The 57,671-nt window shown below is 53.6% G+C and carries 48 protein-coding genes and 1 pseudogene (1 of these 49 running past the window's edge); 29 read left to right on the forward strand and 20 right to left on the reverse strand.

The genetic code is table 11. From position 1 onward, the window contains the following. Positions 1-189: pseudogene (locus tag KXR87_RS13535) on the forward strand (hypothetical protein); the annotation flags it as partial. A gap of 113 nt (positions 190-302) precedes the next feature. On the opposite strand, the gene KXR87_RS13540 reads toward KXR87_RS13535, so the two are convergent. After that, on the reverse strand, positions 303-896 hold the full coding sequence (locus KXR87_RS13540) for a YhgN family NAAT transporter (RefSeq protein ID WP_437432765.1): 594 nt from the start codon (positions 894-896) through the stop codon (positions 303-305). A 162-nt stretch (positions 897-1,058) separates the two neighbouring features. Between KXR87_RS13540 and asd the strand changes: the two genes are divergently transcribed. The 6 genes from asd (at position 1,059) to glgP (ending at position 11,879) form a co-directional block, all read left to right on the forward strand. Continuing rightward, positions 1,059-2,165: an aspartate-semialdehyde dehydrogenase gene (gene asd / locus KXR87_RS13545; RefSeq protein ID WP_437432766.1), complete on the forward strand. Its 1,107-nt coding sequence runs from the start codon at positions 1,059-1,061 to the stop codon at positions 2,163-2,165. Positions 2,166-2,428: 263 nt separating this feature from the next. Beyond that, positions 2,429-4,615, forward strand: a complete 2,187-nt coding sequence (gene glgB, locus KXR87_RS13550) for a 1,4-alpha-glucan branching enzyme (RefSeq protein WP_437432767.1) — start codon at positions 2,429-2,431, stop codon at positions 4,613-4,615. Continuing rightward, a complete protein-coding gene (gene glgX / locus KXR87_RS13555; protein ID WP_437432768.1) occupies positions 4,612-6,588 on the forward strand; it encodes a glycogen debranching protein GlgX in 1,977 nt (658 codons plus the stop codon). Before glgB ends, glgX begins: the two co-directional genes overlap by 4 nt. Before the next feature lie 14 nt (positions 6,589-6,602). Further along, positions 6,603-7,889 (forward strand): glucose-1-phosphate adenylyltransferase, encoded by a 1,287-nt coding sequence (glgC, locus tag KXR87_RS13560; RefSeq protein ID WP_437432769.1) that lies wholly within the window; start codon positions 6,603-6,605, stop codon positions 7,887-7,889. A 90-nt stretch (positions 7,890-7,979) separates the two neighbouring features. Next, positions 7,980-9,413, forward strand: coding sequence for a glycogen synthase GlgA (gene glgA / locus KXR87_RS13565; protein ID WP_437432770.1), 1,434 nt, complete (start codon positions 7,980-7,982; stop codon positions 9,411-9,413). Between the two features lie 18 nt (positions 9,414-9,431). Beyond that, a complete protein-coding gene (glgP, locus tag KXR87_RS13570; RefSeq protein WP_437432771.1) occupies positions 9,432-11,879 on the forward strand; it encodes a glycogen phosphorylase in 2,448 nt (815 codons plus the stop codon). Between the two features lie 76 nt (positions 11,880-11,955). Here the strand turns inward: glgP and glpD are convergent, their stop codons facing one another. Continuing rightward, positions 11,956-13,461 carry a glycerol-3-phosphate dehydrogenase gene (glpD, locus tag KXR87_RS13575; RefSeq protein ID WP_437432772.1) on the reverse strand — a complete coding sequence of 502 codons (1,506 nt, stop codon included), beginning with the start codon at positions 13,459-13,461 and terminating at the stop codon, positions 11,956-11,958. A gap of 263 nt (positions 13,462-13,724) precedes the next feature. On the opposite strand from glpD, the gene glpE reads away from it, so the two are divergent. From glpE to KXR87_RS13590, 3 genes are read left to right on the forward strand one after another with little or no spacing between them, the layout of a single operon-like run. Further along, the gene (gene glpE, locus KXR87_RS13580; RefSeq protein ID WP_437432773.1) at positions 13,725-14,054 is read left to right on the forward strand and encodes a thiosulfate sulfurtransferase GlpE; all 330 of its coding nucleotides are present in this window, start codon (positions 13,725-13,727) and stop codon (positions 14,052-14,054) included. 59 nt (positions 14,055-14,113) lie between these two features. After that, positions 14,114-14,944, forward strand: a complete 831-nt coding sequence (glpG, locus tag KXR87_RS13585; RefSeq protein ID WP_437432774.1) for a rhomboid family intramembrane serine protease GlpG — start codon at positions 14,114-14,116, stop codon at positions 14,942-14,944. 17 nt (positions 14,945-14,961) lie between these two features. Next, positions 14,962-15,720: a DeoR/GlpR family transcriptional regulator gene (locus tag KXR87_RS13590; protein ID WP_437432775.1), complete on the forward strand. Its 759-nt coding sequence runs from the start codon at positions 14,962-14,964 to the stop codon at positions 15,718-15,720. 74 nt (positions 15,721-15,794) lie between these two features. On the opposite strand, the gene malT is transcribed toward KXR87_RS13590, so the two are convergent. Together malT and KXR87_RS13600 are read right to left on the reverse strand one after the other, a co-directional pair. Then, a complete protein-coding gene (gene malT / locus KXR87_RS13595) occupies positions 15,795-18,500 on the reverse strand; it encodes an HTH-type transcriptional regulator MalT (RefSeq protein WP_437432776.1) in 2,706 nt (901 codons plus the stop codon). 307 nt (positions 18,501-18,807) lie between these two features. Continuing rightward, positions 18,808-19,119 (reverse strand): hypothetical protein, encoded by a 312-nt coding sequence (locus tag KXR87_RS13600; RefSeq protein WP_437432777.1) that lies wholly within the window; start codon positions 19,117-19,119, stop codon positions 18,808-18,810. Between the two features lie 16 nt (positions 19,120-19,135). On the opposite strand from KXR87_RS13600, the gene malP reads away from it, so the two are divergent. Beyond that, on the forward strand, positions 19,136-21,529 hold the full coding sequence (gene malP, locus KXR87_RS13605) for a maltodextrin phosphorylase (RefSeq protein ID WP_437432778.1): 2,394 nt from the start codon (positions 19,136-19,138) through the stop codon (positions 21,527-21,529). Positions 21,530-21,537: 8 nt separating this feature from the next. Further along, positions 21,538-23,628, forward strand: coding sequence for a 4-alpha-glucanotransferase (malQ, locus tag KXR87_RS13610; RefSeq protein WP_437432779.1), 2,091 nt, complete (start codon positions 21,538-21,540; stop codon positions 23,626-23,628). A gap of 55 nt (positions 23,629-23,683) precedes the next feature. On the opposite strand, the gene gntT is transcribed toward malQ, so the two are convergent. The 3 genes from gntT to gntX all read right to left on the reverse strand — a co-directional run bounded on the left by gntT (position 23,684) and on the right by gntX (position 26,650). After that, complete coding sequence (gene gntT / locus KXR87_RS13615) at positions 23,684-25,000, reverse strand: gluconate transporter (RefSeq protein WP_437432780.1); 1,317 nt, start codon at positions 24,998-25,000, stop codon at positions 23,684-23,686. Between the two features lie 332 nt (positions 25,001-25,332). Further along, positions 25,333-25,908 (reverse strand): Fe-S biogenesis protein NfuA, encoded by a 576-nt coding sequence (gene nfuA / locus KXR87_RS13620; protein WP_437432781.1) that lies wholly within the window; start codon positions 25,906-25,908, stop codon positions 25,333-25,335. Positions 25,909-25,966: 58 nt separating this feature from the next. Next, positions 25,967-26,650, reverse strand: a complete 684-nt coding sequence (gene gntX / locus KXR87_RS13625; protein ID WP_437432782.1) for a DNA utilization protein GntX — start codon at positions 26,648-26,650, stop codon at positions 25,967-25,969. A gap of 37 nt (positions 26,651-26,687) precedes the next feature. Here gntX and bioH point away from each other — a divergent pair, with 37 nt between their 5' ends. After that, positions 26,688-27,461, forward strand: a complete 774-nt coding sequence (gene bioH, locus KXR87_RS13630) for a pimeloyl-ACP methyl ester esterase BioH (protein ID WP_437432783.1) — start codon at positions 26,688-26,690, stop codon at positions 27,459-27,461. 116 nt (positions 27,462-27,577) lie between these two features. Beyond that, on the forward strand, positions 27,578-27,847 hold the full coding sequence (locus KXR87_RS13635) for a YdgH/BhsA/McbA-like domain containing protein (protein WP_437432784.1): 270 nt from the start codon (positions 27,578-27,580) through the stop codon (positions 27,845-27,847). 39 nt (positions 27,848-27,886) lie between these two features. Here the strand turns inward: KXR87_RS13635 and feoC are convergent, their stop codons facing one another. The 5 genes from feoC to greB form a co-directional block, all read right to left on the reverse strand. Beyond that, entirely contained in the window at positions 27,887-28,132 is a 246-nt protein-coding gene (feoC, locus tag KXR87_RS13640; protein ID WP_437432785.1) for a [Fe-S]-dependent transcriptional repressor FeoC, read from the reverse strand. Positions 28,133-28,142: 10 nt separating this feature from the next. Next, complete coding sequence (gene feoB, locus KXR87_RS13645; protein WP_437432786.1) at positions 28,143-30,461, reverse strand: Fe(2+) transporter permease subunit FeoB; 2,319 nt, start codon at positions 30,459-30,461, stop codon at positions 28,143-28,145. Positions 30,462-30,481: 20 nt separating this feature from the next. Further along, complete coding sequence (gene feoA / locus KXR87_RS13650) at positions 30,482-30,709, reverse strand: ferrous iron transporter A (RefSeq protein WP_437432787.1); 228 nt, start codon at positions 30,707-30,709, stop codon at positions 30,482-30,484. A gap of 494 nt (positions 30,710-31,203) precedes the next feature. Next, complete coding sequence (locus KXR87_RS13655; RefSeq protein WP_437432788.1) at positions 31,204-33,531, reverse strand: Tex family protein; 2,328 nt, start codon at positions 33,529-33,531, stop codon at positions 31,204-31,206. Positions 33,532-33,627: 96 nt separating this feature from the next. Then, on the reverse strand, positions 33,628-34,101 hold the full coding sequence (gene greB, locus KXR87_RS13660; RefSeq protein ID WP_437432789.1) for a transcription elongation factor GreB: 474 nt from the start codon (positions 34,099-34,101) through the stop codon (positions 33,628-33,630). A gap of 217 nt (positions 34,102-34,318) precedes the next feature. Between greB and ompR the strand changes: the two genes are divergently transcribed. Together ompR and envZ are read left to right on the forward strand one after the other, a co-directional pair. Further along, the gene (ompR, locus tag KXR87_RS13665) at positions 34,319-35,038 is read left to right on the forward strand and encodes an osmolarity response regulator transcription factor OmpR (protein WP_001157751.1); all 720 of its coding nucleotides are present in this window, start codon (positions 34,319-34,321) and stop codon (positions 35,036-35,038) included. Continuing rightward, positions 35,035-36,390, forward strand: a complete 1,356-nt coding sequence (gene envZ / locus KXR87_RS13670) for a two-component system sensor histidine kinase EnvZ (RefSeq protein WP_437432790.1) — start codon at positions 35,035-35,037, stop codon at positions 36,388-36,390. The genes ompR and envZ overlap by 4 nt, the downstream gene beginning before the upstream one ends. Positions 36,391-36,436: 46 nt before the next feature. Here envZ and pckA read toward each other — a convergent pair whose 3' ends face one another. From pckA to KXR87_RS13695, 5 genes are all read right to left on the reverse strand, one after another. Beyond that, positions 36,437-38,056, reverse strand: coding sequence for a phosphoenolpyruvate carboxykinase (ATP) (gene pckA / locus KXR87_RS13675; protein ID WP_437432791.1), 1,620 nt, complete (start codon positions 38,054-38,056; stop codon positions 36,437-36,439). A 350-nt stretch (positions 38,057-38,406) separates the two neighbouring features. Next, positions 38,407-39,285: an Hsp33 family molecular chaperone HslO gene (gene hslO, locus KXR87_RS13680; protein ID WP_437432792.1), complete on the reverse strand. Its 879-nt coding sequence runs from the start codon at positions 39,283-39,285 to the stop codon at positions 38,407-38,409. Positions 39,286-39,309: 24 nt separating this feature from the next. Then, positions 39,310-39,711, reverse strand: coding sequence for a ribosome-associated heat shock protein Hsp15 (hslR, locus tag KXR87_RS13685; RefSeq protein ID WP_437432793.1), 402 nt, complete (start codon positions 39,709-39,711; stop codon positions 39,310-39,312). Continuing rightward, complete coding sequence (gene yrfG / locus KXR87_RS13690; RefSeq protein ID WP_437432794.1) at positions 39,711-40,391, reverse strand: GMP/IMP nucleotidase; 681 nt, start codon at positions 40,389-40,391, stop codon at positions 39,711-39,713. Before yrfG ends, hslR begins: the two co-directional genes overlap by 1 nt. Before the next feature lie 63 nt (positions 40,392-40,454). Next, a complete protein-coding gene (locus tag KXR87_RS13695) occupies positions 40,455-42,590 on the reverse strand; it encodes an intracellular growth attenuator family protein (protein WP_437432795.1) in 2,136 nt (711 codons plus the stop codon). 321 nt (positions 42,591-42,911) lie between these two features. Between KXR87_RS13695 and nudE the strand changes: the two genes are divergently transcribed. After that, positions 42,912-43,472: an ADP compounds hydrolase NudE gene (gene nudE, locus KXR87_RS13700; protein ID WP_437432796.1), complete on the forward strand. Its 561-nt coding sequence runs from the start codon at positions 42,912-42,914 to the stop codon at positions 43,470-43,472. 27 nt (positions 43,473-43,499) lie between these two features. On the opposite strand, the gene mrcA is transcribed toward nudE, so the two are convergent. After that, on the reverse strand, positions 43,500-46,052 hold the full coding sequence (gene mrcA, locus KXR87_RS13705) for a peptidoglycan glycosyltransferase/peptidoglycan DD-transpeptidase MrcA (protein WP_437432797.1): 2,553 nt from the start codon (positions 46,050-46,052) through the stop codon (positions 43,500-43,502). A 120-nt stretch (positions 46,053-46,172) separates the two neighbouring features. Here mrcA and KXR87_RS13710 point away from each other — a divergent pair, with 120 nt between their 5' ends. The 12 genes from KXR87_RS13710 (at position 46,173) to trpS (ending at position 56,282) form a co-directional block, all read left to right on the forward strand. Beyond that, on the forward strand, positions 46,173-46,958 hold the full coding sequence (locus KXR87_RS13710) for a DNA utilization protein HofM (protein ID WP_437432798.1): 786 nt from the start codon (positions 46,173-46,175) through the stop codon (positions 46,956-46,958). Continuing rightward, positions 46,955-47,491 (forward strand): PilN domain-containing protein, encoded by a 537-nt coding sequence (locus tag KXR87_RS13715; protein ID WP_437432799.1) that lies wholly within the window; start codon positions 46,955-46,957, stop codon positions 47,489-47,491. Before KXR87_RS13710 ends, KXR87_RS13715 begins: the two co-directional genes overlap by 4 nt. Further along, positions 47,481-47,948, forward strand: coding sequence for a hypothetical protein (locus KXR87_RS13720; protein WP_437432800.1), 468 nt, complete (start codon positions 47,481-47,483; stop codon positions 47,946-47,948). The genes KXR87_RS13715 and KXR87_RS13720 overlap by 11 nt, the downstream gene beginning before the upstream one ends. Further along, positions 47,938-48,411, forward strand: coding sequence for a HofP DNA utilization family protein (locus KXR87_RS13725; RefSeq protein WP_437432801.1), 474 nt, complete (start codon positions 47,938-47,940; stop codon positions 48,409-48,411). The genes KXR87_RS13720 and KXR87_RS13725 overlap by 11 nt, the downstream gene beginning before the upstream one ends. Beyond that, positions 48,299-49,525 (forward strand): DNA uptake porin HofQ, encoded by a 1,227-nt coding sequence (gene hofQ, locus KXR87_RS13730; protein ID WP_437432848.1) that lies wholly within the window; start codon positions 48,299-48,301, stop codon positions 49,523-49,525. The genes KXR87_RS13725 and hofQ overlap by 113 nt, the downstream gene beginning before the upstream one ends. A gap of 292 nt (positions 49,526-49,817) precedes the next feature. Next, positions 49,818-50,339: a shikimate kinase AroK gene (gene aroK / locus KXR87_RS13735; RefSeq protein WP_185668982.1), complete on the forward strand. Its 522-nt coding sequence runs from the start codon at positions 49,818-49,820 to the stop codon at positions 50,337-50,339. 55 nt (positions 50,340-50,394) lie between these two features. Then, positions 50,395-51,483 carry a 3-dehydroquinate synthase gene (aroB, locus tag KXR87_RS13740; RefSeq protein ID WP_437432802.1) on the forward strand — a complete coding sequence of 363 codons (1,089 nt, stop codon included), beginning with the start codon at positions 50,395-50,397 and terminating at the stop codon, positions 51,481-51,483. Positions 51,484-51,572: 89 nt separating this feature from the next. Further along, positions 51,573-52,889 (forward strand): cell division protein DamX, encoded by a 1,317-nt coding sequence (gene damX, locus KXR87_RS13745; protein WP_437432803.1) that lies wholly within the window; start codon positions 51,573-51,575, stop codon positions 52,887-52,889. A gap of 67 nt (positions 52,890-52,956) precedes the next feature. Further along, a complete protein-coding gene (gene dam / locus KXR87_RS13750; protein ID WP_437432804.1) occupies positions 52,957-53,778 on the forward strand; it encodes an adenine-specific DNA-methyltransferase in 822 nt (273 codons plus the stop codon). A 75-nt stretch (positions 53,779-53,853) separates the two neighbouring features. Next, entirely contained in the window at positions 53,854-54,531 is a 678-nt protein-coding gene (gene rpe / locus KXR87_RS13755; protein ID WP_437432805.1) for a ribulose-phosphate 3-epimerase, read from the forward strand. After that, positions 54,524-55,285, forward strand: coding sequence for a phosphoglycolate phosphatase (gph, locus tag KXR87_RS13760; RefSeq protein WP_437432806.1), 762 nt, complete (start codon positions 54,524-54,526; stop codon positions 55,283-55,285). The genes rpe and gph overlap by 8 nt, the downstream gene beginning before the upstream one ends. After that, positions 55,278-56,282, forward strand: coding sequence for a tryptophan--tRNA ligase (trpS, locus tag KXR87_RS13765; protein ID WP_437432807.1), 1,005 nt, complete (start codon positions 55,278-55,280; stop codon positions 56,280-56,282). The genes gph and trpS overlap by 8 nt, the downstream gene beginning before the upstream one ends. Positions 56,283-56,342: 60 nt before the next feature. Here the strand turns inward: trpS and KXR87_RS13770 are convergent, their stop codons facing one another. Together KXR87_RS13770 and frlD are read right to left on the reverse strand one after the other, a co-directional pair. Further along, a complete protein-coding gene (locus KXR87_RS13770; protein WP_437432808.1) occupies positions 56,343-57,074 on the reverse strand; it encodes a GntR family transcriptional regulator in 732 nt (243 codons plus the stop codon). A 102-nt stretch (positions 57,075-57,176) separates the two neighbouring features. Then, positions 57,177-57,671: the 3' portion of a fructoselysine 6-kinase gene (frlD, locus tag KXR87_RS13775; RefSeq protein WP_437432809.1), read on the reverse strand. 291 nt of this gene lie beyond the right edge of the window; the window shows 495 of its 786 coding nt (coding positions 292-786); its start codon lies off the right edge, out of view; it ends in the stop codon at positions 57,177-57,179.

Raw genomic sequence — 57,671 nt, forward strand, 5'->3', positions numbered from 1 at the left:
AAAATCGCCGCTTCGCGGTCCATGATGCTTATGTCGTCTGACTATCGGGTCGGGGACCAGCCTGCCTCCCTGCAGGCTATCCCCTCCGCCCGCTTCCCTGCGGGCGGCCCCGGTCAGCCGTCAACGCCTCATCGATTTTCAGCCGGACCTTGTCATCGCGGTGACGGTTTTATTCTCATGGGACTGTGATATCGCTGCAAAACGTCATATTTCTGGGAATTCTTCAGCCCGGCGGGAGAGGGAGCAAACACTAAAAAAGGCAACTTGCGTTGCCTTTTTGCTTTTATTCCCGTTGCTTTTACCTAGCCTTTCATCCACAGCCGGATGCCGTCCAGGAACATCTGGGTCGCGAGCATCACCAGTACCAGGCCCATCAAACGTTCCAGCGCGTTTACCCCTTTTTCGCCAAGCAAACGCAGAAACAGCGATGACTGCAGCAAAATTGCGACCGTTCCGCCCCAGGCAATCAGCAAGGCAATCACCAGATGGCTCATCTGGTTCGGGTACTGGTGTGACAGTAGCATTAAGGTAGCGAGCAACGTTGGCCCGGCGACCAGCGGAACCGCCAGCGGCACAATAAAGGGTTCTTCCCCCGCAGGCAGGCCCATGCTGCTGCCTGACTCGCTCGGAAAAATCATCTTAATGGCAATCAGAAACAGAATAATGCCACCGGAAATGGAGACGGTTTCTGCGCGCAGGTTAAGAAATGCCAGAATATTTTCACCCGCAAACAGAAAAATCAGCATCAGCGCCAGGGCGATAAGCAGCTCCCGGATCATGATCTTGCGCCGACGCTTTGGTTCGGTATGTTTCAGTACCGACATGAAAATAGGCAGGTTCCCGAGAGGGTCCATAATCAGGATCAACAACACTGCCACAGAAATGATTTCGCTCATGACTCTTACCTGTTTTGCCGCTGATTAGCGGTATTTCTGATGGCTTGCCCATCATTGATTAATTTCACTTGCGACTTTGTGTGCATTTTGTAATGTGGGCTATTAGCGCCAGTCAGGATACTGGCAAGCACAAACAGCACACACCTTCGCAGGAAATACGTTATGAAAAATGTTGGTTTTATCGGTTGGCGCGGTATGGTCGGCTCCGTACTCATGCAACGCATGGTAGAAGAGCGCGACTTCGACGCCATTCGCCCGGTCTTCTTCTCCACTTCCCAGCTCGGTCAGGCTGCTCCGACGTTTGGCGGTCAATCTGCCGGTACGTTGCAGGATGCATTCGATCTGGAAGCGTTGAAGGCCCTCGACATTATTGTCACCTGCCAGGGCGGCGATTATACCAACGAAATCTATCCAAAGCTTCGTGAAAGCGGCTGGCAGGGCTACTGGATTGATGCGGCATCATCGTTACGTATGAAAGATGACGCCATCATTATTCTCGATCCGGTTAACCAGTCTGTGATTACCGAAGGTCTGAACAAGGGTATCAAGACCTTTGTGGGCGGAAACTGCACCGTCAGCCTGATGCTGATGTCACTGGGCGGCCTGTTCGCAAACGATCTGGTTGAATGGGTCTCTGTTGCCACTTATCAGGCGGCATCCGGTGGCGGCGCACGCCACATGCGCGAACTGCTGGCGCAGATGGGTCAGCTGCATGGTCACGTGGCGGCGGAACTTGCCAACCCAGCTTCCGCTATTCTCGATATTGAGCGCAAAGTCACTCAGCTTTCGCGCAGCGGTGAATTGCCGGTTGATAACTTTGGCGTACCGCTGGCAGGTAGCCTGATCCCGTGGATCGACAAACAGCTGGATAACGGTCAGAGCCGCGAAGAGTGGAAAGGGCAGGCGGAAACCAACAAGATTTTGAGCACTGCCTCTGCAATCCCGGTTGATGGCCTGTGTGTACGTGTCGGGGCGCTGCGCTGCCATAGCCAGGCTTTCACCTTAAAATTGAAAAAAGATGTGTCGATTCCGACCATCGAAGAGCTGCTGGCGGCCCATAACCCGTGGGCGAAAGTGGTGCCGAATGACCGTGAAATCACCATGCGTGAACTGACGCCGGCCGCGGTTACCGGTACGCTGACCACCCCGGTTGGTCGCCTGCGTAAGCTGAATATGGGGCCAGATTTCCTCTCTGCTTTTACCGTTGGCGATCAGCTGTTATGGGGCGCGGCCGAGCCGCTACGCCGCATGCTACGGCAGTTGGCTTAAACTAAAATTCTTTGAAAAGGGGTGCTTGTCACCCCTTTTTTTTGCGTATTAAAGGATTCTACGCGGATATTGTTAATTTTATCGGGGGTTAGAGACAGCGTTGGCTATGCTTTAAGTTGGGTGCCTTTGCATCTTACCTGAAGGTGGGACTGAGCAGAGAGGATGCACATTATGTGCTGCGCAGTTCAGGTCAAAAAATGTGTCTCAACCGGGTGTATAACCCTCCCGGCTTTGGTGGGACACAAATAAAAAAGGATGAAACCATGTCCGTGCTTGTAGATAGAGACGTGATTAACGCGCTAATAGCAGGCCATTTTGCGGACCCCTTTTCCGTGCTCGGCATGCACCAGACGGAAGCGGGGCTGGAAGTCCGCGCATTATTACCGGATGCGACAGAAGTCTGGGTGATTGAACCCAAAACGGGTCGTAAAGTGGGCAACCTGGATTGCCTGGATTCACGTGGCTTTTTTAGTGGCGTTATGCCACGACGTAAAAACCCTTTTCGCTACCAGCTTGCCGTTGTATGGCATGGTCAGCAAAACCTCATCGACGACCCGTATCGTTTTGGTCCATTGATTCAGGAGATGGATGCCTGGTTGCTCTCTGAAGGCACCCATCTGCGGCCTTATGAAACCCTCGGCGCACACGCCGATACGATGGATGGTGTGACGGGTACGCGCTTTTCACTATGGGCTCCTAACGCCCGCCGTGTCTCTGTCGTCGGACAGTTCAACTACTGGGATGGTCGTCGCCACCCTATGCGTCTGCGAAAAGAGTCCGGCATCTGGGAGCTTTTCATTCCTGGTGCGCACAACGGTCAGCTCTATAAATTTGAGATGATTGATGCCAACGGCAAGCTGCGCATTAAATCGGATCCCTATGCTTTTGAAGCGCAGATGCGTCCGGAAACGGCCTCGATGATTTGCGATCTTCCTGAGAAGGTAGAGCAGACCGAAGCACGTAAAAAAGCCAACGAATTTGATGCACCCATCTCTATTTATGAGGTGCATCTGGGATCCTGGCGTCGCCATACTGACAATAATTTCTGGCTGAGCTACCGCGAGCTGGCCGACCAACTGGTCCCCTACGTGAAGTGGATGGGCTTTACTCACCTTGAGCTGCTGCCCATTAATGAGCATCCTTTTGACGGTAGCTGGGGCTATCAACCCACCGGAATGTATGCTCCGACCCGTCGTTTTGGCACCCGTGATGACTTCCTCTACTTTGTGAAAGCTGCCCATGCTGCCGGGTTAAACGTCATTCTTGACTGGGTACCGGGCCACTTCCCTTCAGATGACTTTGGTCTTGCGCAGTTTGATGGTACCAGCCTTTATGAGCACAGCGACCCACGCGAAGGCTACCATCAGGACTGGAACACGCTTATCTACAACTTTGGCCGTCGTGAGGTCAGCAACTATCTGGTGGGTAATGCGCTTTACTGGATTGAGCGCTTCGGCATTGATGCCCTGCGCGTGGATGCGGTGGCGTCCATGATCTACCGCGATTACAGCCGTAAAGCGGGGGAGTGGATCCCTAATGAACACGGTGGTCGTGAAAATCTTGAGGCTATTGAGTTTTTACGTAACACCAACCGTATTCTCGGTGAGCAGGTACCCGGTGCGGTGAGCATGGCGGAAGAGTCGACGGATTTTCCTGGCGTCTCGCGCCCGCCTTCAATAGGTGGGCTGGGTTTCTGGTACAAATGGAACCTGGGGTGGATGCATGACACGCTCGACTACATGAAGCTCGACCCGATCTATCGCCAGCACCATCACGACAAACTCACCTTCGGTATGATTTATAACAGCACGGAAAACTTCGTGTTGCCGCTCTCCCATGACGAAGTTGTACACGGCAAAAAATCCATTCTGGATCGTATGCCGGGTGATGCCTGGCAGAAGTTTGCCAACCTGCGCGCCTACTACGGCTGGATGTGGGCCTTCCCCGGTAAAAAGCTGTTGTTTATGGGCAATGAGTTTGCTCAGGGTCGCGAGTGGAATCATGACTCAAGCCTGGACTGGCACCTGCTGGAAGGTAGCGATAACTGGCACCACGGTGTACAGCGTCTGGTGCGCGATCTGAACCGAACCTATCGTCACCATAAGGCCTTGCATGAGCTGGACTTTGACGATTACGGCTTTGAATGGCTGGTGGTCGATGACTATGAGCGTTCGGTGTTTATTTTTGTTCGTCGTGATAAAGCAGGTAATGAAATTATCGTTGCCAGTAACTTTACCCCGGTGCCGCGTCATGGTTATCGCTTCGGTGTTAACCAGCCTGGTCGCTGGCGTGAAGAGCTGAATACCGACTCAATGCACTACCACGGCAGTAACGCCGGTAACGGCGGCGGTGTACAAAGCGAAACCATTCCTAGCCACGGTCGTGAACATTCACTCTCCATCACCTTGCCTCCGTTGTCGACCATCTGGCTGGTTCGGGAGGGGGAATGACGCTTCTGGCGGCTGGACAGGCAGCGCCGCTCGGCGCGCATGTGGCAGAGGACGGGGTAAACTTCACCCTCTTTTCCGCTCATGCGCACCGTGTGGAACTGTGCCTCTTCGATGACGAAGGCAACGAGCAGCGTGTTGATCTTCCGGCCCGAACAGGTGACGTCTGGCATGGTTTTTTGCCGAATGCAAAAGCGGGTCTGCGTTATGGTTACCGTGTGCATGGCCCCTGGGATCCCGCCGGGGGGCACCGTTTTAACCCGGCCAAGCTGGTTATTGATCCCTGCGCGCTGCGTATTGAAGGTGAGGTTAACGATAATCCACTGCTGCACGGCGGCTATCAGACCCCTGACCCACATGACAGCGCCGCGGTCGCGCCTAAATGCATCGTCGTGGATGAAGCTTACGACTGGGGGGGCGATCGTGCGCCTTCCACTCCCTGGGGCGAGACCATTATCTACGAAGCTCATGTTAAAGGGCTGACGTATTTGCATCCTGCTCTGCCTGAAGCGATCCGGGGCACCTACAAAGCCCTGGGTCACCCGGTGATGATTGAGTACTTCAAAACGCTTGGGATCACGGCCCTGGAACTGATGCCTGTCGCGCATTTTCTCAGCGAACCTCGCCTGCAGCGGCTGGGGTTGAGTAATTACTGGGGATACAACCCGCTGGGGCTGTTTGCGCTCGAACCGCGTTATGCCAGCACACCAGAGGCTGCCATCAATGAATTTCGTGATGCGGTAAAAGCGCTGCACGAGAACGGAATTGAAGTGATCCTCGACATTGTGTTGAACCATTCCGCTGAAATTGATCTTGACGGGCCGACGCTCTCCCTGCGCGGAATCGATAACCGTAGCTATTATTGGATCAGGGGTGATGGTGATTATGAGAACTGGACCGGCTGTGGCAACACGCTAAACCTTTCTCATCCGGGCGGTGTGGCGTTTGCGATCGCATGCCTCAGACACTGGGTTCACACCTTTCATGTTGACGGGTTCCGTTTTGATCTTGCGAGCGTGATGGGCAGAACGCCGGACTACAGCCCTCATGCGCCGCTGTTTGAAGCCATCAAACAGGATCCGCTGCTATCGGGGCTGAAACTGATTGCTGAACCCTGGGACATTGGTCACGGCGGTTATCAGGTGGGTAATTTCCCGCCGCCGTTTGCCGAGTGGAACGATCATTTTCGTGATGCGACGCGTCGCTTCTGGCTGGAGCAGTCGTTGTCGCTGGGCGAATTTGCCGGGCGGTTTGCCGCCTCGGGCGAGCTGTTCCGTCGCGAGGGCCGTTTGCCTTGCGCTTCCATCAACCTGGTAACGGCGCACGATGGCTTTACGTTGCGTGATTGTGTGAGCTTTAACCACAAACATAACCAGGCTAACGGCGAGGAAAATCGCGACGGTACTAACAATAACCATAGTAATAATCATGGTATAGAAGGTTTAAGCAGCAGTTTTGAGATAACAGAAAGGAGGCGAACCAGCGTCCATGCCCTGTTGACCACTCTGCTGCTTTCTCAGGGAACACCAATGCTGCTGGCCGGTGATGAACAGGGTCACAGCCAGCACGGTAATAACAACGCCTACTGCCAGGATAACGTGTTGACCTGGCTTGACTGGCAACAGGCAAACAGTGGGCTGGTGGGCTTTACCTCTGCATTGATCCATCTTCGCAAGCGTATTCCGGCATTAACGCGGAATCACTGGTGGGAAGAGGGGGATGGAAACGTTCGGTGGCTGAATAACGCGGCGCAACCTCTTAGCGCCGGTGAGTGGCAAGGTGGCTTGCATTGCCTGCAAATCCTGTTGTCCGATCGATTTTTGATAACGATCAACGGGACACCTGAGGTTGCCGAACTGGTTTTACCCGATGGGGAGTGGCGCGCCATTCCTCCGTTTGCCGGAGAGGATAATCCGGTAGTCATGGCTGTCTGGCATGGGCCCGCGCACGGAGTGTGCGTATTTGAAAGGTCATAAAAAAGGAGTTCGTCATGGTTAGATTAGAAAAGAATGATCCATTAATGTTAGCGCGCCAGCTGCCATTAAAATCTGTAGCCCTGATACTTGCAGGTGGGCGAGGGACGCGCCTGAAAGATTTGACAAAAAAACGTGCCAAGCCTGCCGTTCACTTTGGCGGGAAATTTCGCATTATCGATTTTGCCCTGTCCAACTGCATTAACTCCGGTATCCGCCGTATTGGGGTCATTACGCAATATCAGTCCCATACCCTGGTGCAGCACATTCAGCGCGGCTGGTCTTTCTTTAATGAAGAGATGAATGAGTTTGTCGACCTGTTGCCAGCCCAGCAGCGTGTGCACGGTGAGAGCTGGTATCGCGGTACTGCCGATGCGGTGACGCAGAACCTCGACATCATTCGTCGCTACGGCGCTGAATATATCGTTATCCTGGCGGGGGACCATATCTATAAGCAGGACTATTCCCGCATGCTTATCGATCATGTCGAAAAGGGTGCGCGCTGCACCGTGGCCTGTCTGCCGGTGCCTATTGAAGAGGCAAGCGCTTTTGGCGTAATGGCTGTGGATGAAAATGACAAAGTTATTGCGTTTGTCGAGAAGCCCGCTAACCCGCCGTCCATGCCTAATGACGACACCAAATCGCTGGCCAGTATGGGGATTTATGTCTTCGATGCAGAGTATCTCTACGAACTCCTGGAAGAAGACGACAAGAACGAAAACTCCAGTCACGATTTCGGTAAAGACATCATCCCGTTGATTATGAAGTCTGGCATGGCTTATGCACACCCTTTCCCACTCTCCTGCGTGCACTCGGATCCTGAGTCAGAACCTTACTGGCGCGATGTGGGAACCCTGGAAGCCTACTGGAAAGCGAACCTCGATCTTGCTTCCGTTGTGCCGGAACTGGACATGTATGACCGTAACTGGCCAATCCGTACCTATAATGAATCTTTGCCACCGGCGAAATTTGTTCAGGACAGATCGGGAAGTCACGGTATGACGTTGAACTCACTGGTTTCTGGTGGATGTGTGATCTCCGGATCGGTGGTCGTGCAATCGGTATTGTTTTCACGGGTGCGCGTAAACTCGTTTTGCAATATCGATTCTGCGGTTCTGTTACCTGAGGTGTGGGTCGGACGCTCCTGTCGCTTGCGGCGCTGCGTTATAGACCGCGCTTGTGTCATCCCGGAAGGGACGATTATTGGTGAGAATGCAGAAGAAGATGCGCGTCGATTCTACCGCTCCGAAGAGGGCATTGTGCTGGTGACGCGCGAAATGCTGCGTAAATTGCAACAAGAGTAACAGCATCGAGATAACCTTGCGCGGAAGGGGTCCGCGTGCTGTTTTTCCGCTAATGCCGGTTGAGTGTTAGCGGTTTTGACAGGAGCGAGAATGCAGGTTTTACATGTATGTTCCGAGATGTTTCCGTTGCTGAAGACCGGTGGTCTGGCAGATGTTATTGGCGCACTACCGGCGGCGCAAATCGCTGACGGCGTTGACACGCGCGTGCTACTGCCTGCGTTCCCTGATATCCGTCGGGGAGTGACGGATGCTCAGATTGTCAGCCGTCGGGAGACCTTCGCCGGTCGAATTACATTGCTGTTCGGACATTTTAATGGGGTGGGGATCTACTTAATTGACGCGCCGCATCTCTATGACCGGCCCGGCAGCCCGTACCACGACACAAATCTTTTCGCCTATACCGATAACGTCTTGCGCTTTGCGCTGCTTGGCTGGGTAGGTGCAGAGATGGCCAGTGGGCTTGACCCTTTCTGGCGGCCAGATGTGGTCCATGCTCATGACTGGCATGCCGGCCTGGCACCCGCCTATCTTGCAGCGAAAGGGCGTCCGGCGAAGTCGGTGTTCACTGTCCATAACCTGGCCTACCAGGGAATGTATTACGCGCATCATATGAGTGAAATCGGGTTGCCATCCTCCTTCTTTACCATGCATGGGCTGGAATTTAAGGGGCAGATTTCATTCCTTAAAGCGGGGCTTTATTACGCCGACCACATTACGGCCGTTAGCCCCACCTACGCGCGTGAAATTACTGAGCCACAATTTGCCTATGGTATGGAAGGACTGTTACGCCAGCGGCAGATGGAAGGTCGCCTGAGCGGCATTCTTAATGGCGTCGATGAAAAAATTTGGGACCCGGCAACAGACTTGCTGCTTACCTCGCGTTATACGAGGGATACGCTGGAAGAAAAAGCAGAGAACAAGCGCCAGTTGCAGGTTGCCATGGGACTGAAGGTTAACGACAAGGTTCCACTGTTTGCAGTGGTCAGTCGTTTAACCAGTCAGAAAGGCCTCGACCTCGTGCTGGAAGCACTGCCAGGGTTGCTTGAGCAGGGTGGACAACTTGCGCTGTTGGGCGCGGGCGATCCGGTTCTGCAGGAAGGGTTCCTGGCCGCAGCAGCAGAGCACCCGGGGCAGGTGGGTGTTCAGATTGGTTATCACGAAGCGTTCTCGCACCGCATCATGGGTGGCGCTGACGTCATTCTGGTGCCGAGTCGCTTCGAACCGTGTGGATTAACGCAACTTTATGGACTGAAGTACGGCACACTGCCGCTGGTACGGCGTACCGGTGGGCTTGCTGATACGGTGTCCGATAGCTCTCTGGAGAATTTGGCAGATGGAATCGCCAGTGGTTTTGTATTTGAAGACAGTAATGCCTGGTCGCTGCTCCGCGCGATTCGGCGTGCTTTCGTGTTGTGGTCCCGTCCTTCACTCTGGCGTTTTGTTCAGCGTCAGGCGATGGGCATGGATTTTAGCTGGCAGGTCGCCGCGCAGTCTTACCGCGACCTTTACTATCGGTTGAAATAAGCTCCTGGAATCACTTTTATGAATGCACCTTTTACTTATGCTTCACCCACGTTGAGCGTTGAGGCGTTAAAACATTCAATTGCTTACAAGCTGATGTTCACCATCGGTAAAGATCCGGTCATTGCAAATAAACATGAATGGCTGAACGCCACCTTGTTTGCCGTGCGTGACCGTCTGGTTGAGCGCTGGTTGCGCTCCAACCGTGCACAACTGTCTCAGGAAACGCGGCAGGTTTACTACCTGTCGATGGAATTTCTGATTGGCCGCACCCTTTCCAATGCCCTGTTATCTCTGGGTATCTACGATGACGTGAAAAACGCGCTGGAAGAGATGGGGCTGGATCTCGCCGAACTGATCGACGAAGAGAATGACCCAGGCCTCGGTAACGGCGGCCTGGGCCGTCTTGCGGCCTGCTTCCTGGACTCACTGGCGACGCTGGCGTTGCCGGGTCGTGGCTACGGCATTCGTTATGACTACGGCATGTTCAAGCAAAACATTGTGGAAGGGCGGCAGAAAGAGTCCCCGGATTACTGGCTGGAATACGGTAACCCCTGGGAATTTAAGCGCCACAATACGCGCTACAAAGTGCGCTTTGGCGGCCGTATTCAGCAGGAGGGGAAAAAGTCCCGCTGGCTTGAGACAGAAGAGATTCTGGCCGTTGCCTACGATCAGATTATCCCCGGTTATGATACCGATGCGACCAACACGTTGCGGTTGTGGAATGCGCAGGCAAGTAGCGCCATCAACCTGGGTAAGTTTAACCAGGGCGATTACTTCGCAGCGGTGGAAGATAAAAACCACTCTGAAAACGTCTCCCGCGTCCTCTACCCGGACGACTCAACCTATTCAGGGCGTGAATTACGACTGCGTCAGGAGTATTTCCTGGTCTCTGCCACTATTCAGGACATTTTGAGTCGCCACTTCCAGTTGCATAAAACTTACAGCAACCTGGCGGAAAAAACAGCGATTCACCTGAATGATACCCATCCGGTTTTGTCCATCCCTGAACTGATGCGTTTGTTAATTGATGAGCATAAGTTTGGCTGGGACGAAGCCTTTGAAGTGACCTGTCAGGTCTTCTCTTACACCAACCATACGTTGATGAGCGAAGCGCTGGAAACCTGGCCGATTGATATGTTGGGCAAAATACTGCCACGCCATCTGCAGATCATCTTCGAAATCAATGACTACTTCCTGAAAACCATTCAGGAGCAGTACCCGAATGATGTGGATCTGCTGAGTCGTGCTTCCATCATCGACGAGTCCAATGGCCGCCGGGTCCGTATGGCCTGGCTGGCGGTGATCGTCAGCCATAAAGTGAATGGCGTTTCTGAGCTGCACTCTAACCTGATGGTGCAGTCGCTGTTTGCTGACTTTGCAAAAATCTTCCCGATGCGCTTTACCAATGTGACTAACGGCGTCACGCCGCGTCGCTGGCTGGCGCTGGCGAACCCGCCGCTCTCGGAGGTACTGGATGAGAATATTGGTCGCACCTGGCGTACCGATCTCAGCCAGTTAAGCGAGCTGGAACAGCACATTGATTACCCTCTGGTGAATCAGGCGATCCGTCAGGCTAAGCTTGAGAATAAGAAGCGCCTGGCATCGGTGATTGCGCAGCAGCTGAACGTAGTGGTAAACCCGAAAGCGCTGTTCGACGTGCAGATCAAACGCATCCATGAATACAAGCGCCAGTTGATGAACGTGCTGCACGTTATCCTGCGCTACAACCGTATCAAGGCCGATCCGAAAGCGGCGTGGGTGCCGCGCGTCAACATTTTTGCCGGTAAAGCCGCGTCCGCTTATTACATGGCGAAGCACATCATTCATCTCATCAATGACGTGGCGGCGGTTATCAATAACGATCCTGAGATTGGCGACAAGCTCAAGGTGGTCTTCATTCCGAATTACAGCGTCAGTCTGGCGCAGGTTATTATTCCGGCGGCAGATCTGTCTGAGCAAATTTCGCTGGCGGGAACGGAAGCGTCCGGCACCAGTAACATGAAGTTCGCGCTCAACGGTGCGCTTACTATTGGTACGCTGGATGGGGCAAACGTTGAGATGCTGGAGCACGTAGGTGAAGACAATATCTTTATCTTCGGCAACACGGCGGAAGAGGTCGAAGCGTTGCGCCGTCAGGGTTATAAACCTCGTGAATACTACGAGCAGGATGAAGAGCTCCATCAGGTATTGACACAGATTGCGACCGGGCTGTTCAGCCCTCAGGATCCTGGCCGTTACCGTGACCTGGTTGATTCCCTGATTAACTTTGGCGATCACTATCAGGTGCTGGCTGATTTCCGCAGCTATGTGGATTGCCAGGACAAGGTTGATGAGCTCTACCGCACGCCGGAGGAGTGGACCACCAAAGCGATGCACAACATTGCCAACATGGGCTACTTCTCTTCAGACCGTACCATCCAGGAGTATGCCGATAAGATCTGGCATATTGATCCGGTGCGGTTGTAAAACAAAAACCCGGTAGCACAGGCTTACCGGGTTCTGAACAGAGATTATTAAGCCGGGTTAATCCCCGGCTTTTTTATTACGAGGCCAGTGACAGCTCGGTTTTGCTATGGCGGGTCAGCCATTGCGCTACGCGGGACTGCTCGTCGGCATTCAGCCACATGCCGATTTTTGTCCGGCGCCAGAGAACATCGTCGAGGCGACGAACCCACTCATGCTCAACCAGGTAGCGCAGTTCGGCTTCGTATAACTCATGGCCGAAATGCTCACCCAACTCCTCAACCGTCGTTTTATCTTTGAGAATAAGTTCGCTGTTACTGCCGTAGGTACGGGCAAAGTGACGGGCCAGAGATTCCGTGATGAACGGGTAACGGCGGCGCAGTTTCGCGGCGTAGTCATCGCGATCGCCTTCGATTTCCCCGCCGGGCAGAATACTGCTTTTCGTCCACGCCGGACCAATACCCTGATAATACGTCGCCAGTTTTTCCATCGCATGCTCGGCGAGCTTACGGTAGGTCGTGAGTTTACCGCCGAAGACGGAAAGCAAGGGTGCTTTACCCGCTTCGTCGTGGATATCGAGGGTATAATCACGGGTAATTGCCTGCGGTGAGTCAGACTCATCGTCACAAAGGGGACGTACGCCGGAGTAGGTCCAGACGATATCCTCACGTGAAAGCGGCTTCCTGAAGTGGGCGTTATAGGCTTTCAGCAGATAATTGATTTCGCTTTCATCAATTTCCACCTGTTTCGGATCGCCCTGATATTCCACATCGGTAGTACCGATTATTGAGAACTCATCCATCCACGGAATGACGAACACAATGCGTTTATCTTCGTTTTGCAGGATATAGGCCTGTTTTTGGGTATGCACACGCGGTACGACGATATGGCTCCCCTTAATCAGGCGGATACCGTACGGCGACGGCAGATGCATACCATCATCGAAGAATTGTTTGACCCACGGGCCGGTCGCATTCACCAGACCGCGCGCCTGCCAGCTAAATTTTTCTCCGGTGTCGACATCTTCAGCTTCGACAATCCATAAACCATTTTCACGCCTTGCGGAGGTTGCGCGGGTACGTGTTAAGACCTCGCCGCCTTTTTTAACGACCATCTGCGCATTCGCAACCACCAGACGCGCATCGTCCACCCAGCAATCAGAATATTCGAAACCGCGCACGATTTCGGGTTTAAGAACCGAGTCTGAGTCAAAACGCAACCCCTTCGAGCCTGGCAAACTGGTGCGTTTACCCAGGTGGTCGTACATAAACAGACCGATTCGAATCATCCACGCCGGGCGCAGATGGGGGCGATGCGGTAAACGAAAACGCATCGGGAAGGCGATGTGAGGGGCCATCTTCAACAATACTTCACGTTCGGCCAGGGCTTCGCTGACCAGACGGAATTCATAGTGTTCCAGGTAGCGCAGGCCGCCGTGGATCAGTTTTGAGCTTGCGCTCGAGGTGGCACAGGCTAAATCCTGAGCCTCCAGCATGAGCACGGAAAGACCACGCCCGGCGGCGTCTGCCGCGATCCCGGCACCGTTGATGCCCCCGCCAATGACAATCAGATCTTTGGTTTCCATGCTGCCCTCACGTACTTTCGTTAAAGCTCATAAATGTTCGATATCGCTCATAATAGCAAAAGAACGCGCAATTGGTAACATCAAAAAAACAATTTAGAGTGATATGCATAACATAATGGCGTTTATCTGCCGGGTGGACGTAAAATGAGCGTCATACTACGTGCAACCCTTGTCTCTTCACCCGACCTCCCACCCTGGCGGGGCGAGAAGAGAGCCGGGGCAGTTTTGGCACGATTTACCTGCAATGTCTGAAAGAGAGTCTTATGGATCATTTTGTTTGTATAAACGTTGAAGAAACCCACCAGAAGCTGCAGCAGAAGAAAGCGGTGCTGGTTGATATACGGGATCCTCAAAGCTTTGCCATGGGCCATACGCCAGGAGCTTTCCATTTGACCAATGACACCCTGGGGACCTTTATGCAGGAGACGGATTTTGAAACGCCGGTCATGGTGATGTGCTACCACGGCAATAGCAGCAAAGGGGCCGCGCAATATCTGCTTCAGCAGGGCTATGACACCGTATTCAGTGTGGATGGTGGATTTGATGCCTGGCATCGCCATTTCCCGGCGGAAGTTGCTCACGGAACGCTATAGGGATAGCGCGTTCTGCCGCTATACTGTCCTCTTTTCCAGGGACTAAGCGACCACCTTCCATGTTGATGATCACCTCCTTTGCTAACCCGCGTGTCGCCCAGGCGTTTGTTGATTACATGCAAACCCAGGGCGTTATTCTGACCATTCAGCAGCATGAACAAAGCGATATCTGGCTGGCAGACGACAGTCAGGCTGAGCGGGTGAGGGCAGAGCTGGCTCGCTTTATGGAAAACCCCGGTGACCCGCGTTATCTTGCGGCGAGCTGGCTGTCCGGGCAAACCAGCAATGGCTTACGTTACCGAGGATTTCCGCTGCGGGCAGCCTTACAGGAGCGTGGTGGGCCGCTGACTCTTTTCATTTTTGCCGCCTGCATACTGATGTTTATTTTGATGAACGTCATCGGCGACCAGACGGTCATGGTCTGGCTGGCCTGGCCGTTCAACGAGGCGGTTCAGTTTGAAGCCTGGCGCTACTTCACCCACGCCATCATGCATTTTTCACTGGTTCATATCATCTTTAACCTGTTCTGGTGGTGGTATCTTGGTGGCACAGTCGAAAAGCGGCTGGGTGGTGGCAAGCTGCTGGTGATAACCCTCATCAGCGCCTTACTGAGTGGATTCCTGCAGTTCAAACTTTCTGGACCCTGGTTTGGTGGATTATCGGGCGTGGTGTACGCCCTGATAGGTTATGTCTGGCTTCGGGGTGAACGCGACCCGGAGCGCCCGGTTTCACTCCCTCGTGGGCTGGCTATTTTCACTGTGGTGATACTGGTTGCCGAATGGTTTGGCGTATCGGCAATGAACAGCGCCACCGGCGCGCATACGGCCGGGTTGCTGATTGGCCTTGCGATGGCGCTGGTCGATACAATGAATGCGCGAAAACGAACATAATTTCCCAGAGACTATTCATGAAACAAACACAACGTCATGACGCAATCATTGAACTGGTTAAAGTACAGGGATATGTCAGCACGGAAGAGCTGGTAGAACAATTCGCCGTGAGCCCGCAGACCATTCGCCGTGACCTGAACGATCTGGCGGAACAAAATAAGATTTTGCGCCATCACGGGGGAGCGGCCTTGCCCTCCAGCTCGGTGAATGCCTCCTGGCACGATCGTAAGGCTACCCAGACGGCGGAAAAAGAGCGCATTGCGCGTAAGGTCGCCAGTCAGATCCCTGACGGGGCCACACTCTTTATCGACATCGGCACCACCCCTGAAGCGGTGGCGCACGCGCTGCTCGACCACAGCAATTTGCGGGTGGTCACCAATAACCTCAATGTCGCTAACACGCTGCTCAAAAAAGAGGATTTTCGCGTCATCCTGGCAGGCGGAGAGCTGCGCAGCCGTGACGGTGGTATTGTGGGTGAGGCAACGCTGGATTTTATCTCCCAGTTCCGCCTCGACTTCGGCATTCTGGGGATAAGCGGCATCGACGCGGACGGGTCGCTGCTGGAGTTTGACTACCATGAAGTGCGCACCAAGCGGGCAATCATCGAGAATTCACGCCACGTTATGCTGGTGGTGGATCACTCGAAATTTGGCCGTAATGCGATGGTCAATATGGGAAGCATCAGCATGGTCGATACGGTATATACCGATACCCCGCCGCCACCTGGCGTGATGCAGGTATTAACCAGCAACAACATCCAGCTTGAACTGTGCTGATGTGACTTCGGGCGCTTATGGCCCCCTCTTCCGGTGGGAGAGGGGGACGGGGAGGGCATCAGGTGAAAGGGGAGTTAAACGCCGTATCCCATCATTTTCAACAACCGCTGAGCATGCTGAACGGCATCCTGACGATGGGCCACGCCCAGTTTCTGATACAGGTTGCGAATATGGGTTTTGATGGTGGTTGCCGCCACGGCAAGTTCACCGGCTATTTGCTCATTGCTGTAGCCTGAATAAATCAACCCCAGCACCTGCCATTCACGTTGGGTAAGCGGGCTGGTGCGAATCAGCTCCGGGACCTCCGGGTGAGTAAGCAGACGTTCCACAAAATTTTCATCAAAATGGGCAAACTTGTGACGATGATGCTGGTTAATGTCGCGAAGAATGCGCTGGGCGCGATGTTGATCCAGTTCCGGCAGGGTATTGAGCTGAATAAGCTGACGCAGTTGCTGCGCCATGGCCTCACCTTCGATAACAAAATGGCTGATAAACCCGGTACGATTAGCCAGTTGCAGGGCCTCCAGCAGCACACGCTGCGCATCGTTTTTACGACCGGCTTGCCAGTAGAGCTGATTGAGCAGAAGCAGGTTACGGTTAAGATCGCTCATCAGGCGCAGGCTGCGCGCGTTCTCATTTAGCTCTTCCAGTACCATCTCAGCCGGATCAAAATCGCCAAGCAGAATCTGTGCCCTGGCAATGTTGCGCCACTGCCCCTGCAGGAAGTGGTTGTTGGCAAACTCCGGTTTTGGTGTCTGACGCAGCCATTGCGCCGCCGCTTTTTTGTCGCCCACCATCTGCCAGTAAATCACCCGGACTTTATCGGCATTCGACACCCAGTCACTGTGATACTGACCGTTGCCGAGTAAATTTTCGAGGCGATGGAGGTGGCTGCGGGCATTGTCCAGGTCGCCTCGGGCCAGTGAGTTTTGAATCACCAGGGCAAGGCACTGCAACTGCTGCTGGGGCTGATAGGAAGCCAGTACCTCCATCCCCTGACGGGCTGCGGCTTCTGATTCGTCAAGACGTGCCCATGCCCAGAGTAACTGCGCGCGGATGCGCAGCAGGAACTCATGCATCGGCAACTGCTCAAGATGCTGCTCGCGCACCAGCTGGAACCCTTTTTCCTGCGTCTCCCAGGCGGCCTGCAAAAAGCCCTGCGCAAACAGAATTTCACTCTGCTGGATAAGACTCCACAGAGCGTAATGCCAGACATCATGACGACGCGCCATCTGCTCTGTTTGCTGCATCAGAGGCAGAGAGTTGGCCAGCAGCCCTTTACAGTGCAGTACTTCACCGTGTACCGAGGTGGCTACGATCCGGCTGTAATAGTTGGCAAGCGGCAGCTCTTCCAGAGCCACCATCGCCAGACGTTCAGCTTCGACGGCGTCTCCATCGTTAATGGCCACCTGTGCACGCAGCGCGTTGAAATCGCCGTGCAGCGAGGCATCCATCTGGGTGGTCATCTCTTGCTCAGCCCTGGCCAGCAGCGTATTCACCTCGCTGTAGCGATGCTGGCTTTGCATCAACCAGGCCTGGAGTAACACCAGCCGTGGGTTTTCAAGCAGACTTTCCCACGGCAGCGCTTTGAGCGAGGCCTCCAGCAGGCCAAGTTCACTGTGGTTGAACAGACCCCACGCGTGATGCAGCAGAATGTCACGCAGCATGGTGCCGTCACCCGCCGCCAGCGCATGATGAATGGCTTCACTCGGGAACCCTTGCGCCATCCAGCTTTCAGCCGCCGCGCGGTGAATTTCTGGCAGTTCCGTTGCCAGTTCCCACTGGCAGCGCTGGCGAAGGAAGTTACCGAACAGGGGGTGATAACTGAACCATTCGCCGGAATCGTCCATTCGCTGTAAAAAAAGCCCCTGACGCTCAATCTCTTCCAGCCGCATCTGCCCGTTTTCTTCGCCCGTAACGCGCACGATTAACGCGTCATTCATTGAGCGTAACAGCGCGCTTTTAAGTAAAAACTGACGGGTTGCGGTGTCTACGTTGTCCAGAACTTCATCGACCAGATAATCCGACAGATGGCTGGCATTAATGCCGGCCAGGCGGCGAGCAGACTGATGGGCCGCCCCGTGGTTCTGGCGGACGGAGAGTGCAATCAGCTGGAGAGCCGTGGCCCAGCCTGCCACATCATCGCACAGGCGCCCGCTCTCAGCGGCCTCAATCGGTGAGGCGAGGCGACAGTCAAAGAACTGTTTAGCCTCCTGATGCGTGAAGGCAAGTTGTTGACTGCCGATCTCAAGCAGTTGCTCACGCACACGCAGGTTAGCAATGCCGAGCTGGGGCAGGTTACGGGAGAGCACAATCAGAGTGAGATTTTCAGGCTGATGGCGCAGGAAAAAACGCATCGCATCATGGATAACGGGATTGGTGATGAGATGGTAGTCATCAATCACCAGATATAGCGCACGCTGCCACTGTGCAAGTTCAATAAAGAGTTGCGCAAAGAGGGAGGAGAGGCTGGCGTACTGGCGCTTTTGCGCCATCACTTCACTGCTCACACAATGCCCGCCGGTTGCCTGCTGAATAGCGGCAATAAAATAGCTGGCAAATCGCTCTTGTTGGTTATCGCCCTCATCAAGAGAAAACCAGCCGACATCGTTTTTACCTGATGCCCACTGAGAAATGAGCGTCGTCTTTCCATAACCTGCCGGGCTTGTGATGAGCGCTAGCCGAAAATTGTTCGCGCCGGAAAGTTTAGCCAGCAGCCGATCGCGAACGACGGTATGGTCGAGGCGAACCGGGCGACTTAATTTAGACGGAATCAGCATAGTTATCACTTCACTGTGAGGACAAAGGGGGTAAACGATTTTTTTTGCGCTTCGTAATTAATATTAATAAGGTCGGATAAATCCGCATTTATTGCAAGTTATGTCCATATCTAAGGATTGTGAATTTGCGCTATGTCACATTTCTAAATTGTTAGTGAATAAATTACCCGCACCCGAGGCCGCGAGTAGTGCAGGCAGTACACCTGTGGTATGGGGGAGAATGAGAGAAATATTTAATGTTGAGATAGCGCTTACTGACATTATTTCGAGGGATTTACATCAGGCAGCACAAATAGCAAAAAAAGCTTTAGCTTTTCCTGAAATTTATTATTTTCTCAACGCAATTCATAATTACGATTAATTTATCGTGAAACAACATTTCATTCTTCTGGCACGCTTTCCCTTTATGTTTTATCACCTTTTCAAATGTCGCCGGGTCAGTGAGCGGTCGGCCTGAAGCAACAGCTTGATAAATGTTCAAAAAAGCAGCTAACTTTAAGTGGCAGAGATCACACTTTTCGCTCATCCCTGCTACTCCTCCCTGTGGATTCCCTGGCAGGATGAGGACGCCATTTAATGAGCCTGGCACACTAGCGCTAACGTTGTTTTCTTCACTCACAGGATCCGAATTCTTTATGTCAAAGCCTACGTTTAACAAAGCGCAATTCGAAGCGGCCCTGACACGTCAGTGGCAGCATTTTGGCCTGCATGCTGCGCATGAAATGACGTCCCGCCAGTGGTGGCATGCGGTCAGCGGCGCGCTGTCAGAGCTGCTGGTGGCGTTGCCACAGACGAAGCCGTCGGCTGAACAGCGCCATGTTAACTACATCTCGATGGAATTCCTGATTGGTCGCCTTACGGGTAACAACCTTCTGAACCTGGGCTGGTATCAGGAGGTGCGCGCTATTCTCCAGGAGCATGGGCAAAACCTTAGCGACCTGCTGGAAGAAGAGACCGATCCTGCGCTGGGTAACGGTGGGCTGGGACGCCTGGCAGCCTGTTTTTTGGACTCAATGGCTACTGTGGGCCAGTCTGCGACGGGCTATGGACTTAACTATCAGTATGGGCTGTTCCGCCAGTCTTTCGATGAGGGGCATCAGAAGGAGGCGCCAGATGACTGGCATCGCCGCAGCTACCCGTGGTTCACTCATAATGAGCAATGGGATGTGCAGGTAGGCATCGGGGGCAAAGTCAGTAAAGAAGGGCACTGGACGCCTGGTTTCACGCTGGTGGGCGAGGCCTGGGATTTGCCGGTTCTCGGTTACCTTAACAGCGTGGCGCAGCCGCTGCGCCTGTGGCAGGCGACCCATGCGCATCCGTTTGACCTGACCAAATTCAACGATGGCGATTTTCTTCGCGCCGAGCAGCAGGGTATCGACGCTGAAAAACTGACCAAAGTACTCTACCCGAATGATAACCATCAGGCGGGCAAAAAGCTGCGCTTGATGCAGCAGTACTTCCAGTGCGCCTGCTCGGTTGCCGATATTCTTCGCCGTCATCACCTGGCGGGGCGTCACATTAGCACGCTGGCGACGTATGAAGTGATTCAGCTCAATGATACCCATCCGACTATCGCCATTCCTGAACTTCTGCGCGTACTACTCGATGAGCATCAGATGAGCTGGGATGACGCCTGGGCAATCACCAGTAAAACTTTTGCATACACTAACCATACGCTGATGCCTGAAGCGCTGGAGTGCTGGGACGAAAAACTGGTCAAAGCATTACTTCCGCGCCATATGCAGATAATCAGGCAGATCAATGACCGTTTCAAAATGCTTGTGGCGCAAACCTGGCCTGGTGATGAGGCCGTCTGGGCTAAGCTGGCAGTTGTGCATAACAAGCAGGTTCGTATGGCAAATATGTGTGTCGTCGGCGGCTTTGCCGTGAACGGCGTGGCTGCGCTCCACTCGGATCTGGTAGTTAAAGATCTCTTCCCGGAATACAACCAGCTATGGCCAGGTAAATTCCATAATGTGACCAATGGCATTACGCCACGCCGCTGGATCAAGCAGTGCAACCCGGCGCTGGCCGCATTGTTAGATCACACCCTGAATAAAGAGTGGGCTAACGATCTTGATCAGCTTATTCATCTGGAAAAATTTGCTGATGATGCAGAATTCCGCGCGCAGTACCGCGCCATTAAACAGCAGAATAAATACCTGCTCGCAGAATTTGTTAAACATCGCACTGGCATTGAGATTAATCCGCACGCCATCTTTGATATTCAGATCAAACGGCTGCATGAATATAAACGTCAGCATTTAAACCTGCTGCATATTGTGGCCCTGTATAAAGAAATTCGTGAAAATCCTCAGGCCAATCGTGTGCCGCGCGTCTTTTTGTTTGGCGCGAAAGCAGCACCGGGTTATTACCTCGCAAAAAATATTATTTACGCCATCAATAAAGTGGCGCAGGTCATCAATAATGACCCGGCAGTGGGTGACAAGCTGAAAGTGGTCTTCCTGCCGGATTATTGCGTGTCGGCGGCGGAACGCCTGATACCGGCGGCAGATGTCTCTGAACAGATCTCTACTGCGGGTAAAGAGGCCTCCGGCACCGGCAACATGAAGCTGGCGCTGAACGGTGCGCTCACCGTCGGCACGCTGGATGGGGCGAACGTTGAAATTGCCGAACAGGTCGGCGACGAGAACATCTTTATTTTCGGCCACACCGTGGAAGAGGTGAAAGCACTGAAGGCCAAAGGCTACGATCCGGTGAAGTGGCGCAAAAAAGACAAACAGCTCGATGCCGTACTAAAAGAGCTTGAGAGCGGTAAATACAGTGACGGTGATAAGCATGCCTTTGACCAAATGTTGCACAGTCTGGGCAAGCAGGGGGGCGATCCTTACCTGGTACTGGCAGATTTTGCCGCCTATGTTGATGCACAAAAGCGTGTAGATGCGCTATACCGTGATGAGGAGGCGTGGACCAGAGCAGCCATTCTGAACACTGCACGTTGTGGAATGTTCAGCTCGGATCGCTCGATTCGCGATTATCAGACCCGTATCTGGCAGGCAAAACGCTAAGGGAAAGCATGGTGAGTAAACGTCTTGAAAGTGCCGCGCTGGCAGCGGGTATTAGCCCGGATTTTATCAATGCGCATGGCAAACCGCAGTCTATCGGTGCTGAAACCAAACGGCGTTTGCTGGAGGCCATGCACCCCTCTACGGTAGCCGCCTCTGCAGTAACCCCGGTGCCTCGTGTGCTGGTATTTACTCAGGGGAAAAGAAAAGCGCTGCCCGTTGAAGGCGAGGGGCATTTCGACTGGAACATTACAACGGAGCAGGGTTTACAGCTTCGCGGAGGGGTTGAGGGCGGTAAAAAACTTACGCTACCGGCAAAATTACCGCAGGGCTACCACACGCTCACCCTTCGTCGGGGTGAGCAGCGCTGGCACTGCCGGTTGATTGTCACGCCGGCACGCTGTTTTGAACCGCAAGCGCTGCTGGAAGGCAAGAAACTGTGGGGAGCCTGTGCGCAGCTTTATACCCTGCGCTCAGAAAAAAACTGGGGTATTGGTGACTTCGGCGATTTGAAAGCCATGCTGGCTGAGGTGGCACATCGCGGAGGCGCTTTTATCGGTCTTAACCCGATTCATGCCCTTTATCCGGCCAATCCTGAAAGCGCCAGCCCCTACAGCCCTTCGTCCAGGCGCTGGTTGAACGTTATTTATATCGACGTCAACGCGGTGGAGGATTTTCAAACCAGTAAAGCGGCGCAGGCGTGGTGGGCGCTTCCCGATACACAGGCCTCGCTGAACGCCGCCCGCGATGCAGAGTTCGTGGATTATTCCGCGGTAACGGCACTGAAGCTTGAAGGGTTGCGCCTTGCCTGGAAGCAGTTTTCCACGCGTGGCGCTGACGATGAGGCCCGCACCGCCTTCAACAGTTTCGTTAAGCAGGAGGGCGAAAGCCTCTACTGGCAGGCGGCATTTGATGCCCTGCATGCAAATCAGGTCAAAGAAGACCCGTTACGTTGGGGCTGGCCCGCCTGGCCTGAAGCGCTCCGCTCTACGGACAGCCCTGAGGTTAAGGCGTTTTGTAAGGAGCATGCGGACGAGGTTAATTTTTATTTATGGCTGCAATGGCTCGCCTGCATCCAGTTCGCCGCGTGTTGGGATACCAGTCAGGATTTCGCGATGCCGATAGGGCTTTACCGCGATCTGGCGGTTGGCGTTGCAGAAGGCGGGGCGGAAACCTGGTGCGACCGGGAGCTGTACTGCCTGAAAGCTTCTGTCGGCGCCCCCCCTGACATTCTCGGTCCGCTGGGCCAGAACTGGGGGCTGCCACCGATGGATCCCCATATTACCGCCGCGCGAGGTTATGAACCCTTTGTTGAATTGTTGCGGGCGAACATGAAAAGCTGCGGCGCATTGCGTATTGACCACGTGATGTCGATGCTGCGTTTGTGGTGGATACCCTATGGTGAGACGGCGGATCAGGGCGCTTACGTGCAGTATCCGGTGGATGACCTGCTTTCTATCCTGGCACTGGAAAGCCAGCGCCACCGGTGTATGGTGATTGGCGAAGATCTGGGGACGGTGCCGGTAGAGATCGTAAGCAAGCTGCGTGACAGTGGAGTCTACTCCTATAAAGTGCTCTATTTTGAGAACGACCATGAGAAGCATTTCCGGGCGCCGCAAGCCTGGCCGGTGCAGTCAATGGCTGTTGCGACTACGCACGATCTGCCAACTTTACGTGGTTACTGGGAGAGTGGGGACCTGACGCTGGGTAAAACCCTGGGGCTTTACCCGGATGAGGTTGTGCTGCGCGGTTTATTCAAAGACCGCGAACTGGCAAAACAGGGGCTGCTTGATGCGCTTCATCAGCACGGTTGTCTGCCGAAAAAGGTGGGCCACAAGGCTTCTCGCATGCCGATGACGTCGCTTTTAAACCGCGGTATGCAGCGCTACATTGCCGACAGCAACAGTGCGCTGCTTGGCCTGCAACCGGAAGACTGGCTGAATATGGCCGGGCCGGTGAATATTCCCGGCACCAGTTATCAGTACAAAAACTGGCGGCGAAAGTTGTCCACTTCACTTGAGAAGATGTTTAGCGATGAGAGCGTGAACAAACTGATTAAGGACCTGGATAAACGCAGAAGGGCAGTCGGGAAGAAAAGATAAAAAAAGAACCCACTTCGGTGGGTTCTTTTTTTCTGGAAAGGGCGTGTCGTAAACCTTACACCACCATTCCTAACAGCAGGCAGCCAACCAGACCACATACCGAGATGATGGTCTCCAGTGCAGACCAGGACTTCATGGTCTCACCGATGGTCAGATTGAAATACTCTTTAAACAACCAGAAGCCCGGGTCGTTGACGTGCGAGAAAATCACGCTGCCGGAACCTACTGCGATAACCATCAGTTCGGGGCTTACGCCAGTCGTTGCAATCAGCGGTGCCGCAATACCACCTGCGGTGATGGCTGCAACGGTGGCCGAGCCGAGCGCGATACGCAGTACGGCAGCAATAGACCATGCCATAAAGATAGGCGACAGATTGGTACCATGCATCAGGGAGGCAATGTACTTGTCCACGCCGCTGTCAACCAGCACCTGTTTGAATGCACCGCCACCGCCGATGATGAGCAGCATCATGGCGATAATTTTGATTGAGCTGGTCAGCGTTTCGTTAATGTCGTCCATCGAACGACCGCGATTCAGGCCGAAGGTGAAGACCGCAATCAGCACGGCGATTAACGTGGCCATTACCGGATCGCCAAAGAACTCAGCATACGGCAGAATAGCGTGGCCTTTAGGCAGTACCATTTCCGCAACCGCACGCAGGGCCATCAGTACCACCGGCACCAGAGAGGTCCAGACGCTCACGCCAAAGCCCGGCATCTCTGCTTCAGTGAAGGTTTTCTTGTTATACAGCCCTTCCGGGATCGGTTTATCAATCCCTTTCAGGAACCGCGCGTAGACCGGGCCTGCCAGAATAACGGTTGGGATACCCAGCAGGGTGCCGTACAGCAGGGTTTTGCCCATATCAGCATGGAAGATAGTGGCAATAGCGGTCGGGCCCGGATGCGGAGGCAGGAAGCCGTGCGTAACGGACAGTGCAGCCGCCATCGGCACACCGACATAGAGCAGCGGGATACGGGCCGAGGCCGCAATGGTGAATACCAGCGGCAGCAACAGCACGAAGCCGACTTCATAGAACAGTGCGAAACCAACGGTGAAGCCAGTGAGTACCACCGCCCACTGAATATGTTTCTCACCAAATTTTGCAATCAGGGTTGTCGCGATACGCTGTGCGCCGCCGCAATCTGCCAGCAGCTTACCGAGCATGGCACCAAAGCCCATGATCAGCGCAAGGCTGCCGAGGGTTCCGCCCACACCGGCTTTAATGGACTTGATCACTGCATCCAGAGGCATTCCCTGCATCATTCCGACGGCCAGTGCCACCAGAACCAGGGCAATAAATCCGTTCAATTTGAAGCGGATCATTAATAACAACAACAAGATTACACCGATAGCAACGATGACTAATGGCATGATTTACCTGGCCTTAATTTGTTATGGGTAACGTCAGTGTTTCTACAGCTTGTGCCGGGTTTCCTGAGGTAGAAAACATAGCGCTGGGGCATCAATACGGCTTACATCGATACTTAAAAATAGTAGCTGGATGTTTTTATAATGTTGATGCCTGCGCGGATGATACGGGTAACATCTGTAAAAAGAGAATCACCTGGGGGGCCAAAATTTGCGAAGTGAGAGGTGGGTCATATTAACGACCAGAAAGCAGTGAAAAAAACAGCGGGAAAATAAGCAGGAAGATACGGGTAACACGTTCTCCCGGGGAGCAGGAGAACGTGCGGAGGGGGGCATCAGTAGTAAGAGTGCTCGCCGCGCTGGTGCTCTGTCAGGTCGCGAACGCCTTTCAGTTCAGGGAACTCGTTCAGCAACTGCTTCTCGATGCCCTCTTTCAGGGTAACGTCGACCATGGAACAACCGTTACAGCCGCCGCCAAACTGGAGAATAGCGTAGCCTTCGTCGGTAATTTCCATCAGGGTTACACGCCCGCCGTGCCCGGCCAGCTGCGGGTTAACCTGCGCTTGCAGCATGTACTCAACGCGTTCCATCAGCGGTGCGTCATCGGTCACTTTACGCATTTTGGCGTTAGGGGCCTTCAGCGTCAGCTGAGAGCCGAGTTGGTCAGTCACAAAATCAATTTCCGCATCTTCCAGATACGGTGCGCTCAACTCATCGACATAAGCCGTCAGTTGTTCGAATTCCAGGGCGGTGTCAGCGGCTTCCACTGCATCTGGCGGGCAATAAGAGACGCCGCATTCTGCGTTTGGCGTGCCTGGGTTAATCACAAACACGCGAATTTGCGTCCCTTCTTCCTGATTTGCCAGCAATTTAGCAAAATGCGCTTGCGCAGCATCGGAGATATGGATCATAGCAATGGCCTAATAGTTGACTATTTTACTCGGTTATAATACGCCCATCATCGAGGCTCTACAAGGTTCGACACAGGCACCATACCTGAACAGTCGCCGCGCCGTGGCGTAACAGCAGTTTAGAGAGTTCTGCGACGGTGCTGCCGGTAGTGACGACATCATCCACAATTACCATATGGAGCCCCTGCACGGGCAATTCAAGGCGAAAGGCATTTTTCAGGTTGCGTTTACGTAAACGGGCGCTCAGCTGATGCTGGATACGGGTCCTTTTTATTCGTCTGAGCGCCGCAGGTTCATAGCGGCACCCTACCCAGTGCACCAGCTTCCGGCAAAGCAGATCGCTTTGATTATACCCCCTGCGCCACTGACGCCGATGCCACAGTGGCACGTTCACCAGCAGGTCGGGAGCGGGTATTGATCGCCTCCGCTGCTCATTTCTGACTGCCAGATATAGCAGCCGGGCCAGCGCCAGTGCGAGCTCAGGCCGCCTGGAAAATTTCATCTGATGCACCAGATGGCTAAGCGGCGGCGTGTAGCTACTGACCGCCACCATATGCTGCCAGGGCGGCATTTTTTGCAGGCAGCGGCCGCAGGGGAGCGTGGGGTCCAGGGCGGGCAGTGCGCAGCAGGGGCATACCGATATCCTCAGAGGAAGAGTGCGTGCGCAACTGGAACATATGCCCCAATGAGCAAGCGCCAGCGGCATTCGACATAGCCAGCACAGGCCTGGCACTGTTAGCATATTCCACCTCCTTGTATGTAGAAGAGAACGATAGCGGATGAACAACATCTGGTGGGAAACCAAAGGCGAAGGACATTGCCATCTTGTGCTGCTTCACGGATGGGGGCTGAACGCGCAGGTATGGGATTGCATTACCGCTGAACTTAGTACGCAATTTACGCTGCATCTGGTGGACCTGCCGGGCTATGGTCGTAGCAGCGGTTTTCCGGCTATGACGCTTAGCGAAATGGCGGAGATCGTGCTGGCAAACGCGCCGGGGCAGGCCATCTGGGTGGGCTGGAGCCTGGGTGGACTGGTGGCAAGCCAGGTAGCGTTAATGGCACCTGAACGGGTCAGAGGACTGGTCACGGTGGCATCGTCCCCTTGCTTTAGCGAGCAGGACGCATGGGCCGGTATTAAATCAGAGGTTCTGGCTGGTTTTCAGCAGCAGCTCAGTGAGCATTTCCAGCGCACGGTAGAGCGCTTTCTGGCGTTGCAAACGATGGGAACAGAAACCGCTCGTCAGGATGCGCGTCAGCTAAAACATGCTGTTTTGTCACTGCCAGTGCCGCCACCAGAGGTACTGAATGGCGGCCTGGAGATCCTGAAAACCGCAGACCTGCGCGAGGCGCTGACCGCGCTGACGCTGCCCTTTCTGCGCATTTATGGCCGACTGGATGGCCTGGTTCCCCGCAAGATTATTGCCCCCCTGGATGCAATGTGGCCACGCAGTGAATCTCTCATTTTCGCCAAAGCAGCCCATGCGCCATTTATTTCCCATCCTGATGATTTTTCCAGAGCTTTAAAGTCCTTTTCTGATTCTCTCGTGTAGCGGGGGCGTTGGCTTGAATAAGCGGCATTCCACTACGATACTTAAAAGGCTTTTGCGGCGCGTACAGTCTGTGCTGCAACTGTAAAACAATCAAAAACCCTAGGAGAATCATAGGTATGAAATTAGTTACAGGTATTGTTGCGTCTCTGGTGATTGGTTCCCTTTCCTTTGGCGTCATGGCCGCACAGGAACTGGAAAAAGATAAGGTCGCGAGTATGAATCTGACGAAGGTTGGCACCATTACCACGTCTGATACCACAGCGCCTATGGACGCCAAAAAAGAGCTGTCCAAAAAAGCTGATGAGTTAGGTGGCACCTACTTTGTGGTCACCAGCGGCGAGAAAAATGAAAAAGACATCCACGCCACGGCGGATGTCTATAAGTAAGCGTAACGTGAACCATAAAGCGGGTCGGATGACCCGCTTTCAGCAACCACTCAATGTCCACCATGTCTGATGACAGGCCGTTTTGCCTTCCGGACACGCTTTACAACTTCCTGTCAGGCAACCCTCCGCCTCTTGCGGCACGCGTATGGCTTTACCCATGATTTCCATACGGCCCAGCATGGCCTCGACCATCGGGCGAGAGAGCTGCAGTGCGCTGCTGAGCTGGCCGACATCCATCCGCCCCCGCAGCGCAAGCATGTTACGAACGTCAATCAGTGATGCCATTTTTGCGACCTCAGTGGCAGTCTCCCGCCGGGCTTTCGCAGCAGCTGGCGGCAGTTTTACGGGTAGCGAGCAGGTTGACATCGACACGGCTTCTGGCGCGGCGCAGGCTGCCGATCACGATAATGTTAAACAAAATGACCGCCAGAATGCAGGCCAGGCTCCAGGTCGGGTGCGCGCTAAAATTAGTGGTCTGGTAAAATAGTGTTGCCAGAGAATAGGCGATATTGAGTCCCCACAGAATGGAGAAACCCATCCAGCCACGGCTCGATTCACGGGAGATGGCTCCCATCACTGAAATACAGGGAATGTAGAGCAGCACGAAGATAAGATAGCTGTAAGCCGCGCTGGGGCTACCGAATTTCTCACTCATCACGCCCATCGTCCCTGTTTCCATTTCGCCATCACCTTTGCTGGCTTCAATAGGGTTTGCCAGTACGCTCAGGCTGAAGGTCTCTTTCAGGCTGGTCCAGGTTTCGTCAATGGAAGCCCTCAGTTCGTCTGTCAGACTAAACTCCGCAGGGTTGAAGTCGGCCTGCTGGATATTTTCAGCGGTGTAAAGCGTATTCAGCGTTCCTACCACCACCTCTTTTGCCATTGCGCCGGTAAACAGGCCGACAGTAGCCTGCCAGTGGTCAGGCTGGACGCCAATGGGCTTTAATAGCGGAGTAAAGACCCGGCTGACGGAGGCAAGGGCAGAGTCGTTAATGTTATCCACCGCCTTGCCACTCAGGGAGAAGCTGTTTAAGGCGCTGAGGAAAATGCTGACCACCACAATGACTTTACCGGCGCGCAACACAAACCCCTTCAGTCGTTGCCAGGTCTGCAAGAGGAGGCTCTTCAGATGTGGAACATGGTAAACCGGTAACTCCATAATAAAGGGTGAGGCTTCACCACGCATAATAGTGTGTTTGAGCATCAGTCCGGTCAGGATAGCCATCACTATGCCGAGCACATACAACGAGAAGACCGCAAGCGCGCCTTGCTGACCAAAGAAAGCAGCGGAAAAGACCGCGAAAATTGCCAGGCGTGCCCCGCAGGACATAAAGGGTGCCATCATGATAGTCATCAGGCGTTCACGGGGAGCATCCAGCGTGCGTGCCCCCATAACCGATGGCACGTTACAGCCAAAGCCGACAATCAAAGGGACGAAGGATTTGCCCGGCAGACCCAGCGCCTGCATCAGTCTGTCCATCACAAAGGCAGCCCGCGCCATGTAACCTGAATCTTCCAGGAAGGAAAGAAACAGGTACATCATGCCAATCTGGGGAACCAGAGGCAGCACGGTATTGACCCCGCCCCCCAGCCCCTGGGCGAGGAAAATCGTCAGCCACGCCGGGAAGTGCAGCGTGTAACCCAGCCACTGAACGCCATGAATAAAGATAGCTACGGAACCGGCATCAAAAACCGGGGCGAGTGCACCGCCGATATTAATAGCCAGCAGGAACATCAGATACATCACAAATAAGAAAATGGGCAGGCCCAGAAACCGGTTAAGGATGATGCGATCCACGCCAGCGGTAAACTGACTGGGCTCGGCGGTCAATGTGTTACTGACGGCTTCACATATTGCCGAAATAGTCTGATAGCGTGCGTCAGCAATATGCAGCGCCGGATCGTCAATCTCACCGCTCAGGCGGGTGAGTGCCGTTTCCAGTTTGAGCGCAGCATCGCCTGCGTAGGCCCGGCTGTAAATATCACCTTCGAGCATTTGCAGGCCCAGCCAGTAGCGCTGATGCAGCGGCATTGCTGAAGACATAAATGCGGCGAGGGCGTTAGCCTCACGCTTTAAGGGTTGCGCATAATGAATCAGTTCAAGAGGCGTATTTTGCTGGTGGCGATCGACCGCGAGCTTAAGGGCATCAATACCGCGACCACGCGTTGAGACCAGCGGTACGACCGGGCAACCCAGGCGGGTAGACAGCGCATCAATATCTATACGGACTTTCTGTTTTTCCGCAATATCCAGCATGTTCAGTGCAACCACACACGGGATGCCGAGTTCAAGCAGCTGCAGCGTCAGATAAAGGTTACGTTCGAGATTAGACGCATCAACCACGTTAATCAGCAGGTCTGCATCACCGCTCAGGATGTAATGGCAGGCGATCTGTTCATCCAGAGAGGTCTGCGAGGAGATGGTGGTAAGCGAATAGGTGCCTGGCAGGTCAACCAGGGTGACCTGATGGTCCGTAGTGGAAAATTGCCCCTCTTTACGTTCGACAGTTACCCCCGCCCAGTTGCCTACGCGCTGGCGTGCGCCCGTGAGTTGATTAAAAAGGGTGGTTTTGCCGGAGTTAGGATTACCGATTAATCCAATGGTCAGCTTTTTCATTATTTTCTTACCCGTCAGAATTAACCCGAAATGACTTCCAGTTGCAGAAAGGCGAGGTCTTTTTTCCGCAACACCAGATTCACGCGCCGGGTTTCGATATGAACGGGATCACCAAGCGGTGCCACACGAACCACATTGAAAGAGGAGCCGGGTAACATTCCCAGGGAAAGCAGTTTCTGGCGCCAGGCCGGACTGATTTCGCGTGAGAAGCCCGTTATTTTCCACGAACTGTCTGGTGAGAATTGCATAGGACCTACTTATCTTTATCGCACGTTTTGTTGTTGTCTGGCGGATGAAAACATTGGAAACCAGACGCGTTGCTGGCGACGGCATTCATACTGACCAGAGCGACCAATGATAATGAGAATAGTTTTTATCATCACTTATTAAACCGCGATAAAAGACGGAGTGAAATCATAATTCGTCGCATCGTTGACGTGGCGCAAAATTTTTTTAATTTTCGCACTGGCTATAAGGACTTAAAAATTATGAATTAATACGTATATTTATTTCGTCATCTTAATGTTTAATTAAGCATTAACGTTATTGTCTTGTTAATAGATTTCCCTACAATTATTCAGGAAATAAAATAATTCTAATCACTGATGAGTTATTTTGAAGAGTTACACCGGCAGCAGGCCACTGTTTAATGAAAGGCGAGATTTGGGTGAGAGTTTATCAGTTCATTTTTTTGAATAATGAACGGTCGGGGAGACCCCTCCTGAAAAGGAGGGGTGATTGATTAGCGTTTTTTACCCATTGCAGCTGCCAGCGCATCCATCATCGCGCTGTTTCCGGCGGGCTGTGCGTCTCGCCCGCGAGGTTTGGCTGCTTTTGCCGCCGGTCGAGCCTGATCACGCCCACCGCCATTGCTGCGCCGTGCGCTGGTTTCACCAGGTTGTTCATCCAGACGCATGGTCAGGGCAATACGTTTGCGCTGCAAATCCACTTCCAGCACCTTCACTTTGACGATATCGCCCGCTTTAACGACGGTATGTGGATCGTCGACAAACTTATCGGCCAGTGAAGAGATATGCACGAGGCCATCCTGATGTACGCCAATATCAACAAAGGCACCAAAGTTAGTAACGTTGGTTACAGCGCCTTCAAGAACCATGCCCGGCAGCAGGTCGTTCATGGTTTCCACGCCGTCAGCAAAGGTGGCGGTTTTAAACTCAGGGCGTGGGTCACGGCCTGGTTTTTCCAGCTCTTTAATAATGTCCGTCACCGTAGGAAGTCCGACATGCTCATCGGTGAAATCCGCTGGACTGAGTTTGCGTAGTTCGCTGCTGTTGCCCATCAACTCGCGCAAGGATTGTGCGGTTACCGCCAGGATGCGCTCCACCACCGGGTAGGTCTCCGGGTGTACCGTGGAGGCGTCCAGGGGGTTATCGCCGTGGTTGATCCGCAGGAAGCCGGCGCACTGTTCAAACGCTTTTGGCCCCAGCCGGCTGACTTTAAGCAGCTGCTGTCGGTTCCGGAACTGACCGTTTTCGTCACGCCAGGAGACAATATTCTGCGCCATCATCCGGGTCAGACCGGCAACGCGCGTTAACAACGGGACGGAAGCTGTATTCAGGTCCACGCCCACGGCGTTAACGCAGTCTTCGACCACGGCATCAAGCTTACGGGCAAGCTGTGTCTGGCTGACATCATGCTGGTACTGGCCGACACCGATGGATTTCGGATCGATTTTCACCAGTTCTGCCAGCGGATCCTGTAGACGACGGGCGATAGAGACGGCACCACGCAAAGAGACATCAAGGTCCGGGAACTCCAGTGCCGCCAGCTCAGAGGCAGAGTAGACGGAGGCCCCGGCTTCGCTGACGATCACTTTCTGCCCTTTAACCTGCGGGAACTGTTTTTGCACATCAAGGTAGAAACGCTCGGTTTCACGTGACGCCGTGCCGTTGCCGATGGCAACGAGTTCAACGTTGTGTTTCTCACACAGGGCCGCGACCACGGCGGCGGCTTTCGCGGCCTGGCCGGTATGGGGATAAATGGTGTCGGTAGCAACCAGTTTGCCGGTGGCGTCAACCACCGCAACTTTCACCCCGGTGCGCAGGCCCGGATCGAGACCCATAGTGGCACGCAGCCCGGCAGGGGCCGCCATCAGCAGATCGTGCAGATTGCGGGCGAAGACGTTAATTGCTTCCTCTTCCGCGCGTTCGCGTACCGTACCCATTAATTCGGTTTCAAGATGCATTAGCACTTTGATGCGCCAGGTCCAGCTCACCACGCCTTTGCGCCAGCCGTCTGCCGGGGCATTATTCAGACGCAGGCCAAGATGTTCGCTGATGATGTGTTCGCCCTGGCTCTCTTTGGGCGGCTCGTCAAATTGAGGGTCGGCGTTCAGTGAGAGCTGCAAAATGCCTTCGTTACGTCCACGGAACATGGCCAGCGCGCGGTGAGACGGGACGGTGGCGACAGGTTCGTGATGGTCGAAATAGTCGCGGAACTTCGCCCCTTCCTCTTCTTTCCCGCTGACTACGGTGGAGACGAGGTGGGCATTTTTCCACAGATAATCACGCACTTTGGCCAGCAGCGTGGCGTCCTCAGCAAAGCGCTCCATCAGGATATAGCGCGCGCCATCAAGCGCGGCTTTGCTGTCAGCCACGCCCTTATCGACATCGATAAATTTCGCGGCTTCGGTTTCAGGATCGTGCGACGGGTCGTTCCAGAGCAGATCGGCCAGCGGTTCGAGGCCAGCTTCAATCGCGATTTGCCCGCGCGTGCGGCGCTTCGGTTTAAAAGGCAGGTACAGGTCTTCAAGCTCGGTTTTGCTCAGCGTACCGTTAATCGCTTTCTCCAGCGCCTCCGTCAGCTTACCCTGTTCGCCGATAGATTTAAGAATGGCCTGGCGGCGATCCTGCAGTTCACGCAAATACCCCAGACGTGTCTCCAGATTACGCAGTTGCGTGTCATCCAGACCGCCGGTCACTTCCTTACGATAACGTGCAATAAACGGTACGGTGTTCCCTTCATCGAGCAGACGAACGGCAGCGTCAACCTGTTCAGCACGCGCCTGAATTTCACCGGCGATAATGCGGCAGAAAGAATCATTCATCATGGATTTTGCTTCATCCGAGTAAAAAATTAAGGGACAGTTATACGGATTGACCAGCAAAAATGCCAGCCATCGGCAGGGGCTTCAGATTGTTCCTGCTCATTTTACGTAGGTTATCTCGTTCACATACCAGGTCGCTTCCCCGGCAGGCGTGTTGACCACGGCTACATCGCCAACCTCTTTTTTCAGCAACGCGCGGGCCATCGGAGCGTCAATGGAGATGTAATCCTTGCGACCAAAGATTTCGTCGTAACCGACGATACGAAAACGCAGGGTGTTGCCGTCATCGTTTTCAATCTCAACCCAGGCACCAAAAAAGACTTTGCCTTCCTGCTGCGGGGAGTAATCGACGATTTTCAGGTTTTCGAGGCACTTCGTCAGATAGCGCACCCGGCGGTCGATCTCGCGCAGGCGCTTTTTGTTGTACTGATAGTCGGCATTCTCGCTGCGGTCGCCAAGGCTTGCCGCCCAGGTGACTTTTTTTGTGACTTCCGGGCGCTCCTGTCGCCAGAGGAAATCCAGCTCCTGTTTCAATTTGTCGTAGCCTTCACGGGTAATCAGCGGCGTTTTCATTTTCCTGCCTTATTCTTTATTCATCGTTGTCTTTACAAATTAACGCCCTAAGGTGCGGATTAATCATCATTTATGTGATGCTATATGCATATAAGCTACTGTTAAATATGCTTTGTAACAATTTCGACTAGAATTTATACCAGATTTCGCTGGTTGTTAACGTGCACTTTTTTAGAATACGTCATCATAATTGTCGGAACCTTTGGGAGTAAAAACAATGCAAGAGAATTATAAAATCCTGGTCGTGGATGACGACATGCGCCTGCGTGCCTTGCTTGAACGTTATCTCACCGAACAAGGCTTCCAGGTTCGTAGCGTCGCCAATGCTGAACAAATGGATCGCTTGCTGACGCGTGAGTCTTTTCATCTCATGGTTCTTGACCTGATGTTACCGGGCGAAGATGGTCTCTCTATCTGCCGCCGTCTGCGCAGTCAAAGCAACCCAATGCCCATCATTATGGTGACGGCAAAAGGGGAAGAGGTAGACCGGATTGTGGGGCTTGAAATCGGGGCGGATGACTACATTCCAAAACCGTTCAACCCGCGTGAACTGCTGGCCCGTATCCGTGCCGTACTGCGCCGCCAGGCCAACGAACTGCCGGGCGCCCCTTCTCAGGAAGAAGCGGTGATTGCCTTCGGTAAATTTAAGCTCAACCTCGGCACCCGCGAAATGTTCCGCGAAGATGAGCCGATGCCGCTGACGAGCGGTGAGTTTGCGGTGCTGAAGGCCCTGGTCAGCCACCCCCGTGAACCGCTTTCCCGCGACAAGCTGATGAACCTGGCCCGTGGTCGTGAGTACTCCGCAATGGAACGCTCAATCGACGTACAAATCTCCCGCCTGCGCCGCATGGTGGAAGAAGATCCGGCCCATCCACGCTATATCCAGACCGTATGGGGTCTGGGCTACGTCTTCGTGCCGGACGGTTCTAAAGCATGAGGCGAATGCGCTTCTCGCCGCGAAGTTCGTTTGCCCGCACGCTGTTATTGATTGTCACCTTGCTGTTTGTCAGCCTGGTGACAACCTACCTCGTGGTGCTGAACTTCGCGATTTTGCCCAGCCTCCAGCAGTTTAATAAGGTGCTTGCTTACGAAGTCCGTATGCTGATGACCGATAAGCTGCAACTGGAGGACGGGACGCAACTTGTCGTTCCTCCGGCGTTCCGGCGTGAAATTTATCGTGAGCTCGGCATCTCGCTTTATTCGAACGAAGCCGCCGAAGACGCGGGTTTGCGCTGGGCGCAGCATTATGAATTCTTAAGCCAGCAGATGGCGCAGCAGTTGGGGGGCCCGACGGAAGTTCGCGTTGAGGTTAACAAAAGTTCGCCAGTGGTCTGGCTGAAAACCTGGCTCTCACCCAATATCTGGGTTCGTGTTCCGCTTACCGAAATCCATCAGGGCGATTTTTCGCCGCTGTTCCGCTACACCCTGGCCATCATGCTGCTGGCGATTGGCGGGGCATGGCTGTTTATTCGAATACAAAACCGGCCTCTGGTTGACCTTGAACATGCGGCGCTTAAGGTGGGCAAAGGCCATATTCCACCGCCGCTGCGTGAGTATGGTGCGTCAGAAGTGCGCTCCGTCACCCGTGCTTTTAATCAGATGGCCGCAGGGGTGAAGCAACTGGCTGACGATCGCACGCTGCTGATGGCGGGGGTGAGTCACGATCTGCGCACGCCATTAACACGTATTCGCCTTGCGACTGAAATGATGGCCGAAGAAGACGGCTATCTCGCGGAATCGATCAATAAAGATATCGAAGAGTGCAACGCCATTATCGAGCAGTTTATTGATTACCTGCGCACCGGGCAGGAGATGCCGATGGAGCTTGCTGAACTTAACGCGGTGCTGGGCGAGGTGGTTGCAGCAGAAAGCGGCTATGAGCGGGAAATTGAGACAGCGCTGAATGAGGGGGATATCCAGGTGCGCATGCATCCGCTCTCCATTAAACGTGCCTTAGCCAACATGGTGGTTAATGCTGCCCGCTATGGTAATGGGTGGATCAAAGTCAGCAGTGGTACTGAACTCAATCGCGCCTGGTTCCAGGTTGAGGATGATGGGCCGGGGATCAAACCTGAGCAACGGAAACACCTTTTCCAGCCTTTCGTTCGTGGTGACAGTGCCCGCAGCACCAGCGGTACCGGCCTTGGGTTAGCTATCGTGCAGCGTATTATTGATAATCACAACGGTCTGCTTGAGCTGGGTGTCAGTGAGCGAGGCGGGCTCTCTATTCGTGCCTGGTTGCCGATCCCGGTCACGCGAATCAGCGTACAACCTAAAGACAATGCCTGAAAAAAACCCGCCATCCGGCGGGTTTTGTTTAACGCGTGTTGCAAAATTACAGTCTGGGACCGGCGCTCACCAGTGCGGCTCCTGCGGCGGTGTCGGTGTACTTCTCAAAGTTACTGATGAAAAGTTTCGCCAGCTGCGTGGCTTTCTCCTGCCACTGTTCTGGTGACGCGTAGGTGTTTCTTGGATCGAGGATCCGGGTATCTACGCCGGGTAATTCCGTCGGGATAGCCAGATTAAACATCGGCAGCGTAAAGGTTTCAGCCTCGTCCAGCGCGCCATCAAGAATCGCGTCAATGATCGCCCGCGTATCCTTAATGGAGATACGTTTACCCGTACCGTTCCAGCCGGTGTTAACCAGATAAGCCTGCGCGCCGACAGCTTGCATTCGTTTTACCAGCACTTCGGCGTATTGCGTCGGGTGCAACGACAGGAACGCTGCGCCGAAACAGGCGGAGAAGGTCGGAGTAGGCTCAGTGACGCCGCGTTCGGTGCCCGCTAATTTCGCCGTAAAGCCAGACAGAAAGTGATATTGCGTCTGGTCTGCGGTTAAACGAGACACCGGCGGCAACACGCCGAAGGCATCCGCGGTGAGGAAGATGACCTTAGTGGCGTGTCCTGCTTTTGACACGGGTTTAACGATGTTGTCGATGTGATAGATAGGGTAAGAGACCCGGGTGTTTTCGGTTTTAGAGGCATCATCGTAATCAATGCTACCGTCGGCACGCACGGTCACGTTTTCCAGCAGCGCATCGCGACGAATGGCGTGGAAGATATCCGGTTCTGCTTCTTCAGACAGCCTGATGGTCTTGGCGTAGCAGCCACCTTCGAAGTTAAACACGCCGTCATCGTCCCAGCCGTGTTCGTCATCGCCAATCAGCCGGCGCTTCGGATCTGTAGAGAGCGTGGTTTTGCCCGTGCCAGAAAGACCAAAGAAAACGGCCACATCGCCCTTCTCGCCCACGTTCGCAGAGCAGTGCATTGAGGCAATACCCTTGAGCGGCAAAAGGTAGTTCATGATTGAGAACATCCCTTTTTTCATCTCGCCACCGTACCAGGTGCCGCCAATAAGCTGGATGCGCTCGGTGAGGTTAAATGCCACAAAGTTTTCCGAGTTCAGCCCCTGCTCTTTCCATAAGGGGTTGGTGCATTTTGCGCCGTTCATGACGATGAAATCGGGTTCGAAATCAGCGAGTTCTTCAGGGGTAGGACGGATAAACATATTTTTCACGAAGTGTGCCTGCCAGGCCACTTCAGTGACAAACCGTACGGAGAGACGGGTATCGGGGTTTGCCCCGCAAAAGGCGTCAATGATGAACAGACGTTTACCGGAGAGCTGGCGGGTCACAAGGCCTTTAAGATGTTGCCAGGTTTCGGGTGAGAGCGGCTTATTGTCGTTCTTACCTTTGCCTTTGTCGGACCACCAGACGCTGTCGCGCGTGGTGTCATCGCGGACAATATACTTATCTTTCGGCGAGCGACCAGTGAAAATACCGGTGTCGACGGCGACCGCACCTGAATCGGTTAACACGCCTCGCTCGTAGCCTTCGAGGTCATCCCTGAGCTCTTCCTGAAACAACGTATCGTAGTCGGGGTTGTAAACGATATCCTGAACATCGTTGATACCATAAGCCTTGAGCTCCTGCGGGGTTAAATCTTTAACGCGCATGTCACTTCTCCTTAGCCAATATGTACTGCCTGAAATTGTAGGGTTGTTATCCCGTCCCTGACCGCGACACGGCTCATAGATTTACGCATCTCGACGAACCCTTAGCGATGTAAAACACTGTGATATCCGTCATGAAACGAGACAGATTCTGGCAATGATAGCCATTATGATCGGGAAAATGTTATTAAAGCGACATAAAGCGATATTTTAAACGGTGAGATTGTGACTGTAATCGCTTTCATGAAAGAAAATTACGTAAGCCTTTCATAAACTATTTTAGCGGAAACGTGACGCGTCAGACAAAAATGCCACCGCGAGGGTGGCACCTGAAGACGACTAAAGATGAAGGATTAATGCACTTGCGGATCGGCAGGGGAGGCGTTGTTGCGGATTTCTGCGATGTCCATAGAATTAAAGAGGTAATGGTTACCACAGTAATCGCAGTTCATATCAATCTCACCCTCTTCAGCAAGGATGCTGTCGACTTCTTCATCCGGCAGCGTTTTTAAGGCATCTGCGCAGCGCTCGCGGGAACAGGTGCATTTAAACTCCACGTCCTGCGGATCGTACAGGCGAACTTCTTCATCGTGGTAAAGGCGATGCAGCACTTCTTCTGCCGCCAGCGTAAGGAGTTCGTCTGCTTTAATGGTTTCCGTCAAAATGGCCAAATGCTCGAAATCTTCCGCCTGGGTTTCCTGAGCAGGGAGCACCTGCAACAGCATACCGCCCGCAGCAGGCGTGCCTGCGACCTCACCGGTGCGAATAAACAGGCGCGTCGGCAACTGCTCAGAGCGCAGGAAATAGTCTTCCAGACAGGCGGCCAGGGTATCGCCTTCCAGACCGACAACGCCCTGATAGCGTTCACCTTCTTCAGGCGTAATGGTGATAACCAGATAACCATTACCTACCAGCGTTTTCAGATCAGCGCCTTCAGGAATCTCGCCCTGTACGCGGGCTACGCCACGCATTTGCTGGCGGTTGTTGCCATTAATCACCGCCAGGCTCATCGGGCCATCACCCTGCAATTGCACCGTGATATCACCCGCAAACTTCAGCGTCGCCGTGAGCAGGCTGGTCGCAACCAGCAGCTCACCCAGAAGCGTTTTCACCGGCAAGGGGTAATTGTGATTTTCCAGCATCTGTTTCCAGGTTTCCGAGACGGTTACCAGTTCGCCGCGCACGGCGTAGTTTTCAAACAGATAGCGGTGTAGTTGGTCATGTTGAGCCATAATTTTCTCTCTTGCAGGTGCGCACTACTGGCTGTCACCGTGTTTAAATTTCATCAGGTCGCGGCGTTCTTTCTTATCCGGTCGACGGTCAGGATGAGGCATGGTCAGCGCATTCAGTTTACGTGCCTGCGCCATTTTTTCCCGCTTCTCAATGCTTTCAGCCGTTTCTTCATAGAGCAAAACAGCCTCCTCTGCGGGACGTCGCTGTTCAGTAATGCCCTTAATGATCACCGTGCGTTCATCGTTTCCCTGGCGAAGGGTCAGGGTGGCATTCAGTTCGACGGTTTTACTCGGCTTGCTACGCTGGCCGTTGTAATGCACTTTGCCGCCTTCGATCATGTCACGAGCCAGGGCACGCGTTTTGTAAAAGCGCGCGGCCCAGAGCCATTTATCCAGTCGGACGTCCTGCGCGGGCTGTGGTTTCATTACCTCTCCTTCTCGCTGAGCGAGGGAATCAGGTGGCGATAATCGTTCATGCCGGGATGGCGCAGATAGGTTTTATCTGCAAGCCCGGAGTCAGGGTTGGTCACCCCAAGGCAGTAACGAATACCAAATTTTGCGGCGGCATCCAGAATCGGTTCGCTGTCATCAATAAACAGCGTGCGTTCAGGATCCAGGCCTGTTTCGTCTACTACGCCCTGCCACAAACGCTGATCCTCTTTGGGATAACCAAATGTGTGGGTGGAAAGCAATAAATCAAGGTGTGCCGCAAGGCCGGTATGCTCAAGTTTCACGGCCAGGTTGTGCGGATGCGCATTGGTTAACAGGATGCGTCTCTTACCGCATTTTTGCAGCGCATCCAGAAAGGGCACGGTATCTTCACGTAGCACGGCGCGTGGCCCTTGTTGCGTTGTCATCGCACAGATATCGAGCCCCAGACGTTCACTCCAGAAATCCAGACAGTACCAGTTTAGCGTATGCTGCACCGCGTGATATTCCTTGCGAATAATGGCCTGTGCTTCGGTTGCGGTGATCCCTTCCTTTGCGCCGAACGTCTCTGGAACCAGCGTCTGCCAGAAGTAATTGTCAAAAGCGAGGTCGAGCAGCGTACCGTCCATGTCCAGCAGGACGGTGTCCACATCCCGCCAGTCAATATCAAAATGCATAGGCAACTCCAGCCAGAAGGAAAATGCGCGCCAGATTACCACACCCGACGCGCATCCGTTTTATCAGGTCAGGCTATCAGGAGCGGAGATCAGCGTGGGATTCAGACAATTTTCATAATATTGCTGAATATCCGCAAGGCGTGAGCGGTTGCGTTGGTAGCGGCGGATGGCCAGGATGCCGTTATAGAGTGTACAAACCACCATTGCCAGCAGTAAGAGGGTGGTGCTGACATAACGCCACAGACCAGATGCATCCGGAATGCGATGAAGGCTGATATGGCGTGTACCATTCGCGTCCGTGGAGATATTGGTGATAATACCCTCGGCACTGAACGGTGTGCGCATGAGCATTTCAGCTAAGCGCTGAAATTCTTTCCATTGTTCGGTAGCAGGGTAGTCATAGAGCGCGACCGGGGGATAGGGTTGATCGACCAGTTCGCTACCTTCTTCACTAACAATGATAAAACCACCTGGTGCCGGACTATTGAGCGACTGGGCCGCCCGCGCGGTTTCCCGCTGAATAAAGGGGGCGGTGGAGGTGGTTATCAGATTATCGAGTGATTCGGCGCTAACGGGCCGCAACAGGACATTAACGCCCGTCAGTCTACCCGCGCTGGCGCGTGAGGTCAGCGTATCCCAGTCTTTACTATTCCCCAGATTAACGAGTGCATTTTTAAGACGCAGGCAGTCGTCATCTGCGGCACAAAGCTGCTGGGTTTTCAGCACAATTTCTGAGAAGTCATCTAACAACACCATGCCAGATTTCTGAATTGCCGTACGCAAAGCCGGACTTACCCGGGAGTCGTCCTCAGGCTTGGGGTGCAACTGGCGGTTGACGGCCTGCACCAGCGCGGTGGCTTTGTTGACGGTTTCAGACTCTGGCAGGGGCAATGGCGGCGCATCGTTCCAGATAATCTGTGAACAGTCGAACGGCGCAAAAGGTGAGCTTTGACGTGATGTCCAGCTACCGGTGGCCGGAATACTACACATGCCAGTGCTGTGAATGCGCAGCGAATCGCCCACACGCAGGCCGGCAGACTCAAGCTCACTCACTTTTGTGGCTTCAAGCGTTTGTGCCCCCTTGATCCAGGAGAGGGTGAACTTAATGGGCATATCCAGCGGTACCCAAACCAGTAGCATCACCAGCACGACCAGTGCGCCCAGCGCAATGACCGCGCTGCGGACCCAGTGTTGTATCGGGAAATGGGTAACTTCATCGTGAAGGGAGAGAAAACGTCCCTGACGCACGACATGACGGTCCAGGTAGATATCAATATCGCTTTGCTGACCCAGATCCTGGGCGATGAAGGGCTGCCAGTGGCGTGGATAGATTAAATCAATGATTCCCAAAGAGATATTATTGATTTGCTCCTGATCGTTTTCACCAAACAGACCCCAGCGTTTAGGAGTGCCACGCAAACAATGTATTTCCCGCAGGGCATTTTTAGCCGGTGGGGCAAACATGCCCCACATGCCTGCGGCGAGAAGGAGAATGCCCCCTCCGGCAAGCCAGATAACAAACACTTCTGGCGTGACAAGGCATAAAAAGAACAGGACAAACGATGTTGCGATAAGCAAGGCTTCGCGCATACCATCCGGGCGACCGAGCGCATATTCTTGCGGGGTTTCATGGCGAATATTGAGCAACTCAATTTGCTCTGTCTCTTCACCGCGAATAGCAGAATGCGTTTTCTGCACACGCTCAGGCATCAGCCCCTGCTCGTCATACCGCGATTCACTCAGCGTATGACCATTGAGCGAAATCACCAGCGGCAGAGTATCCGTGCGAATCAGCTCAACACTGTTCTCATCGGTAATGTACTGTTCCCAGAAGGGGGGCAAATGCACTTCTACGGAGTCGAGATAGTAACGCCATTTGTTTGGCGCATCCGTAGTAATGCCGTAGCGGGTGATGGCCTGAGTGAGGTGGATAACCGTATTACTTTGAGGATTTAACGCCAGAGAGACTGGCGCGGTGGTCGCGCCTGTCGGGCCTGGCGCCTGACGGGTACGGGAAAGGGCTTCCAGATAGCTTTCAACGGCGTTGCGCTCTTCCGGGGTTAATTTACGCGTTGTCGCACCTGCAAAAGCCTGAAGGTGTGGTAAACGAAATCGCCGCTGCGATCTCATCCGGTACACCCACCCAATGGCAAGTGCTAAGGCCAGCATAGCAGCGAAAAAAATCAAAATGGTGCTCATGCTTTCCCCATCTTACTTTTAGCAGCAGGTGTAGTCAGTCGCACCTTTTCCCATCAATATTATCAGTTTAATCAACATGTTAATAGGTGAAATCATATTCTTAATGTGTTAGTGCTTCACAGCCTTTGAAAGGGTAGCAAAGTGCTCACATAGCGAATATCAGCAAATTCCTGGAATTATTTCAACCTCTTGACTTTTAGGTTTATTTGGTCAATGCATAGAGTAAGGTTGCGAAAATGTAAATGCCTGGCAAATGACATTGCTCAAGTGCGGTAGTGTGTCGCACAATAATGTCAGTATTCTCTGGAAAGACCGATAATAATGAGCGAATCACTGCAAAAGCCCACCATTCTCAGTGTTGAAACCGTGGCCTCTTCACGACTATTTAACGTTGAAAGTGTGGATCTGGAATTCAGTAATGGTGTACGTCGCGTTTATGAACGTATGCGCCCCTCCAACCGCGAGGCGGTCATGATCGTGCCCATTATCGACGATCATATAATCCTTATTCGTGAATATGCGGTGGGAACTGAATCTTATGAGCTGGGATTTTCCAAAGGGCTGATAGACCCCGGCGAAAACATGTATGAGGCAGCAAACCGCGAGCTCAAAGAAGAGGTGGGGTTTGGCGCTAATGAACTGACCTTCCTGAAAAAACTCAGCATGGCACCCTCATACTTCTCCAGCAAAATGAACATCCTCTTGGCAGAAGACCTCTATCCCGAATCGTTGCCGGGGGATGAGCCGGAGCCGCTACCGCAGGTTCGCTGGCCGCTGGCCCATTTAATGGATCTGCTGGAAGAGCCTGATTTTCACGAAGCCCGTAACGTCAGCGCGCTGTTCCTCCTCCGGGAGTGGCTGAGAGGCCAGGGCAGGCTATAAAAAAAGGCGCTTATCGCGCCTTTTTTGTCAGAAGAGTTCGTGGGTCTCACCGTTATCGATGATGGTCGTGCCCACCTCATGCACCGCCTGCTGGGTCGGTTGTGTACCTTCGATAAAGTATTCCTGGCGACTACTGCCACCACTGGCCAACTGACCGGTGCCTCTGTCAATGTTCACTGTCACAATACCTGGCGGCGGCGTGAGAGGGTCTTCTGGCACCCCGTCTAACACTGCCTGCATGTAGGCATCCCACGCTGGTTGCGCACTCTTGGCCCCGCCTTCATAACCGGAAATCTGATCTTTAATCGCACCTGAGGCCGTCGTGCGCCCCAGATCACGGCGATGATCGTCAAAACCAATCCATACCGAGGTAACTACGCCCGGACCATACCCTGAGAACCAGGCATCCTTCGAGCTGTTAGTGGTGCCGGTTTTACCGCCAATATCGCTACGTTTCAGATCCCGGCCCGCGCGCCAGCCCGTACCCTGCCAGCCGGGCTCGCCAAAGATATTACTGTTAAGCGCACTTTTGATTAAGAACGCCAGTGGCGTATTGATAACGTGCGGCGCGTACTCCTGCCCACCGCTTCTGGCGACCAGATCCTGATTCGCTTGCTCCAGTTGAGGCATTGGGACGCCGGAATTTGGCTGCTCCTGAGAGGTCGCCACGTTTTCCATATCTTTATTTTCAAGCACGTTGGATTTTGGCGTATCGCCATAAATCACAGGAATATCGCAGTTCGCGCAGGCGATTTTGGGCCTGGCTTCAAATAGCACCCCACCCTGATCGTTCTCGATTTTGGTAATGAAATAGGGATCAACCAGGAACCCCCCGTTTGCCATCACCGCATAGCCGCGTGCGACCTGCATCGGGGTGAATGAAGCGGAACCCAGCGCCAGCGATTCGGTATGCACAATGTTCTGTGCCGGGAAGCCGAAACGCTGCAAATACTCTGCTGCGTAATCGACACCCATTGCGCGCATTGCTCGTACCATCACTACGTTTTTTGACTGCCCCAGTCCCTGACGCAGACGAATCGGCCCGGCATACTCGGCCGGGGAGTTTTTGGGCTGCCAGTCAGAACCCGCACCGGCATCCCAGCGGGAAATCGGAACGTCATTCAGAATACTTGCCAGCGTCAGGCCTTTATCCATCGCCGCGGTATAAAGGAAGGGTTTTATGTTGGAACCCACCTGACGCAACGCCTGAGTCGCACGGTTAAATTTGCTCTGATTAAAGTCGAAACCGCCAACCAGCGCCAGCACCGCACCGTCATGTGGATTAATCGACACTAATGCAGAATTGACATCGGGCACCTGCGCCAGCCACCAGTTTTCATTTACCGGGCGCACCCAGATTTGCTGGCCTGTCTGCACAACGTCAGTGACTTTACGAGGTGTCGGGCCTTGCTGTGTGTCAGAACGGTAAGGCCGTGCCCAGCGCATGCCTTCCATATGTAAGGAAACCGAAGTGCCATCCGCTAACATCGCCATCGCTTCCTGCGGATTTGCTGCGGTGACAACCGCAGGCTCTAACGGGCCATAAGAGGGGAGGCCTTTTAGCGACTCGGTAATTTTCCTGCTGTCCCATGCGGTTTCGCCCGGCTTCCACAGCACATTTGAAGGACCGCGGTAACCGTGTCGCATATCGTAATCCATCACGTTATTACGCACGGCAGCTTGCGCGGATTGCTGCACTTTACGGGTGATGGTGGTGTACACCCGATAACCATCTTCATAGGCTTTTTCGCCGTAGCGGGTCATCATTTCCTGACGCACCATCTCGGAGAGATAAGGGGCAGAGAAGGCGATTTCCGGGGCGTGATAGTCAGCATCAATGGTATCCGCACGGGCCTGATCGTATTGCGTCCTGGTGATATAGCCTTCACTAAGCATACGGGACAACACAACGTTACGTCGCGCGGTTGCCCGGTCCAGCGAATAGAGGGGGTTAAAGGTGGACGGTGCTTTAGGCAAGCCAGCAATAACCGCCATTTCACTCAGGGTTAGCTTATCTGCAGGTTTACCGAAATAGACCTGTGCAGCCGCCCCGACACCATAAGCCCGGTAGCCGAGATAAATTTTGTTCAGATAGAGTTCGAGAATCTCATCTTTCGTCAGGAGCTGTTCGATACGGATCGCGAGAAAAACTTCCTTAATTTTACGCAGCAGGGTGCGTTCAGGACTGAGGAAGAAGTTACGCGCCAGCTGCTGAGTAATGGTACTGGCACCCTGAGACGCATGACCGGAAAAGAGTGCCACGCTTGCCGCACGAAATATCCCAACCGGGTCGACACCATGATGCTCATAAAAACGGCTGTCTTCAGTGGCAATAAACGCCTTTACCATTTCTGGTGGGATTTGGCCCAACGTCAGCGGAATTCGTCGCTTTTCCCCATATTGTGCAATCAGTTCGCCATCAGCGCTGTAGACCTGCATCGGAATTTGGAGACGCACGTCTTTGAGCGTGGCGACATCGGGTAGCTGTGGCTCGATGTACTTGTATAAGCCATAAATCGAACCTGCTCCCAGCAGAATGCAAAAGACTGCAAGGATGAATAAATACTTTACGAACTTCACCGGAGGATTCCCATTTAGTTTCATTTGGGCAGTTTATAAACAACCGCGCGGTAGTATAAATGCAAGCCTGATGCATTGATAGAGCAGTTATCTCTCGCAACGATAAGGAGATCGTTAATTATGGCATTCGGGCAATGGCAGATAGGCCTGCATATTCAGCAAGATAGCATTGTAAGCGTTGCACTGACACCGGGACGTGCAGGCTGGACGCTACGCCGGTGGTGGCAGATACCGCTGCCTGCCGGGACGATGGACGCCGGGCAGCTATCGCTGCCTCAGCAGTTGATCAAGGTTCTGGCTCCTTGGCGTAAGTCCCTTCCGCAAAGACACCGGATACGTCTGGCTTTTCCTGCCGCGAGAACATTGCAAAAGCGGGTGCCGCGACCGGCAATGACGCTTCGTGAAAGCGAACTTAGCCACTGGCTTTCCCATACTGTCTCGCGTGAACTGGCGATGTCGGCAGGCGATCTCCGTTTCGATTACACCGAAGACACCCTGGCGACGGCTTACAGTGTTACCGCGGTCCAGACCAAAGAGATAGCCGAACTTCTTAACCTGACAACCGCCCTGCGGCTCAATGTCGCGGCTGTCACGCCGGATGCCTGTGCGTTGCAGCAGCTCATTCCCTTCCTGAGTCCACCGGCCCGTTGTTTGCTCTGGCGGGAGGCGTCGCAATGGCTATGGGCGACGCGTGGGGAGTGGGGCAGGCACGCCTGCGAAGCATCAGTTCCCCTTTCCCAGGTCGCCAGCCGCCTCGGCATCGCAGAGGAAGAGGTCATTCAGTGTGCGGATGAGAAGGGAGGATTTGATCCCTGGAGTGCGGTTACGCAACGCCATCCTCCGTTACCCTCGCAAGGCGCCTGTTTTGCCGTGGCGATTGGTCTGGCGCTCGGGAGTGTGCTGTGAGCAAGGCAGCGGTGAATTTGTTGCCCTGGCGAGAAGCGCGACGGCAACGCTGCAGGCGATTCTGGGCCATGTTTCTCGTTATTACCGGCGTGCTGTTAGTCCTGGTGGTAACGAACATAAAAATCCGCGTCAATGCCGAGCGGCAAATTGTCCTTCTTTGGCTGGCCTCTGACAGCGCGGCACTGGCGGCCATCGCGTCCAGAGAACCCCAATTAAAAGCTGCGCACGAAAAATGGGTTACGCAGCAGGCTCTTGCTAAGCAGCGGCATATGACCCGCCTTTGGCAGGATCGTTTAGTGACGCTTGCACGGACCCTGCCTGAGAGCCTGTGGCTGACGACCCTGAGCTTTAGTCAGGGCCAGCTATCCCTTTCTGGTCTGACTCACTCATTTGAGGCCCTACGCGACTTTGAGCAAACGCTAAGCACCGTGGATGGCTTTCATTTGCAACAAACGCACTCCGCTAAGCGCGATCCAAAGGGACGCTGGCTGTTTCACTATCGACTCGACCAGGAGGTAAACCATGCCCCGTGATGTTGAGTCCTGGTATGGCCTCGCTCCCTGGCTTCGTGGGTTTTGCGGCGTCATGCTCCTCACCCTTTGCCTGATGTGTTGCTGGTTTGGGATCCTGCGGCCTGCAGAGGCAGAACAGCAGGCGCTGGACGGGAAAAGGGTAACGCAGCAGCACGCACTCCGGCATCGCTGGCGGACCCTGATGGAGCTAAAACCGCCCGCGGGCGATGCGGTACCAACTACTGCTGTCAGGGAGGCGTTTTCCCCGCTGTCGTTTCATTCCGCAGGAAGGCAACTGCTTAGCTGGGAACCCACGCCGACGGGCGGAGAGATGTTGCTGGAAACCCGATGGAGCGCAGTGCCGCAGACCTTCCTTCAACTGTCTGAAGAAAACATGCTGGCCAAAGGGTTTTCTCTGGCGTTAAAGGAAAATGTCCTGCATTTCGCTTTGCAACTGGAGCGCAATAATGGCCGATAAATCGTCGCTCACTGTCTGTCTGCTGATGTTGCCGCTGATCCTCGGTATGCGTGATCCTTTTCAGCCTGTTCCGGACAGATGCCTGTTTTCCCAACAGTCGCTCTGGCAGTTGCAGGGTGCTGTCACCATCAACGGGCAGTCTGTTGGACTGGTACGGGATCCCACGGGCCGCTGGCACCGGTTACGGGAGGGTGACAGGCTCTTTGCCAACTGGCGAGTGGTTCGCCTTAATAAGGAAGAGGCCATACTTGAAAATGGTGACGGCTGCTCACCGGATCGCTGGCATCTGAAACGAGAAGGAACTCAAAATGATAAAACGCATGGTGGTCATGCTGTGCCTCTGCATCCTGATGCCAGGTCTGCACGCGAAGGAGAAAGAGAAATCCACAGACAAAGCGACACGACTGGTAACGCTTATCATGGACGACGTGCCAGTAGCGCAGGTGCTGCAGGCGCTGGCTGAGCAGGAAAACAAAAATCTGATTATTACCCCCGATGTCAGCGGCACCCTGTCGCTGCATCTGGTGGAGGTGCCCTGGAAGCAGGCGCTACAAACGGTGCTGACAAGTACCGGATTATCGCTGCGCGAGGAGGGAAATATTTTGCACGTGCGCTCCGCGACCTGGCAGCAACAGCAGCGTGACGCGCAGGAGGTAGCAAGGGAAAAACAAAAGCAAAACCAGCCGCTTGAGGAGCGTAGTTTTACGTTGCGGTATGCCGATGCAGATGAGCTGGCGAAAGCCGGGGAGAAGCTGCTTAGCCCTAAGGGGGCTATCACCGTTGATAAACGGCTAAATCGCCTGTTGCTGCGCGACAACAAAGCGGCACTTAATGCACTCGAAAAATGGGTGGCTCAAATGGACCTACCCGTGGAGCAGGTTGAGCTGGCGGCGTATATCGTCACTATTAATGAAAAAAGCCTGCGGGAACTGGGGGTGAAGTGGGGGTTAGGCGAAGCGACAAAACCGGCTCAACGAGGACAGGTCTCGACCCTTTCAGCCGACCTGTCGGTGGAAACGGCCAGCACGCGGGTAGGCTTTAATATTGGCAGTATCAACGGACGTCTGCTGGATCTTGAGCTCTCTGCGCTGGAGCAAAAACAACAGCTGGAGATCATTGCCAGCCCACGGTTGCTCACTTCACATATGCAGCCAGCCAGTATCAAGCAGGGCAGTGAGATTCCTTATCAGGTTTCCAGCGGTGAAAGTGGCGCCACGTCGGTGGAATTTAAAGAAGCGGTGTTGGGAATGGAAGTTACCCCAACGGTTCTGGCCGATGAGCGGGTGCGTTTGAAACTTCGCATCACCCAGAACGTCCCCGGTCAGGTTCTCCAGCAAGCCGATGGCGAAGTCCTTGCCATCGATAAACAGGAAATTGAAACCCAGGTGGAAATAAAAAGCGGTGAGACGCTGGCGCTTGGCGGTATTTTCTCGCAAAAGAACAAAGCGGGAACCGACAGCGTGCCCGTTTTAGGGAGTATTCCCTGGGTTGGCCGCCTGTTTCGTCATGATGGTAAAGACAATGAACGGCGTGAACTGGTGGTCTTCATTACGCCACGGCTGGTGGCGGTTCGTTAATTGATACATATTCCGTACCGCTTTTTCTGCTTAACTCGATACAGGTGTTTGACGTGAGAGATGATTTAGCTTACAAGGAGTACCGATTTGAGAGTCAGCGAATACCTACTACCCTAAAACGGTCTCTATGCGGTTAGTAATTTAATCAGTTGCCAAACCAGTCATTGTACTGAGATAATTTTTGGTCTGACTCTCGAACTTACGTATATGAGGTTTCAGTTCATGTCCTGCTTAAAAAGGTGTCAACGAAGCAGGTTTATCATCAACGAATAGTCTTAGTAATACCGAAAAAATGGCAGAGAAACGCAATATCTTTCTGGTTGGGCCTATGGGTGCCGGCAAAAGCACTATTGGGCGTCAGTTAGCTCAACAACTGAATATGGAATTTTACGATTCTGATCAAGAGATTGAGAAACGAACCGGAGCTGATGTGGGCTGGGTCTTCGATGTAGAAGGTGAAGAAGGTTTCCGCGATCGCGAAGAAAAGATCATCAACGAGCTAACGGAAAAGCAGGGAATTGTACTGGCTACCGGCGGCGGCTCTGTGAAATCTCGCGAAACCCGTAATCGTCTCTCCGCCCGAGGTGTCGTGGTTTATCTGGAAACCACCATCGAAAAGCAATTGGCTCGTACTCAACGTGACAAAAAACGTCCACTTCTGCAGGTGGAAACGCCGCCGCGTGAAGTGCTGGTGGCGCTGGCTGATGAACGTAATCCTCTTTATGAAGAGATTGCTGACGTTACCATTCGCACTGATGACCAGAGCGCGAAAGTGGTCGCAAACCAGATTATCCATATGCTGGAAAGCAACTAATTCTGGCTCAACTCACAGGCCTGCGGGTTTAAGCAATTAAGGTGGATGTCGCGTCATGGAGAGGATTACCGTCACTCTTGGGGAACGTAGTTACCCTATTACCATCGCGGCTGGTTTGTTCAACGATCCAGCTTCCTTCCTGCCCCTGAAGTCTGGTGACCAGGTAATGCTGGTTACCAACGAGACACTGGCACCGCTCTATCTTGATAAAGTCCGTCAGGTGCTGGAAAGCGCAGGGGTCAATGTTGACAGTGTGATATTACCGGATGGCGAGCAGTACAAAAGCCTGACGGTGCTTGACACTGTTTTTACGGCGCTATTGCAAAAACCCCATGGTCGTGACACCACGCTTGTTGCGCTGGGGGGAGGCGTCATTGGCGATCTTACCGGCTTTGCGGCAGCAAGCTATCAGCGTGGCGTTCGTTTTATCCAGGTTCCTACTACGTTGCTTTCCCAGGTGGATTCTTCCGTTGGCGGGAAAACAGCGGTTAACCACCCTCTTGGCAAAAATATGATTGGCGCGTTTTACCAGCCGGCTTCGGTCGTGGTGGATCTCGACTGCCTTTCAACACTGCCGGCACGTGAATTGTCGTCTGGTCTGGCTGAGGTCATTAAATACGGCATCATTCTTGATGGCGCCTTTTTCGACTGGCTGGAAGACAATCTTGATGCATTGCTGCGCCTGGATGGTAAGGCGATGGCTTACTGTATTCGCCGTTGTTGTGAGCTAAAAGCCGAAGTTGTGGCAGCTGACGAGCGGGAAACAGGCTTACGTGCTTTACTCAATCTGGGACATACCTTTGGTCACGCAATAGAAGCCGAAATGGGTTACGGCAACTGGCTGCATGGCGAAGCCGTCGCTGCGGGTATGGTGATGGCCGCACGCGCGTCTGAACGTTTGGGTCAGTTTAACCCTGAAGACACGCAACGCATCATTACGCTGCTTCAACGTGCCGGGCTACCGGTATGTGGGCCGCAGGAGATGTCTGCTCAGGCATACATTCCCCATATGCTGCGTGATAAAAAAGTGTTGGCAGGTGAGCTACGTTTAGTGCTCCCGCTGGCAATAGGGAAGAGTGAAGTTCGTGGCGGAGTGTCACAAGAGGTCGTACTTAGCGCTATTGCTGATTGCCAGCAGGCGTAACAACTAGAAAGGTTTGCTGCGCATGCGCGGCTTTTAAAGTCGGGCTTTATGCACAGGTGGTTGGCATAAGCCTTTGAGTGGGGTGTTAAATGGATGAATTCAAACCAGAAGACGATCTGAAACCCGATCCAAGCGATCGTCGTACTGGTCGTTCTCGTCAATCTTCTGAACGTATCGATGATCCGCAGATCAACTTTGATGATGTTGATGTCGATGCAGACGATCGTCGTCCTTCACGTGCACGTAAAGCGCGTGATGAGCGCGAGGAGTACGAAGAAGATTACGAAGCGGAAGAAGAGTCACTTGACGAGGAGCGTGCAGAACGCCGTCCGCGCAAGCGTAAAAAAGCCGTAGCCGCGAAGCCTGCTTCACGCCAGTATGTGATGATGGGCGTGGGTATTCTGGTGCTCCTGCTGCTCATTGTGGGAATCGGTTCTTCCCTTAAGGCACCGTCCACCCCTGCAGCTGGTGACTCCGCATCAACGGAAAAAAATATCGATCTCTCCGGCAATGGCACGAATGCCGCTGCTGATCAGGCGAACGGTGCGCAACCGGCACCAGGTAATACCCCGGCTCAGGACACTGCGGCTAACGCGAATACGTCACGCGATGTCTCCCTGCCGCCCATCTCCTCCACCCCGTCACAAAGCCAGGCTTCTGCAACACCGGAAGGTCAGCAGCGTCTTGAAGTGCAGGGTGATTTAAACAGCGCATTATCTTCACCGCAGGATCAGGCGCAGCTCAATAATGCGGTGGCGAACAGTACCCTGCCCACTGAACCTGCAACCGTTGCACCGGTACGCGGTGGTAACAGCAATGCAGCACACGCCACGGCTGAAAATAATAGCAGCAGCGCGCGTCCTGAACGTAAGCAGATGGTTATTGAGCCTAAACCCCAGGTTAAGCAACCCGTTGCGAAAGCTGAGCCTAAGACGGTTACGCCTCCGGCTGCTCAACAACCTAAACGCACTGAAAGCGTAGCGGCTGCACCCGTTAAAACGCCACCTGCGTCAACTGCTGCTCCGAAAGCCCCTGTTTCTACCGCCGCTCCGAAAGCGCCAGCGTCTACGGCTGCGCCAACAGCAACGGCTGCAGCACCTTCGGCAGGCGCGGGCGCGACCGGCAATGTCGGTTCGCTGAAGTCGGCACCGGGCAGCCACTACACTTTGCAGCTGAGCAGCTCGTCTAATTCCACCAATCTGAATGCCTGGGCGAAGAAAGAAAATCTGAAAAACTTTGTGGTTTATCAGACGACCCGTAACGGTCAGCCCTGGTATGTGCTGGTAAGTGGCGTTTATGCCTCAAAAGAAGACGCCAAGCGCGCAGTGGCAACTCTGCCATCAGATGTACAGGCGAAAAATCCGTGGGCGAAGCCGCTGCACCAGGTGCAGGCCGATCTTAAGTAATGTTTAAAGCGCAGGATGCTGTCGGAGCTGTCTCCACAGCCGGAGAGAGTGTAATCAATCATCCAGCATGAAAAAAAATCGCGCTTTTCTGAAATGGGCAGGGGGGAAGTACCCCCTGCTTACCGATATTGAACGACATCTGCCCTCGGGCGATTGTCTTATTGAACCCTTTGTCGGTGCGGGTTCTGTTTTCCTCAATACTTCATATTCCCGTTATATCCTTGCGGATATCAACAGCGATCTGATTAGCCTTTACAATATCGTCAAAGAAAATGTTGACGGTTATGTGGACGCCGCAAGGGCGCTTTTTACGCCCGATAACAATCAATCGGAAATCTACTACCAGCTTCGCAGCGAGTTTAATCAGAGCCGCGACCCGCTCCGTCGTGCGGCGTTATTTTTGTATCTCAACCGCCACGGTTACAACGGTTTATGTCGCTACAATTTGCGTGGCGAATTTAACGTACCTTTTGGTCGTTACAAAAAGCCCTACTTCCCGGAAGCAGAGTTGTATCATTTTGCGCAAAAAGCGCAGAATGCCTTTTTCTACTGCGAATCTTACGCTGACAGCATGGCGCGTGCGGATGCCAGTTCCGTGGTGTATTGCGATCCGCCGTACGCCCCCCTTTCTGCGACGGCGAACTTCACGGCTTATCACACCAACAGTTTTACCCTTGAACAGCAGGCCCATCTGGCCTCCATTGCTGAGAGCCTGGTAAGTAATCGAATTCCGGTTTTGATTTCCAACCATGACACGGCGCTCACCCGTGAATGGTACAGTCAGGCAAAACTGCATGTGGTGAAAGTGCGGCGCAGCATCAGCAGCAACGGTGGTACACGCAAAAAGGTGGATGAATTACTGGCGCTGTATCGCCCGACGACCGTGTAGCCCTGTTTAATCGCCGTCGTTACGCGTTCACCTTAGCCGGTAAAATGACTTTATTTTCTTCTCAAGGAGATGCGGATGACACAGTATTTGATTGCCCCTTCGATTCTCTCGGCTGACTTTGCTCGTCTGGGAGAGGACACGGCCAATGCGCTGGCTGCTGGTGGAGATGTGGTGCATTTTGATGTGATGGATAACCATTACGTGCCCAATCTGACTATCGGGCCGATGGTTCTGAAAGCACTGCGTAACTACGGCATCACCGCACCTATTGATGTGCACCTGATGGTGAAACCCGTTGATCGTCTGGTCCCGGATTTTGCTGATGCGGGCGCAAGCATTATCACCTTTCACCCGGAAGCATCAGAACACGTTGACCGCACCCTGCAGCTCATTAAAGAACATGGCTGCAAAGCAGGACTGGTCTTTAACCCGGCCACGCCGCTGAGTTATCTGGATTATGTCATGGATAAGCTGGACGTCATTTTGCTGATGTCCGTGAACCCCGGTTTCGGTGGGCAGTCCTTCATTCCGCATACGCTGGATAAACTGCGTGAAGTGCGTCGCCGTATTGACGCCTCAGGGTTTGACATCCGTCTTGAAGTAGATGGGGGGGTGAAGGCGAGTAATATCCGTGAAATCGCTGCTGCTGGTGCGGATATGTTTGTTGCTGGCTCTGCAGTTTTTGGTCAGCCGGACTACAAGAAAGTGATTGATGAGATGCGCAGTGAACTGGCAAAGGTAAGTCATGGATAAATTGCAGGCAATTCGCGGGGTAGCCTTTGACCTCGACGGGACGCTGGTTGACAGCGCACCGGGTTTAACCGCAGCAGTCGATAACGCGCTGTATGCACTCGAACTGCCACAGGCGGGTGAGGAGCGGGTCATTACCTGGATTGGTAACGGCGCCGATGTGCTGATGTCGCGCGCACTGGCCTGGTCATTACAGGAGCGCAATGCGCAGCGTGCCGCATCGGGTAAACCAGCGGTTAACGCGGCGGATATTCCAGAAGACGAGCAGGCTTTCATGCTGCGTAAGCTGTTTGACCGCTACTACGCTGAGTCGGTTGAAGCGGGGAGCTTCCTGTTCCCGGATGTGGCCGAAACGCTCGAGGTTCTCTATGCGCAAGGTTTGCCGCTGGCGCTGGTAACCAATAAGCCCACACCGTTTGTCGCGCCTTTGCTCGAAGCACTCGGCATTGCCCACTATTTCAGCCACGTCATCGGCGGTGATGACGTGAAGAACAAAAAGCCCCATCCGGAGCCGTTGCTGTTGGTGGCAGAAAAGCTGGGTCTGACGCCTGACCAGCTACTGTTTGTTGGGGATTCCCGTAACGATATTCAGGCAGCTCAGGCGGCAGGATGTTGCTCCGTGGGGCTGACTTATGGTTACAATTACGGCGAAGCTATTACGTTAAGCGAGCCGGACTATGTATACGACCGCTTTAACGAATTACTGCCCGCTCTCGGGCTTTCGCACAGTGAAAATCAGGACGTGAAACATGACTAAGCCCATCGTATTTAGTGGCGCACAGCCCTCAGGTGAATTGACCATTGGTAACTACATGGGTGCGCTGCGACAGTGGGTAAACATGCAGGATGATTACCACTGCATCTATTGCATCGTCGATCTGCATGCCATCACTGCGCGTCAGGACCCTGAGAAGTTGCGTAAAGCCACCCTGGACACCCTGGCGCTCTATCTGGCCTGTGGTATCGATCCTGAGAAAAGCACCATCTTTGTTCAGTCCCATGCGCCAGAACATGCGCAGCTCGGCTGGGCGCTGAACTGTTACACCTATTTCGGCGAACTGAGCCGCATGACGCAGTTCAAAGACAAATCAGCACGCTACTCCGAAAACATTAACGCCGGTCTGTTTGACTACCCGGTGCTGATGGCGGCGGACATTTTGTTGTACCAGACCAACCTGGTGCCGGTGGGTGAAGATCAGAAACAGCATCTTGAGCTGAGCCGCGATATCGCGCAGCGTTTCAATGCGATTTACGGTGACGTCTTTAAAGTGCCGGAACCCTTCATCCCTAAATCCGGTGCCCGCGTGATGTCCCTGCTGGAACCGACCAAAAAGATGTCCAAGTCTGACGATAACCGTAATAACGTGATAGGCCTGCTGGAAGATCCGAAATCGGTCGTTAAGAAAATCAAACGCGCGATGACCGATGGCGATGAGCCACCCGTTGTCCGTTATGACGTCAAAGAGAAAGCGGGGGTCTCTAACCTGCTTGATATTCTCTCCGGTGTGACGGGCCAGAGCATTCCTGAGCTGGAACAGCACTTTGAAGGCAAGATGTATGGTCATCTGAAAGGGGAAGTGGCGGATGCCGTTTCCGGCATGCTGACTGAGCTTCAGGAGCGCTACCATCGTTACCGTAACGATGAAGCTTTCCTGCAGAAGATCATGAAAGAGGGTGCAGAGAAAGCCAGCGCCCATGCCTCCCGGACCTTAAAAGCCGTTTATGACGCCATCGGGTTTGTCGGCAAGCCGTAATCGCGACATCGACATGATGAAGAGGGCTACGGCCCTCTTTTTTCGTCTTATCGGCGCAGCTTAATGTCGATGGTTATCAATGGTGAGCGTAACGCGGTTAGCGCGACAAAACAGTTCCGACACGTGTACCGGTTTATCATTCTGATCAAACGCGATTTTACTGATGCGAAACAGCGGCTCCCCGAGTTCGCATTTTAGCCATTTGGCCTGAGTACGGGTCGCTGCAAAGATGTCGATCGTTTTGTTATCGCTGATAACCTGGGTGTCGTAATGTTTTTGAAAGATCTGGTAGGTCGAGATGCCTTCACGGTAATTCTCATCAAATGCCGGGTAGCGTGACAGTGGGATCCAGGAGCTGTCGATAAACAAAGGCTCTTTGTCGAGATACATTACCCGGCTTAAGTGGAAGACCTCGCCGTTTCCGGGGATGTTGAGCTTCTCGCAAAAGGGCGCTGCGTTTATCCGGGCCTGCTCAATCACTTTCTCTTTGGTCGGTTTGCCTTGCGATACCCCAAAGTCTGTAAAACCACTCACGGTCAGGAGCGCGTTCTCCACCTTTTGGCTCTGTACGAAGGTGCCTTTACCCTGCCAGCGAATCAGCACCCCATCCGACACCAGATCGCTGATGGCTTTACGTATCGTGATCCGGCTTACATTATAAAGCGTACACAGTTCGGTTTCGGTCGGGATCTGCTGCCCGGCTTTGTAGATGCCCTGCGCAATATCATCCAGTAAACGCTGGCGTACCGTGGCATAGAGTAATTGATGAGAATAGCGATCCAAAGCTGGCATGACTCAACCCTGATAAGAAGAGAATAGAGCGATTATAGGGTTGTTTATCAGCCAGTCATAGCGCGCAGGCATGAAGTTGCCATCACTCATGCCTGCGTTTAACTACCATGCGCCGTGGTATTGAATGGTGCGTGCCGCACTCTGCGTTCCCTGCGCCATGCACTCTACAAGCGTGCGGTCGCTGGCGACGGCACACAGGAAGCCTGCAATATACGAATCGCCTGCTCCCATGGTATCGACCACGTTTACCGCAAGAGCAGCCTGACGCCAGAACTGCCTGCCATCCCAGGCAATGCTGCCGTTTTCACCCAACGTCACAATCATCGTGCCGGCACCCCGCGCCACACTCTCCTGCATCCTTTCCCGTAATGCCGCGTCTTCCTGCTGCGCCGAGGCGAAAACAACGTCCAGATGGGGTAAAAGCGTCTGCCAGAGCGGGCTGTCCCATTTATCGGCGAAATCGAAGGCGGTGAGCTTACCTGCGGCGTGCAGACGGGGAAAGGCCATCTCCGCATGTCCCCAGATAGCGGAGTGCACGATGTCAAAGCTATCAAGCCAGGCAAAATCGCTCTCTTCCAGCGTAAAATCTGCCATGAC

The sequence above is a fragment of the Yokenella regensburgei genome, from assembly GCF_051486985.1.
Taxonomy (GTDB): Bacteria; Pseudomonadota; Gammaproteobacteria; order Enterobacterales; family Enterobacteriaceae; genus CBFFRJ01.

What these genes read in the sequence shown, in the direction of transcription:
- KXR87_RS13770 (WP_437432808.1), bottom strand. Translation starts at nt 57,074, where the DNA reads ATGCCAGCTTTGGATCGCTATTCTCATCAATTACTCTATGCCACGGTA.
- greB (WP_437432789.1), bottom strand. Translation starts at nt 34,101, where the DNA reads ATGAAAACGCCGCTGATTACCCGTGAAGGCTACGACAAATTGAAACAG.
- KXR87_RS13695 (WP_437432795.1), bottom strand. Translation starts at nt 42,590, where the DNA reads ATGAGCACCATTTTGATTTTTTTCGCTGCTATGCTGGCCTTAGCACTT.
- dam (WP_437432804.1), top strand. Translation starts at nt 52,957, where the DNA reads ATGAAAAAAAATCGCGCTTTTCTGAAATGGGCAGGGGGGAAGTACCCC.
- yrfG (WP_437432794.1), bottom strand. Translation starts at nt 40,391, where the DNA reads ATGCATTTTGATATTGACTGGCGGGATGTGGACACCGTCCTGCTGGAC.
- KXR87_RS13540 (WP_437432765.1), bottom strand. Translation starts at nt 896, where the DNA reads ATGAGCGAAATCATTTCTGTGGCAGTGTTGTTGATCCTGATTATGGAC.
- rpe (WP_437432805.1), top strand. Translation starts at nt 53,854, where the DNA reads ATGACACAGTATTTGATTGCCCCTTCGATTCTCTCGGCTGACTTTGCT.
- glgP (WP_437432771.1), top strand. Translation starts at nt 9,432, where the DNA reads ATGAATGCACCTTTTACTTATGCTTCACCCACGTTGAGCGTTGAGGCG.
- bioH (WP_437432783.1), top strand. Translation starts at nt 26,688, where the DNA reads ATGAACAACATCTGGTGGGAAACCAAAGGCGAAGGACATTGCCATCTT.
- ompR (WP_001157751.1), top strand. Translation starts at nt 34,319, where the DNA reads ATGCAAGAGAATTATAAAATCCTGGTCGTGGATGACGACATGCGCCTG.
- glpD (WP_437432772.1), bottom strand. Translation starts at nt 13,461, where the DNA reads ATGGAAACCAAAGATCTGATTGTCATTGGCGGGGGCATCAACGGTGCC.
- asd (WP_437432766.1), top strand. Translation starts at nt 1,059, where the DNA reads ATGAAAAATGTTGGTTTTATCGGTTGGCGCGGTATGGTCGGCTCCGTA.
- feoA (WP_437432787.1), bottom strand. Translation starts at nt 30,709, where the DNA reads ATGCAATTCTCACCAGACAGTTCGTGGAAAATAACGGGCTTCTCACGC.
- hslO (WP_437432792.1), bottom strand. Translation starts at nt 39,285, where the DNA reads ATGGCTCAACATGACCAACTACACCGCTATCTGTTTGAAAACTACGCC.
- glpE (WP_437432773.1), top strand. Translation starts at nt 13,725, where the DNA reads ATGGATCATTTTGTTTGTATAAACGTTGAAGAAACCCACCAGAAGCTG.
- gntX (WP_437432782.1), bottom strand. Translation starts at nt 26,650, where the DNA reads ATGCTAACAGTGCCAGGCCTGTGCTGGCTATGTCGAATGCCGCTGGCG.
- feoB (WP_437432786.1), bottom strand. Translation starts at nt 30,461, where the DNA reads ATGAAAAAGCTGACCATTGGATTAATCGGTAATCCTAACTCCGGCAAA.
- hslR (WP_437432793.1), bottom strand. Translation starts at nt 39,711, where the DNA reads ATGAAACCACAGCCCGCGCAGGACGTCCGACTGGATAAATGGCTCTGG.
- malQ (WP_437432779.1), top strand. Translation starts at nt 21,538, where the DNA reads ATGGTGAGTAAACGTCTTGAAAGTGCCGCGCTGGCAGCGGGTATTAGC.
- KXR87_RS13725 (WP_437432801.1), top strand. Translation starts at nt 47,938, where the DNA reads ATGGCCGATAAATCGTCGCTCACTGTCTGTCTGCTGATGTTGCCGCTG.
- glgX (WP_437432768.1), top strand. Translation starts at nt 4,612, where the DNA reads ATGACGCTTCTGGCGGCTGGACAGGCAGCGCCGCTCGGCGCGCATGTG.
- glgB (WP_437432767.1), top strand. Translation starts at nt 2,429, where the DNA reads ATGTCCGTGCTTGTAGATAGAGACGTGATTAACGCGCTAATAGCAGGC.
- aroK (WP_185668982.1), top strand. Translation starts at nt 49,818, where the DNA reads ATGGCAGAGAAACGCAATATCTTTCTGGTTGGGCCTATGGGTGCCGGC.
- glgA (WP_437432770.1), top strand. Translation starts at nt 7,980, where the DNA reads ATGCAGGTTTTACATGTATGTTCCGAGATGTTTCCGTTGCTGAAGACC.
- KXR87_RS13720 (WP_437432800.1), top strand. Translation starts at nt 47,481, where the DNA reads ATGCCCCGTGATGTTGAGTCCTGGTATGGCCTCGCTCCCTGGCTTCGT.
- KXR87_RS13655 (WP_437432788.1), bottom strand. Translation starts at nt 33,531, where the DNA reads ATGATGAATGATTCTTTCTGCCGCATTATCGCCGGTGAAATTCAGGCG.
- malT (WP_437432776.1), bottom strand. Translation starts at nt 18,500, where the DNA reads ATGCTGATTCCGTCTAAATTAAGTCGCCCGGTTCGCCTCGACCATACC.
- feoC (WP_437432785.1), bottom strand. Translation starts at nt 28,132, where the DNA reads ATGGCATCACTGATTGACGTTCGTAACATGCTTGCGCTGCGGGGGCGG.
- KXR87_RS13710 (WP_437432798.1), top strand. Translation starts at nt 46,173, where the DNA reads ATGGCATTCGGGCAATGGCAGATAGGCCTGCATATTCAGCAAGATAGC.
- glpG (WP_437432774.1), top strand. Translation starts at nt 14,114, where the DNA reads ATGTTGATGATCACCTCCTTTGCTAACCCGCGTGTCGCCCAGGCGTTT.
- KXR87_RS13635 (WP_437432784.1), top strand. Translation starts at nt 27,578, where the DNA reads ATGAAATTAGTTACAGGTATTGTTGCGTCTCTGGTGATTGGTTCCCTT.
- gntT (WP_437432780.1), bottom strand. Translation starts at nt 25,000, where the DNA reads ATGCCATTAGTCATCGTTGCTATCGGTGTAATCTTGTTGTTGTTATTA.
- malP (WP_437432778.1), top strand. Translation starts at nt 19,136, where the DNA reads ATGTCAAAGCCTACGTTTAACAAAGCGCAATTCGAAGCGGCCCTGACA.
- nfuA (WP_437432781.1), bottom strand. Translation starts at nt 25,908, where the DNA reads ATGATCCATATCTCCGATGCTGCGCAAGCGCATTTTGCTAAATTGCTG.
- damX (WP_437432803.1), top strand. Translation starts at nt 51,573, where the DNA reads ATGGATGAATTCAAACCAGAAGACGATCTGAAACCCGATCCAAGCGAT.
- nudE (WP_437432796.1), top strand. Translation starts at nt 42,912, where the DNA reads ATGAGCGAATCACTGCAAAAGCCCACCATTCTCAGTGTTGAAACCGTG.
- envZ (WP_437432790.1), top strand. Translation starts at nt 35,035, where the DNA reads ATGAGGCGAATGCGCTTCTCGCCGCGAAGTTCGTTTGCCCGCACGCTG.
- trpS (WP_437432807.1), top strand. Translation starts at nt 55,278, where the DNA reads ATGACTAAGCCCATCGTATTTAGTGGCGCACAGCCCTCAGGTGAATTG.
- aroB (WP_437432802.1), top strand. Translation starts at nt 50,395, where the DNA reads ATGGAGAGGATTACCGTCACTCTTGGGGAACGTAGTTACCCTATTACC.
- gph (WP_437432806.1), top strand. Translation starts at nt 54,524, where the DNA reads ATGGATAAATTGCAGGCAATTCGCGGGGTAGCCTTTGACCTCGACGGG.
- glgC (WP_437432769.1), top strand. Translation starts at nt 6,603, where the DNA reads ATGGTTAGATTAGAAAAGAATGATCCATTAATGTTAGCGCGCCAGCTG.
- hofQ (WP_437432848.1), top strand. Translation starts at nt 48,299, where the DNA reads ATGCCAGGTCTGCACGCGAAGGAGAAAGAGAAATCCACAGACAAAGCG.
- pckA (WP_437432791.1), bottom strand. Translation starts at nt 38,056, where the DNA reads ATGCGCGTTAAAGATTTAACCCCGCAGGAGCTCAAGGCTTATGGTATC.
- KXR87_RS13590 (WP_437432775.1), top strand. Translation starts at nt 14,962, where the DNA reads ATGAAACAAACACAACGTCATGACGCAATCATTGAACTGGTTAAAGTA.